The sequence below is a fragment of the Cutibacterium sp. KBN10P07758 genome (genome assembly GCF_050286205.1).
GTDB lineage: Bacteria > Actinomycetota > Actinomycetes > Propionibacteriales > Propionibacteriaceae > Cutibacterium > Cutibacterium acnes.
Genome location: NZ_JBNNQV010000001.1, coordinates 2176459 through 2231591, shown reverse-complemented (window position 1 = coordinate 2231591; position 55133 = coordinate 2176459). Strand labels below are relative to the sequence as shown.

The 55133-nt window shown below is 60.7% G+C and carries 55 protein-coding genes and 1 tRNA gene (2 of these 56 only partly in view); 42 read left to right on the top strand and 14 right to left on the bottom strand.

What is annotated here, in order from left to right:
- Both ACOYO3_RS11045 and ACOYO3_RS11040 read left to right on the top strand, forming a co-directional pair.
- Window positions 1–370, top strand: the 3' portion of a protein-coding gene (locus ACOYO3_RS11045) for an Rv3654c family TadE-like protein (RefSeq protein WP_002517366.1). 38 nt of this gene lie to the left of the window's left edge; only the last 370 of its 408 coding nucleotides appear in the window; its start codon lies off the left edge, out of view; its stop codon occupies window positions 368–370.
- Window positions 371–464: 94 nt separating this feature from the next.
- Complete coding sequence (locus tag ACOYO3_RS11040; protein ID WP_002517135.1) at window positions 465–722, top strand: hypothetical protein; 258 nt, start codon at window positions 465–467, stop codon at window positions 720–722.
- Window positions 723–782: 60 nt separating this feature from the next.
- Here ACOYO3_RS11040 and ACOYO3_RS11035 read toward each other — a convergent pair whose 3' ends face one another.
- Window positions 783–3083 carry a DEAD/DEAH box helicase gene (locus tag ACOYO3_RS11035; protein ID WP_002517486.1) on the bottom strand — a complete coding sequence of 767 codons (2301 nt, stop codon included), beginning with the start codon at window positions 3081–3083 and terminating at the stop codon, window positions 783–785.
- Here ACOYO3_RS11035 and ACOYO3_RS11030 point away from each other — a divergent pair.
- The 5 genes from ACOYO3_RS11030 to tmk all read left to right on the top strand — a co-directional run bounded on the left by ACOYO3_RS11030 (window position 3071) and on the right by tmk (window position 10106).
- On the top strand, window positions 3071–4588 hold the full coding sequence (locus tag ACOYO3_RS11030; protein ID WP_002524666.1) for a DUF7059 domain-containing protein: 1518 nt from the start codon (window positions 3071–3073) through the stop codon (window positions 4586–4588). The genes ACOYO3_RS11035 and ACOYO3_RS11030 overlap by 13 nt on opposite strands.
- Before the next feature lie 92 nt (window positions 4589–4680).
- The gene (locus tag ACOYO3_RS11025; RefSeq protein WP_002512961.1) at window positions 4681–4968 is read left to right on the top strand and encodes a DUF2249 domain-containing protein; all 288 of its coding nucleotides are present in this window, start codon (window positions 4681–4683) and stop codon (window positions 4966–4968) included.
- 222 nt (window positions 4969–5190) lie between these two features.
- The gene (gene topA / locus ACOYO3_RS11020; protein ID WP_002524667.1) at window positions 5191–7980 is read left to right on the top strand and encodes a type I DNA topoisomerase; all 2790 of its coding nucleotides are present in this window, start codon (window positions 5191–5193) and stop codon (window positions 7978–7980) included.
- A gap of 1 nt (window position 7981) precedes the next feature.
- Entirely contained in the window at window positions 7982–9469 is a 1488-nt protein-coding gene (locus tag ACOYO3_RS11015; RefSeq protein WP_002517071.1) for a hypothetical protein, read from the top strand.
- Window positions 9462–10106 (top strand): dTMP kinase, encoded by a 645-nt coding sequence (tmk, locus tag ACOYO3_RS11010; RefSeq protein WP_002517149.1) that lies wholly within the window; start codon window positions 9462–9464, stop codon window positions 10104–10106. The genes ACOYO3_RS11015 and tmk overlap by 8 nt, the downstream gene beginning before the upstream one ends.
- Here the strand turns inward: tmk and ACOYO3_RS11005 are convergent.
- The gene (locus ACOYO3_RS11005) at window positions 10096–10257 is read right to left on the bottom strand and encodes a hypothetical protein (RefSeq protein ID WP_002518690.1); all 162 of its coding nucleotides are present in this window, start codon (window positions 10255–10257) and stop codon (window positions 10096–10098) included. The two genes, tmk and ACOYO3_RS11005, sit on opposite strands and share 11 nt — an antisense overlap.
- On the opposite strand from ACOYO3_RS11005, the gene ACOYO3_RS11000 reads away from it, so the two are divergent.
- The 5 genes from ACOYO3_RS11000 (at window position 10189) to ACOYO3_RS10980 (ending at window position 15156) form a co-directional block, all read left to right on the top strand.
- Window positions 10189–11361 (top strand): DNA polymerase III subunit delta', encoded by a 1173-nt coding sequence (locus ACOYO3_RS11000; protein ID WP_225070348.1) that lies wholly within the window; start codon window positions 10189–10191, stop codon window positions 11359–11361. The two genes, ACOYO3_RS11005 and ACOYO3_RS11000, sit on opposite strands and share 69 nt — an antisense overlap.
- Before the next feature lie 131 nt (window positions 11362–11492).
- Window positions 11493–12299 (top strand): DoxX family protein, encoded by an 807-nt coding sequence (locus ACOYO3_RS10995; protein ID WP_002524305.1) that lies wholly within the window; start codon window positions 11493–11495, stop codon window positions 12297–12299.
- 74 nt (window positions 12300–12373) lie between these two features.
- A complete protein-coding gene (ricT, locus tag ACOYO3_RS10990) occupies window positions 12374–13036 on the top strand; it encodes a regulatory iron-sulfur-containing complex subunit RicT (RefSeq protein WP_002517114.1) in 663 nt (220 codons plus the stop codon).
- A 259-nt stretch (window positions 13037–13295) separates the two neighbouring features.
- Window positions 13296–14735, top strand: coding sequence for an alpha/beta hydrolase (locus tag ACOYO3_RS10985; protein ID WP_002519973.1), 1440 nt, complete (start codon window positions 13296–13298; stop codon window positions 14733–14735).
- A gap of 88 nt (window positions 14736–14823) precedes the next feature.
- On the top strand, window positions 14824–15156 hold the full coding sequence (locus ACOYO3_RS10980; RefSeq protein WP_002524668.1) for a hypothetical protein: 333 nt from the start codon (window positions 14824–14826) through the stop codon (window positions 15154–15156).
- A 33-nt stretch (window positions 15157–15189) separates the two neighbouring features.
- Here ACOYO3_RS10980 and ACOYO3_RS10975 read toward each other — a convergent pair whose 3' ends face one another.
- Window positions 15190–16839, bottom strand: coding sequence for a DUF885 domain-containing protein (locus ACOYO3_RS10975; RefSeq protein ID WP_002524669.1), 1650 nt, complete (start codon window positions 16837–16839; stop codon window positions 15190–15192).
- A gap of 157 nt (window positions 16840–16996) precedes the next feature.
- Between ACOYO3_RS10975 and ACOYO3_RS10970 the strand changes: the two genes are divergently transcribed.
- From ACOYO3_RS10970 to ACOYO3_RS10960, 3 genes are all read left to right on the top strand, one after another.
- Window positions 16997–17072, top strand: a tRNA-Thr gene (locus ACOYO3_RS10970).
- 204 nt (window positions 17073–17276) lie between these two features.
- Entirely contained in the window at window positions 17277–18626 is a 1350-nt protein-coding gene (locus ACOYO3_RS10965) for a flavin monoamine oxidase family protein (RefSeq protein ID WP_002517091.1), read from the top strand.
- Window positions 18627–19020: 394 nt separating this feature from the next.
- The gene (locus ACOYO3_RS10960; RefSeq protein WP_032500000.1) at window positions 19021–19971 is read left to right on the top strand and encodes a hypothetical protein; all 951 of its coding nucleotides are present in this window, start codon (window positions 19021–19023) and stop codon (window positions 19969–19971) included.
- 17 nt (window positions 19972–19988) lie between these two features.
- On the opposite strand, the gene ACOYO3_RS10955 is transcribed toward ACOYO3_RS10960, so the two are convergent.
- Window positions 19989–20474 (bottom strand): SixA phosphatase family protein, encoded by a 486-nt coding sequence (locus tag ACOYO3_RS10955; protein ID WP_002517204.1) that lies wholly within the window; start codon window positions 20472–20474, stop codon window positions 19989–19991.
- A 47-nt stretch (window positions 20475–20521) separates the two neighbouring features.
- Here ACOYO3_RS10955 and ACOYO3_RS10950 point away from each other — a divergent pair, with 47 nt between their 5' ends.
- Window positions 20522–21511, top strand: a complete 990-nt coding sequence (locus tag ACOYO3_RS10950) for an acetylxylan esterase (protein WP_002517235.1) — start codon at window positions 20522–20524, stop codon at window positions 21509–21511.
- Between the two features lie 15 nt (window positions 21512–21526).
- On the opposite strand, the gene ACOYO3_RS10945 is transcribed toward ACOYO3_RS10950, so the two are convergent.
- Together ACOYO3_RS10945 and ACOYO3_RS10940 are read right to left on the bottom strand one after the other, a co-directional pair.
- Window positions 21527–22540, bottom strand: a complete 1014-nt coding sequence (locus ACOYO3_RS10945) for a TRM11 family SAM-dependent methyltransferase (protein WP_427305887.1) — start codon at window positions 22538–22540, stop codon at window positions 21527–21529.
- Between the two features lie 110 nt (window positions 22541–22650).
- The gene (locus ACOYO3_RS10940; protein WP_002512977.1) at window positions 22651–23205 is read right to left on the bottom strand and encodes an inorganic diphosphatase; all 555 of its coding nucleotides are present in this window, start codon (window positions 23203–23205) and stop codon (window positions 22651–22653) included.
- Window positions 23206–23331: 126 nt separating this feature from the next.
- On the opposite strand from ACOYO3_RS10940, the gene dacB reads away from it, so the two are divergent.
- The 17 genes from dacB (at window position 23332) to ACOYO3_RS10855 (ending at window position 37667) form a co-directional block, all read left to right on the top strand.
- Window positions 23332–24705: a D-alanyl-D-alanine carboxypeptidase/D-alanyl-D-alanine endopeptidase gene (gene dacB / locus ACOYO3_RS10935; RefSeq protein WP_002524670.1), complete on the top strand. Its 1374-nt coding sequence runs from the start codon at window positions 23332–23334 to the stop codon at window positions 24703–24705.
- Window positions 24705–25640: a tRNA lysidine(34) synthetase TilS gene (tilS, locus tag ACOYO3_RS10930; protein WP_002518698.1), complete on the top strand. Its 936-nt coding sequence runs from the start codon at window positions 24705–24707 to the stop codon at window positions 25638–25640. The genes dacB and tilS overlap by 1 nt, the downstream gene beginning before the upstream one ends.
- 27 nt (window positions 25641–25667) lie before the next feature.
- Window positions 25668–26222 carry a hypoxanthine phosphoribosyltransferase gene (gene hpt, locus ACOYO3_RS10925; RefSeq protein ID WP_002517062.1) on the top strand — a complete coding sequence of 185 codons (555 nt, stop codon included), beginning with the start codon at window positions 25668–25670 and terminating at the stop codon, window positions 26220–26222.
- 141 nt (window positions 26223–26363) lie between these two features.
- Window positions 26364–28517 (top strand): ATP-dependent zinc metalloprotease FtsH, encoded by a 2154-nt coding sequence (ftsH, locus tag ACOYO3_RS10920; protein WP_002524671.1) that lies wholly within the window; start codon window positions 26364–26366, stop codon window positions 28515–28517.
- A 64-nt stretch (window positions 28518–28581) separates the two neighbouring features.
- Window positions 28582–29157, top strand: a complete 576-nt coding sequence (gene folE, locus ACOYO3_RS10915) for a GTP cyclohydrolase I FolE (RefSeq protein WP_002517093.1) — start codon at window positions 28582–28584, stop codon at window positions 29155–29157.
- Window positions 29158–29220: 63 nt separating this feature from the next.
- Entirely contained in the window at window positions 29221–29523 is a 303-nt protein-coding gene (locus ACOYO3_RS10910; RefSeq protein ID WP_002517194.1) for a hypothetical protein, read from the top strand.
- Window positions 29524–29764: 241 nt separating this feature from the next.
- Window positions 29765–30871 (top strand): OmpA family protein, encoded by a 1107-nt coding sequence (locus ACOYO3_RS10905; protein ID WP_002517089.1) that lies wholly within the window; start codon window positions 29765–29767, stop codon window positions 30869–30871.
- Between the two features lie 161 nt (window positions 30872–31032).
- Window positions 31033–31509 carry a hypothetical protein gene (locus ACOYO3_RS10900; RefSeq protein ID WP_002518700.1) on the top strand — a complete coding sequence of 159 codons (477 nt, stop codon included), beginning with the start codon at window positions 31033–31035 and terminating at the stop codon, window positions 31507–31509.
- Between the two features lie 203 nt (window positions 31510–31712).
- On the top strand, window positions 31713–32237 hold the full coding sequence (locus ACOYO3_RS10895) for a hypothetical protein (RefSeq protein WP_002518701.1): 525 nt from the start codon (window positions 31713–31715) through the stop codon (window positions 32235–32237).
- Between the two features lie 29 nt (window positions 32238–32266).
- Entirely contained in the window at window positions 32267–32719 is a 453-nt protein-coding gene (locus tag ACOYO3_RS10890) for a hypothetical protein (protein ID WP_002522336.1), read from the top strand.
- A gap of 189 nt (window positions 32720–32908) precedes the next feature.
- On the top strand, window positions 32909–33883 hold the full coding sequence (locus ACOYO3_RS10885; protein ID WP_427305886.1) for a hypothetical protein: 975 nt from the start codon (window positions 32909–32911) through the stop codon (window positions 33881–33883).
- 196 nt (window positions 33884–34079) lie between these two features.
- Window positions 34080–34496: a hypothetical protein gene (locus ACOYO3_RS10880; RefSeq protein WP_002517130.1), complete on the top strand. Its 417-nt coding sequence runs from the start codon at window positions 34080–34082 to the stop codon at window positions 34494–34496.
- Between the two features lie 55 nt (window positions 34497–34551).
- Window positions 34552–35397: a dihydropteroate synthase gene (folP, locus tag ACOYO3_RS10875; RefSeq protein WP_002517047.1), complete on the top strand. Its 846-nt coding sequence runs from the start codon at window positions 34552–34554 to the stop codon at window positions 35395–35397.
- Between the two features lie 60 nt (window positions 35398–35457).
- Entirely contained in the window at window positions 35458–35820 is a 363-nt protein-coding gene (folB, locus tag ACOYO3_RS10870) for a dihydroneopterin aldolase (protein WP_002517487.1), read from the top strand.
- On the top strand, window positions 35817–36374 hold the full coding sequence (gene folK / locus ACOYO3_RS10865) for a 2-amino-4-hydroxy-6-hydroxymethyldihydropteridine diphosphokinase (protein ID WP_002517188.1): 558 nt from the start codon (window positions 35817–35819) through the stop codon (window positions 36372–36374). The genes folB and folK overlap by 4 nt, the downstream gene beginning before the upstream one ends.
- Entirely contained in the window at window positions 36371–36907 is a 537-nt protein-coding gene (locus ACOYO3_RS10860) for a DUF3180 domain-containing protein (RefSeq protein WP_002517092.1), read from the top strand. Before folK ends, ACOYO3_RS10860 begins: the two co-directional genes overlap by 4 nt.
- Window positions 36908–36989: 82 nt before the next feature.
- The gene (locus ACOYO3_RS10855; protein ID WP_002519978.1) at window positions 36990–37667 is read left to right on the top strand and encodes a hypothetical protein; all 678 of its coding nucleotides are present in this window, start codon (window positions 36990–36992) and stop codon (window positions 37665–37667) included.
- A 76-nt stretch (window positions 37668–37743) separates the two neighbouring features.
- On the opposite strand, the gene ACOYO3_RS10850 is transcribed toward ACOYO3_RS10855, so the two are convergent.
- The gene (locus ACOYO3_RS10850; protein WP_427305932.1) at window positions 37744–38904 is read right to left on the bottom strand and encodes an NADH-quinone oxidoreductase subunit D; all 1161 of its coding nucleotides are present in this window, start codon (window positions 38902–38904) and stop codon (window positions 37744–37746) included.
- A 168-nt stretch (window positions 38905–39072) separates the two neighbouring features.
- On the opposite strand from ACOYO3_RS10850, the gene ACOYO3_RS10845 reads away from it, so the two are divergent.
- Window positions 39073–39390, top strand: a complete 318-nt coding sequence (locus ACOYO3_RS10845) for a histone-like nucleoid-structuring protein Lsr2 (RefSeq protein WP_002512999.1) — start codon at window positions 39073–39075, stop codon at window positions 39388–39390.
- Between the two features lie 261 nt (window positions 39391–39651).
- Window positions 39652–42186: an ATP-dependent Clp protease ATP-binding subunit gene (locus tag ACOYO3_RS10840; protein WP_002517213.1), complete on the top strand. Its 2535-nt coding sequence runs from the start codon at window positions 39652–39654 to the stop codon at window positions 42184–42186.
- 52 nt (window positions 42187–42238) lie between these two features.
- Here ACOYO3_RS10840 and ACOYO3_RS10835 read toward each other — a convergent pair whose 3' ends face one another.
- From ACOYO3_RS10835 to ACOYO3_RS10825, 3 genes are read right to left on the bottom strand one after another with little or no spacing between them, the layout of a single operon-like run.
- Window positions 42239–43246, bottom strand: coding sequence for a DUF2891 family protein (locus tag ACOYO3_RS10835; RefSeq protein WP_427305885.1), 1008 nt, complete (start codon window positions 43244–43246; stop codon window positions 42239–42241).
- Entirely contained in the window at window positions 43243–44229 is a 987-nt protein-coding gene (locus tag ACOYO3_RS10830; protein WP_002517285.1) for a DUF979 domain-containing protein, read from the bottom strand. Before ACOYO3_RS10830 ends, ACOYO3_RS10835 begins: the two co-directional genes overlap by 4 nt.
- Window positions 44226–44990, bottom strand: coding sequence for a DUF969 domain-containing protein (locus ACOYO3_RS10825; RefSeq protein WP_002524673.1), 765 nt, complete (start codon window positions 44988–44990; stop codon window positions 44226–44228). Before ACOYO3_RS10825 ends, ACOYO3_RS10830 begins: the two co-directional genes overlap by 4 nt.
- A gap of 122 nt (window positions 44991–45112) precedes the next feature.
- Between ACOYO3_RS10825 and ACOYO3_RS10820 the strand changes: the two genes are divergently transcribed.
- The 6 genes from ACOYO3_RS10820 to ACOYO3_RS10795 all read left to right on the top strand — a co-directional run bounded on the left by ACOYO3_RS10820 (window position 45113) and on the right by ACOYO3_RS10795 (window position 50889).
- Entirely contained in the window at window positions 45113–45883 is a 771-nt protein-coding gene (locus tag ACOYO3_RS10820; protein ID WP_002519979.1) for a LamB/YcsF family protein, read from the top strand.
- Window positions 45880–46500, top strand: a complete 621-nt coding sequence (locus ACOYO3_RS10815) for a 5-oxoprolinase subunit B family protein (protein ID WP_002524674.1) — start codon at window positions 45880–45882, stop codon at window positions 46498–46500. The genes ACOYO3_RS10820 and ACOYO3_RS10815 overlap by 4 nt, the downstream gene beginning before the upstream one ends.
- The gene (locus tag ACOYO3_RS10810; RefSeq protein ID WP_002513006.1) at window positions 46497–47366 is read left to right on the top strand and encodes a biotin-dependent carboxyltransferase family protein; all 870 of its coding nucleotides are present in this window, start codon (window positions 46497–46499) and stop codon (window positions 47364–47366) included. Before ACOYO3_RS10815 ends, ACOYO3_RS10810 begins: the two co-directional genes overlap by 4 nt.
- A gap of 163 nt (window positions 47367–47529) precedes the next feature.
- Entirely contained in the window at window positions 47530–49017 is a 1488-nt protein-coding gene (locus tag ACOYO3_RS10805) for a DHA2 family efflux MFS transporter permease subunit (RefSeq protein ID WP_002524675.1), read from the top strand.
- A 67-nt stretch (window positions 49018–49084) separates the two neighbouring features.
- Complete coding sequence (locus ACOYO3_RS10800; RefSeq protein ID WP_002524676.1) at window positions 49085–49984, top strand: TIGR01777 family oxidoreductase; 900 nt, start codon at window positions 49085–49087, stop codon at window positions 49982–49984.
- Window positions 49981–50889 carry a rhomboid family intramembrane serine protease gene (locus tag ACOYO3_RS10795; RefSeq protein ID WP_002550964.1) on the top strand — a complete coding sequence of 303 codons (909 nt, stop codon included), beginning with the start codon at window positions 49981–49983 and terminating at the stop codon, window positions 50887–50889. The genes ACOYO3_RS10800 and ACOYO3_RS10795 overlap by 4 nt, the downstream gene beginning before the upstream one ends.
- A gap of 17 nt (window positions 50890–50906) precedes the next feature.
- Here the strand turns inward: ACOYO3_RS10795 and ACOYO3_RS10790 are convergent, their stop codons facing one another.
- From ACOYO3_RS10790 to ACOYO3_RS10780, 3 genes are all read right to left on the bottom strand, one after another.
- Window positions 50907–51461: a hypothetical protein gene (locus tag ACOYO3_RS10790; protein ID WP_002518705.1), complete on the bottom strand. Its 555-nt coding sequence runs from the start codon at window positions 51459–51461 to the stop codon at window positions 50907–50909.
- A 73-nt stretch (window positions 51462–51534) separates the two neighbouring features.
- A complete protein-coding gene (locus ACOYO3_RS10785) occupies window positions 51535–52191 on the bottom strand; it encodes a response regulator (protein WP_002517106.1) in 657 nt (218 codons plus the stop codon).
- A 79-nt stretch (window positions 52192–52270) separates the two neighbouring features.
- Window positions 52271–53503: a sensor histidine kinase gene (locus tag ACOYO3_RS10780; RefSeq protein WP_427305884.1), complete on the bottom strand. Its 1233-nt coding sequence runs from the start codon at window positions 53501–53503 to the stop codon at window positions 52271–52273.
- A 252-nt stretch (window positions 53504–53755) separates the two neighbouring features.
- On the opposite strand from ACOYO3_RS10780, the gene ACOYO3_RS10775 reads away from it, so the two are divergent.
- Window positions 53756–54250, top strand: a complete 495-nt coding sequence (locus tag ACOYO3_RS10775; protein WP_002519985.1) for an FxLYD domain-containing protein — start codon at window positions 53756–53758, stop codon at window positions 54248–54250.
- Between the two features lie 205 nt (window positions 54251–54455).
- Here the strand turns inward: ACOYO3_RS10775 and ACOYO3_RS10770 are convergent, their stop codons facing one another.
- Window positions 54456–55133: the 3' portion of a PRD domain-containing protein gene (locus ACOYO3_RS10770; RefSeq protein WP_002517240.1), read on the bottom strand. Its footprint extends 234 nt past the window's final position; only the last 678 of its 912 coding nucleotides appear in the window; the start codon falls outside the window, past its right edge; it ends in the stop codon at window positions 54456–54458.

Below are 55133 nucleotides of genomic sequence, written 5' to 3'. Positions count from 1 at the left end.
CACCAAAGCGGGTGGAGAACGAGGCTCGGGAACCCTGTTGTTGGCGGCTGTCGGGGTGGGGTTCATCGCGGCAGTGTGGATGTCACTTTTAATCACGGGATGGTGGTCAGCTACTCATCGTGCGGAAGAGACGTCTGACATGGCCGCATTGGCCGCTGGGGGAGCCCAGGCCATCGGGGAGCCTGGCTGCCCCGTGGCCGAGCGAACCGTCAAAGCCAATGGGGCTGAACTGGTTTCATGCGTTGTGCATAACACGGAGAACGGGTCGTCTGTGACCGTCGAGGTAGGGGTACAGCTTCACCGCGGATGGGAGTTGCCGGGAATGCCTACCAGGGTGGTGAAATCGTCTCGGGCCGGCCCGATGGAGTGAGAATTTCGCCCAGAAATGCCAGGGGAACCATAGGCGGCCCTAGGGGGCGTCGGTGATCCGTCCTAGCGCATGAGTTCCAGGTGTCGCTGCACGGATGCTGTGTCGAGATCTCGATATGGAATTGGGACGGATCACCGTCATTCCTGATGCTCATAGGACCGGGAAATTATACCTCTATCGAGAGTTGCGGATGGTTCCAGGAATGGCACCGAGCGAGGTCATTTCAGCCCAGGCAGCCGAAGACGACCTGGGTCAGTTGTCTGTCACGAGCTTGTCCGTAAACAGATGCGAATCACCAACCTGGGGTGCTGAGCTGCCCAGAGTAGTGCTGGGGATGTTGCAGGGGCGGTAACACAAACATCCGCGAGGAGGGGATACCGAAGCCGCACCATAAACTATGTCGAATGACCGATTAGGCCAGCGGATCCATCGCTGCCGTCAGTGCGGCAGCAGCGGCCTTATCGAGCATTTGGTTGGCATTCCCGCATTTGGGCGAGACGACGCAGGCGGGGCATCCAGACTCACATCCACATTGGGCTAGGCGCATGATGGTGGCATGCCACCATTCCTCGGCCTTCTCGAAACCGGCCTCGGCGAATCCAGCCCCACCGGCCTGACCGTCGTGGACGACGATGGTGCACGCTCCAGTGTCAGGCAACATCACCGTCGACACCCCACCCACATCCCATCGGTCGCACGGTGAGTACATTGGCAGTAGTCCAATCGCGGTGTGCTCAGCGCCATGGGCGGCCCCTGCCAGATGGACGGCATCGAACTTCAGGTCGTCCACAACTTTGTCGGGAATAACCCACCAGCAGGCCTGGGTGATCATGGTGTGGGTGGGCATCTCGAGGGCCACCGAGTCCCACACATCATTGGTGATTTCGTCGCGACGCAGATACCCAACAACTTGCTCTGTCAGTTCCACCTGCCCGCACGCCACATATCCGGGACCACAAGCGCGACGTCTCTCCTCCCGAAGGATTCTCACCGTCGACGCTGACTGCGGTTGAGTCCAATATCCCGGCAGGTCCTGGTGCACCAGGGCGTGGTGCTCGACCGGGTTGTATTCGTCGACCAGCCATTGATCCCCCTGATGCAGGTACACCGCGCCTGGATGCACGGTACGGTCTGCGGCGGCTTCGTCGACTCCCCCGATGACCCTCCCCGTGGACACGTCGATAATGTCAATCCCTTTGCCTGCCGCCGATCGCAGGTCGATGGCGTCGACAGCCCGTTCTGGACGGGTCCAGAACAGCCGATTTCCGCGACGTCGCAGTACGTTCTGGCCTGTCAGCGTTTTGCATATCCCGGCAAAGGCCGACCCGTAAAACTCTTCGTCCGCAGGGGAGAGGTATGCCTCCTGGGCGGCCGCGGCCACGTGCGGGCCGAGCACATACGGGTTATCCGGGTGCAACACAGTCGATTCCACCGAGGACGAGAACAATAATTCGGGGTGCTCAAAGAGGTATTGATCCAGCGGATTTTCCCGGGCCATGAGCACCACCAACGCGTCACGGCCCGACCGTCCGGCTCGACCAGCCTGCTGCCACAAGGCCGACAGTCGTCCCGGATACCCGGCGATAACGACAGCGTCCATCCCCGAAATGTCTACACCCAGCTCCAGGGCATTCGTTGCGACGACCGCTCGCACCGAGCCGTCCTGCAGTCTGGCCTCGATACGTCGTCGGTCCTCGGGAAGGTACCCAGCCCGATACGCGGTAACCCGAGCGCCGCTAGTTACCCGGTCCTGGGCATGGGCAGAAATGACCTCTGCCAGCGAACGCGAGGCGACGAAACAGATCGTCTGTAATCCGGCGTCGGCCAGGTCAGCTACAAGCCCCGTCGCATCGGTTGAGATGGACTCGGCTGGCTGCCACAAGACGACGTCACGGCCCGGGTGTGGGGAGCAATCCTCATCAACGACCTCGACCTTCTCTACCCCGAGCAGGCGGGTCCCGGCTTCGGCTGCGTTCGTCGAGGTCGCGCTAGAAAGCAGGAATACCGGATCTGCGCCATGCATCCGACAAAGCCTGCGCAGCCGGCGAATAACCTGGGCCACGTGTGCCCCGAAGACCCCGCGATATCGGTGGGCTTCATCAATGACGACATATCGCAGGCTTCCGAGCAACCCAGCCCACCGTGCATGAGACGGCAGCACCGTGTGGTGCAACATGTCCGGGTTCGTGAGGACGTATCGGGCCTGCTCCCGGGCGAAACGACGCTCAGCCTCATCGGAATCGCCGTCAAGGGTCGAAACCAGCCAATCCCTCGGCCCAACCTCGCGGCAAACGCGTTCTTGGTCGTGAGCCAGGGCCTTCGTGGGAGCCAGGTACAGGGCACTGTTGCGGTGTAGGGAATCCCGCAAAGATGCCGGCAGGCCAGGAGTTGGCGACTCCGGCACCACCGGGGTGGCCGATGCCGTCGCAGCCATGATCGGCAACAAATAGGCCAAGGTTTTTCCCGACGCCGTTGCGGTACAGATCGCTGCATGACGGCCTGCTCTTGCCAGCTCGGCGAATCGCGCCTGGTGTTGCCATGGCCGATGAATCCCAGCCGCTTCGACGGCTTGACGACAATCCTCGGGGAACCACGAAGGCCACTCGCAGGTGTGTCCTGCTGCGGCCTCGCGATGATCAAGATAGACCACCTGGGGGCTGGTCAACAGCCGCGACACAGCGTCACGGGTTGACGAGACAGATGGAACGATCACGCGCCAAGATTGCCACCATGGGCAGACACCTCACCGTCGACGAGATCGAACAGCTGCGGCACATCTTCACCGATATCGGGTACGTGACTGATCCTGTCATGGCCGCCATCGGCGACTCTGGGCAGCTCGGGTTGACCAGAAATAGCACCACACCAGCTTTGCGGGCGTTAGCAGGGCGCACGGATGCCTTGGCCGGAGCTATTCGTCTATGGCTGTTGCAGCAGCCCGTTCCCGTTGAACAGTTGGCACCGTTGCCGCTGCAAGCCCTCACTGAGGCCGGCATCGTCAGCATTGCGGGATCAACAGCTCGCGCCCTGGTCGATGTGCGTCCCTACGGGTCCCCCGACGACGGCGCTTCGGGGTGGACAGTTTCCGACCTCACCCCGGGCTTGGATAAGACCATCACTAAAATCCGCCCTGACTACGTATTAGGCGTTTCACCAGCATCAGTTTCACTGACCCAGATGGCTGTACCAACTCACGTGGGGAGCGCCCTCGACATGGGGTGCGGGTGCGGCGTCCAGTCCCTGCACTTGTCGCGTCATGCCGATCATGTCGTCGCCACTGACGTCAACCCTAGAGCCCTCGAGATGGCCCAGCTCACTTGCCGTCTTTCTCACGCCGACGTAGACATCCGGGACGGATCCCTCTACGACCCCTGCGGCCACGACACCTTCGACCTCATCGTCACTAATCCGCCCTACGTCATGGCTCCGCCTAGCCGTGATGGCCAACGGCTGATCTACCGGGAGGGAGGGTTCTGTGGGGACGGCTTGGTGGAGGCCGTGGTTCGTGGTGCCCCTGCCCGTCTCAATGACGGCGGGATGCTCCAGGTTCTTGCTAACTGGGCCCACATCGGTGATCAACCGTGGTCCGAAAGGCTCGCCACCTGGGTCGAGGAGACTGGCTGCGATCTGTGGGTGGTCGAGCGCGAGCACCTCGACGTTTGCGAGTACATCGAGACCTGGCTTACCGATGCCGGATTGGACGGGTCTGCCCAGTGGCGGTCTCGCTACGACGAGTGGTTGTCCTACTTCGACAATCTCGACGTCACCGGTGTGTCTCTGGGGTGGATCACTTTGACCAAGGCGGGCCGGGACGATCCCGATCTCTGCTTCGAAGAATGGCCCTGGCAGGTGGCACAACCGATTGGTGGAACGATGGCTCGACGCGCCCAGGCTGTCATCTGGGCGCATCTCAGTGACGAGGACCTGCTTGCTCGACGTTGGCGCATCGCCCCCAACGTTGACAGCGAAACTACCGGACGTCCCGGTGCCACCGACCCTGAGCACGTCGTGTTGCGTCAGCGTCGCGGGCTATGCCGGGCTGTCGAGATGACGACGGCCTCTGGCGGAGTGTTGGGTGCTTGCGACGGCGAACTCACATTGGCTCAGATCACCGATGCCGTCTCTGCGATTCTTGAGGTTGACCATGACGCCTTGCTCATCGAGGTGCTGCCTCTGGTTCGCGAATGCCTGCGCTACGGCATCCTCGAGACTGCATGACCGGGTGCACGCTGAGCGCTGTAACCCGTAATGCCACACTTCGATCCCGGGTGCGCTATTTTTGGCGAAGCAATCATTAAAAAGGAGGACTGATGACTGACCACCAGGAGATCCCGCTTACCGAGACCCATCACTGCAGCTGCGGTGAAAGCGACACCGAGTTGCCTGAGCTCGATGTGCGCACTATTCCGCACGCTATCCGTCATGGTGCCGTCATTGGTGCCTTTGCGCAGCTGCAGCCGGGTGCCTCGATGGTCCTTATTGCCCCGCACAACCCGCTGCCCCTGCTGAGCCAGCTTGAGCAGATCGGCAGTGTTGGCGTCGAGTACCTCGTCGAGGGTCCCGACGAATGGCACCTTAAGCTCACCAAACAGGCCTGATGCTCTGAGGATCCGGATGCGCTCCCGGCCTCCGGTACCTCATGTGTAGCCGGTCCGTCGGGGGCGAAGTGTTTACGTTTCTGGCATACCCGAGGTGCCGGATGCGACGGCTGTTGTTACGGTTGACGCGCGACCACCGGTGACGGTGCCGCTACATTGGGCCGCGGGCCGTCCACTTTGGGCAGCCCAGCAGCTCACATCACGTCAACGGAGAAGGCAGGAATGTCACCGACCAAGAGCCTCGTCATCGTCGAGTCCCCCCATAAGGCCACGATGATCGCCGGGTACCTGGGGCCCAAGTACACCGTGCGAGCCAGTCAGGGTCACGTGCGCGACCTGCCCACCAGCGCATCCGAGGTTCCCGCCAAGTACAAAGGGGAGCCATGGGCGCGTACCGGAGTCAACGTCGATAACGAGTTCACCCCGGTCTACGTCGTTTCCCCAGAAAAGCGGTCGACGATCCGCGAACTCAAGAGCCTGCTCAAGGACTCTGACGAGCTCCTGCTCGCTACCGATGGTGACCGCGAGGGGGAGGCCATCGCCTGGCATTTGCTTGACGAGCTCAAGCCGAAGGTGCCGGTGCGTCGCATGGTGTTCAACGAGATCACCGAGAAGGCCATCAACGAGGCCGTCGCCCATACCCGAAAGCTTGATACAGACCTCGTCGACGCCCAAGAGACCCGACGCATCCTTGACCGTCTCTACGGTTACGAGGTCTCCCCGGTGTTGTGGAAGAAGGTACTGCCGCGGCTGTCGGCAGGTCGCGTGCAGTCAGTAGCTACCCGACTAGTCGTCGACCGTGAGCGCGAGCGGATGGCGTTCACCAGCGCGAACTACTGGGACATGGAAGCCACCTTAACCGCCGACCTGGATGAGTTTCAGGCCCGCTTGGTTTCCCTCGATGACACCAAGATCGCCACCGGCCGCGACTTCGACTCCCACGGCAACCTCATTTCCAGCGTGCGCCGCCTTGACGAAGTTGCCGCGACCGCTATCGCGAAGGCCCTTGAAAAGGCTCCGTTCACCGTCACCAAGGTGGAGTCCAAGCCGTACACCCGCCGCCCTTACGCCCCCTTCCGTACCACGACCTTGCAGCAGGAAGCAGGTCGCAAGCTCGGCTTCACCTCCCAGCGCACCATGTCGGTCGCCCAAAATCTCTACGAAGGCGGCTACATCACCTACATGCGTACCGACTCGGTGGCCCTGTCTCAGGAGGCCATTCACGCGGCTCGCAACCAGGCTGCCGAGCTCTATGGTTCCGACCACATTCCGGACAAGCCGCGCATCTACGCCTCTAAGGTGAAAAACGCTCAGGAAGCTCATGAGGCCATCCGGCCTGCTGGCGAACACTTCCGCACCCCAGCTGAAACTGGCCTGACCGGGGACGAGTTTAGGCTTTACGAGCTGGTCTGGATGCGTACCCTGGCCTCTCAAATGGCCGACGCCAAGGGCGAAACCCTTTCGGTGACTATTGACGCTACCCCGGTCTCGCCGGTAAACCTGCCCGACGGCGATGTCACCACCGCTACCTTCACCGCGTCTGGGCGCACCATCACTTTCCATGGCTTCCTGCGCGCTTACGTCGAGTCCGTCGACGAAGGAGCTTCCGATGACGCGCAGAAACGTCTGCCTCAGTTGTCGAAGGGACAGGATCTAGACCCACGCGAGGTGACCGCTAAGGGGCACGACACCCGCCCGCCGGCCCGCTACACCGAGCCCAGCCTGGTGGCAAAGCTCGAGGAACTAGAGATCGGTCGCCCATCGACGTACGCATCAATCATCCGCACTATCACCAGCCGTGACTACGTTTTCAAGAAGGGCTCGGCCCTGGTGCCGACCTGGCTAGCGTTCGCCGTCACTAGGCTGTTGGAGGAACACTTTTCCAACCTCGTCGATTACCAGTTCACCGCCGACATGGAGGAGACCCTCGACCAGATCGCCCGTGGTAATGCCGATCGGGTGGCGGTGCTCTCAGCCTTCTACTTTGGCCAGACCAAGACTGGCGACGGCGACGTCCCGACGCCCACCGAGGGCCATGAGGGGCTGCATCAGCTTGTCACTGAGCTTGGTGACATCGACGCACGCACGATCTGCACCTTCCCGCTCGACGACTCTGACGTCGTTGTCCGGGTGGGCCGCTACGGCACCTACGTTGAGGATCCGGAGGGCAATCGAGCTAATGTCGACGACGCTCTGCCTCCTGACGAGCTCACCGTCGAGGCCGCCAAGGAGCTGCTGGTAAGCCCGAACGGTCAGGACCGCGAGCTCGGTCTGGATCCGCACAGCCATCGTCCGATTGTGGCCCGCAACGGGCGTTTCGGCCCTTATGTCACCGAGGTCCTTGACGATGACGAGGCCACTGAGATCGTTGAGACGACAACCAAGGATGGCAAGAAGCGTCGCACCAAGCGCAAGGTGAAGCCGCGCACTGCCAGCTTTTTCAGATCGATGAGCCTTGAGACCGTCACCCTTGACGAGGCTCTCAAGCTGCTTTCACTACCCCGAGTGGTCGGAACGGCCGCCGACGGCACCGAGATCACTGCGCAGAACGGGCGCTACGGCCCCTATCTCAAGAAGGGAACGGACTCGCGTTCCTTAGGCAGCGAGGACGAGATCTTCTCCATCACTTTGGAGCAGGCCGAGGCTATTTACGCCCAGCCTAAGCAGCGCGGTCGTGCTGCGGCTAAACCGCCGTTGCGCGAGCTTGGCGAGGATCCGGCCTCGGGACGCCCGATCGTCGTCAAGGATGGCCGTTTCGGCCCTTACGTTACTGACGGCCAGACCAACGCGACCCTCCGCAAGGACGATTCGGTCGAGGACATCACCCCGGAGCGGGCCCAGGAATTGCTGGCCGAGAAGCGGGCTAAAGGGCCAGCCAAGAAGAGCCCAACTAAGAAGAAGACGACCAGGAAGACAACCACTCGCACAACCACCACGAAGAAGACGACCAAGGCCACCTCGAAGTCCGTCAAGGTGACCAAGGCGAACGCGAAAACGTCGTCAGGAAGCTGAGATGACGACGGGTTGTCGTTCGGGCAGCACCGAACCGTTGTACTTCGAGTTGGCATGGACGGCTGCTCGACCGGTTCCAGCCGACCTGCGCACAACCGTCGCCGCCGGCGGGGCCCGTCGGACCATTGAGTGCAAGGTCACCTTGCTGGACTCCCCGGACCACCGGCTGCTGAGGTCGGGGATTGTCGTCGCTCACCGCGTCGTGGATGGACTGGGGGAGTGGTACATGGATGCTCCCGAGTGGTCCCCGTGGTTACCGGTTGCTCGGTCAGTAGCCCTCGATGCCGCCGGTGAACTGCCTCAAGATTTCACTTGTCTGGTCCGTCCCTTCCTGCGCGGGGCGACCCTCTGCCCGGTCGCGGCCCTGTCCTGGGAGCGTAACGAGACGATCCTGGAGGCGCTCGATTGCACCAAACTGGCCCTCATCCGCGACGACCGCATTGCCGTCGTCCAGTCAGGAGTGACGACATCGCGGGTTCGCGAGCTGACGATTACCCCACAACGGGGTCTCGCTGAGGGGCAGCGGGAGTGGCTCACCAACCGCATCCTGGCTCTGGATGGTGTGCCAGTCTCTCGGCACCCTTCAGTTTTGCGACGTCTTGGCCCAGGGGCTGGCGCGCTCACCGACTACCCGCGTCCGCACCTTCATCATGGTGCTGGATTACAGACCTGGGTATCGGCTCAGCTGGCCGGACAGTTGCGGGACGTTATCGAGGCTGATCTGGCGGTTCGTTGCCAGGGGATGGATTTAGGCCCCACCGAGACCACACGGACGGAGCCGCGCGTTCTTCCAGAGTCCCCAGATCGCACTGATCTTGTGGGGATGGGATACGACCCGGTAACGATGTCGACCCCCAGTATCCACGACGGGAACCACGGGTCGATTCGGCCGCTTCAGAAGGCGATTCGGGCGCTGTCGGAGACTCTGGACGCAATGTCGGGTCTGCTCGATCAGGCTTGGGTCGAACGTGCCCAGAACTTGTGTTTGCGGGTGATGGGTCTGGATCCCGGTCACATCAGTATCCATAACCTTTCTCGAGAGTATTACCAGTTGCTCGAGGAGATCACAGCGGCGGCGCGGTCCCCGCGTCTCACTGTTGATCCTGACCAGCCCGCCCGTCCCACCATGAAGCGCGTGCTTCGGAAGTCGGTTGCTGACGCAGTGGCCAAATGCGATGACGTTGAGGATGTGCAGGGGTGGTCAACAGCCGAGGTCGCGGTTCGCCACGCAGCAGCGGTCGCCGGAATTCTCGACACGGGTCGCGCCGGAAAGGTGGCTAAGCGGCTGCGCCCCGTCGTCAAGGAGATAGCGCAGACCAAACGCAGCGTGACCGAGGCTGTTGACGTCTCCAAGATGTCTCCTCAGGAAGCTTTTGAGGCCGGACGCGAGGTAGAGCGGGCGTCGGCATCGTTGTTTGCGGCCCGACAATCGTTTAGGGATGACTGGCAACAGCATCGCCGCAAGATCCTTAAGGCTATCCATGACTGATCAGACGGTGACTGGCCGCGATCTGGGCGGTGTATTCGTTGTCTTCGAGGGTGGGGACGGTGCCGGTAAGACGACCCAGGCCCGACTACTTGACCAGTGGCTGACGACCGAGGGAATCCCTCACCTCATGACTCGCGAGCCCGGGGATTCCTGGCTTGGGCAGCGGATCCGCGAGCTGGTGCTCTCTCCTGGCTCCGGGCCGATCTCCTCGCGCGCTGAGGCTTTGCTGTACAACGCCGACAAGGCTCAACACGTCGACGAGGTTGTCATTCCGGCTTTGCGAGAGGGCAAGGTCGTCGTTTGCGACCGTTACGTTGACTCGACTATCGCCTATCAGGGGGCTGGCAGGGCCCTCGACCCTGGCGAGGTCGGCCAGCTCGCGTGCTGGGCGACGACCGGCCTGGTACCTGATGTGACGGTTCTGCTCGACGTCGATCCCTGCGAAGGGGCCGGTAAGATCGCCGCCAAGGATCGTCTGGAAGCTGCTGGTGACGAGTTCCACCTTCGGGTGCGTCAACATTTTCTTGACCTCGCTGCGGCCCATCCGCAGCGATACCTCGTGCTGAACGCGCGGAAGAGTCGCAAGGAGATCAGTGAGGCCATCCGTCAGCGCGTGACTGGATTGCTCAACCGGTGAGGAATCGAGCGGTTACGATGTCGGGCCGATCTGCAACGATGATCTTGTGAGCGATGTGTTGACCGGCGTGTGGGCCGATCTTGTGGGTCAGGAGAAGGCTGTCGGGGTACTGCGTCGTGCCGCCGAATCGCAGCCGGGGCGCTCGTCCCATGCGATGAGTCACGCATGGCTCATTACGGGTCCGCCTGGATCAGGTCGGTCGAATGCTGCGAAGGCCTTTGCAGCGGCGCTACAGTGCGTCGACCATGGATGCGGGCAGTGCAATGCCTGTCGAACCACCTTGTCAGGCGCCCATCCTGACGTCACCCTAGTGCGTACTGAGGCACTGTCTATCGGCGTTGATGAAGTGCGTGAACTGGTTCGTCGAGCGGCGATGAATCCGGTCCACGGGTGTCACCAAGTTGTCGTCGTCGAAGATGCCGATCGCATCACTGAACGCGGAGCTGACGCCTTGCTTAAAGCTATCGAGGAGCCTGCGCCGAAAACCGTCTGGTTGCTGTGTGCCCCTACTCCAGAGGACGTCATCGTCACAATCAGGTCGAGATGTCGGCGCCTTCACCTAGCTACGCCGCGCGATGAGGCTGTGGCAGATCTGCTCACCCGACGTGACGGCATTGCCCCGGAGGTGGCTGCTGAGGCTGCCCGCGCTGGCCAAGGGCATATCGGGCGGGCGCGGCGTCTGGCCTGGGACGAGGAGGCTCGTGCGCGACGCAACGCCATTGGTGAGCTCCCTACCCGGTTGCGGAGCTTGGGGGACTGTCTGCAAGCAGCCGAGGACCTCGTTAATCAGGCCAGCGAGGAGGCCGCAGCCGCTACCGCAGAGGTTAATGCGGCCGAGCGGGCCGAGCTGAAGAAAGCCCTGGGATTTGGCTCCTCTGGTGCTCGACCGCGCAATGCTCAAGCTGCTTTACGGGACCTTGAAAAGCAGCAATCCGCTCGGTTGAAGCGGTTACAGCGCGACGCCTTGGATCGTGTGTTAACAGAGTTGACTGCTTACCACCGTGATGTATTGGCTATCCAAACTGGCGCTGTGCGTCCTGAGGAGGAGAACGCTTTACGAGGAGCCCGCCTTGTTAATGCTGGCTGGTCGGCCTCCCTTCATCGGATCGCAGATTCGCAGAGTCCTGAGCACACTGTTGCCACGATCGATGCGATCCTTGCGGCGCGCAAGAGCCTGGAACATGGCGTCACCCCCCTGCTTGTGATGGAAACTCTCCTTATCGCCATGACGGGAGTAGACCGCGCCCGCTGGTGAATCCCCCTGTCATGGCATGATGAAGTGAATAACAACGGTGTGTTGCGCCGCTGTGGCAGCGAGTTTCGTGGCACAGTGTGAGTGTGCCGTGCCGTATCCTCGGTGCGGTTCCCAAGTCGTGAGGATTGAGCGTGAGCAAGGCGATCAAGAGGACTGCAGCGGACTCCACCGACGCCGAGACCACCCGGGTCATCCGGACGGGGGCCTCCCGCGTGGATGCCGATGTCAACCCCACTGAGGTGATCAAGCCCAGTGATTCAGCGGATTCGGAGCGCACCAGCGTCATCGACGACAATGTTTTCCGTCCTGCCTCCGAGACGACTCGTGTTGTGGACGATCGCGAGTTCGAGGAGGAGCGTCGCCGTCGCGAATTGGCCGAGCAGCGCGCCCGCGAGCGCGCCGACCGTCAGGCTATCGAGGCCGAGCGTCAGCGTCGTGCCGCCCATGCCGAGCCCGAGCCGGAGCAGGTTGCTGAACCGGCCCCCAAGCGCACCACCGACAAGGTCATGGCATCCCTGGGCCTGTTCTTGTTCCGCCTCATCGTAGGCGGGATTCTTGGGGTTCACGGATTCCAGCACCTCGCCCAGCGAGACCTCACATTGCGCGCGGTACAGGCTCTCCCACTACCCAGCGGATACGCCCAGTCCGGTGTGTGGGTGCTGGGCATCTGCGAGTGCATTGCCGCGGTGTGCATCATCCTTGGCCTGTTTACCCGCGTCGCGGGAGCCGGCATCATTGCGATTATGGTGTTGTCCTTGACTTTCATCTTCTGGGGCAGTTTTGCCATCTTCAAAACGATGGGCTTCAAGGGCGAGCTGGAGCTGCTGCTGGCTGCATGCGGCGTGCTGTTGTTGTTCCTGGGTGCCGGTGGCTGGTCCATTGACGCCGCCTACCGGCGTAGCCGCGCTGCTGCGAAGGCAGAGGAGGTCGGCGACTGAGCCGAATCGTAGCGGTAGCCTTCCGCGAATACGGTCAACTTTTTCACCTCGACGTCGGGACCCTCGACGTCGAGGTGGGTTCGTGGCTGCTATATCCCACCCCAGAAGGGCCACTGGTATGCCGGTGCGTATGGGGTCCTGAAGAGGTCGATCTCGACGGGAAGTTGCCGACGTGCCCTGGTAAGGCCGGCGATGCCGCTGTCGCCGCTGCAGCGCGCGATCGACGCACCCGAGCCGAGATCTTGCAGACCGTTCGGCGCACCATCGAGGATGTGGGAGTCGACATGGAAGTGTTGGCGATCGACCTCGTCGAATCCGGCGATGATCGTGCTATCGCGGTGTATTTCCGCGCCCCACACCGAGTGGAGTTTGCCACCATCGTTGGTCCCCTCGCTCGGCGGCTACGCGCCAGAATCGATTTGCGCCAGCTTCGTGGCCGCGATACCGCTAGGGTCGTTGGTGGTGTCGGGGTGTGCGGTCGTTCGCTGTGCTGTTCGACCTTCCTGCCTGAGCCGTCGTCGGTGCCGAATCGCCTTGTCAGCGAGCAGGGGATGGCCTCTAACCCCTTGGCGGTGACTGGGGCATGCGGCAAACTTATGTGCTGCCTGCGTTACGAGTCACCTTATTACGCTGACTTTGAGGCTGCCCTCGGAGAGGTCAGGGTCCCGGATGCTCCGAGATGTCCGCTAATGTCGACGTGTTCTCGCAGGCGGGACCAGGAGCGCAAGGACGCCTGACTCCAGGAGGGACTCAATGACACCACGCGTTTCGCGACGACGCATGTTTGTCTCGGCTTTGATGGCCAGTTCCCTATTCGCTGTCACCGCATGTACCTCTGCGGGGTCTAGGCCGCCCCAGTCGGCCTCGGTGAGTCGACAGTCTGCGTCGCATAAGCCGAGCGCCTCGCCTTCGGTGACTGCCTCGGTCGTACCAGCTCAGGATAAGGTTGACACCAATCCGCCGGTAGCCTCCTTTGACCCGAAGGCGCACGCTCTCATGGAAGGTCCGCAGAGCCCCGATCGGCAGGCGATGCACCCAGCTAGAGACAACAAACCCTTCAGTAAGGCTCCTGCTGGTAAGGGAACGAATCGGTACCTATCTCGCAAGATTTCGTGGCATGACTGCGGGACGTTCCAGTGTGCGGACATCCCGGTGCCGTTGGATTGGGATAACCCGGACGGTCCAGCAATTACCTTGGCGCTCAAGCGCAAACCGGCTGAGGGTGCCGCCAAGGCGACTCTTTTCATCAATCCCGGCGGTCCAGGTGGTTCCGGCCAGGACATGGTCAGCTCCTTCCAGTCGTCGGCCTTCCCCGACCATGACGTCATTGGGTGGGATCCGCGCGGTACGGGGGCGTCGACTCACGTCAATTGTGGCCCTGCGAAGACGATGGATGGCCTGTTCAGTCTGGACGCCTCCCCTGATGACGAGGCCGAATGGAATGAGCTTATCCGCGGTACCAGGGACTTTGCGCGCAGTTGTCGCGCGTACTCGGGGCAGCTGCTGGACCACGTTTCGACGATAGACACCGCTCGGGACCTCGACTATTTGAGGTATCTGGTGGGAAATAAGAAGCTTGATTATCTCGGTGTTTCATATGGCACTTTCCTCGGTGCCACCTATGCCGAGCTGTACCCAGGCCGCGTCGGACATATGGTGCTGGACTCGACGGTGAACATCACGAACCATGACACCGTCAGTCAGGCTGTTGGATTCGATCGAGCTTTCGGTGATTTCGCACAGTGGTGTGCCAATCGGGGAAACCGCTGCGCTTTGGGAACGAGCGAGGCTGAAGTTCGCAAGGCGACATTGAACTTTTTAGACCGTCTCGATGCTCATCCCATGAAGGTTGCGGGGCGAGAATTGACGCAGAGCCTGGCGGCCACCGGCATCGCCTTGTTCCTGTATTCGGGTAAGCAGGCCTACTCGTATCTGATCGCTGCCCTCGTCGGAGCCATGAAGGATGGCAATGGCGGCTATCTATTGACGGCTTCCGATTACCTCAACGGCCGTGGAAAAGACGGTCAATGGGAGACGATCGCTTCGGCTTTCCCCGCGATCTCGTGTCTCGACCAGGCCGATTTTGGCTTGAAGCACGCGCGTCAAGAGTGGCCTCAAGAGGTCGCCAAGGCCCCAACATTAGGTAAAGCTCTGGGGGTGGCACCGATCTGTGAGGTATGGACGGCTCGCCCGGCTCCCCAGCTGTACCTGACCGCTCGGGGAGCGGCGCCGATCCTCGTGCTGGGTGCCACCGGCGATCCTGCGACCCCTTACGAGCAGGCCACATGGATGGCTGGCCAGCTCAAGTCTGGCGTGCTGCTGACGTGGCGAGGTTCCGGCCACTCCGCGTGGGAATTGGGTAACCAATGCGTCAAGAAGGCTGTCGAGGGATATGTCAATGACGGAAAGATGCCCAAGGACAACACGGTGTGCTAGCCGTTACCTGCTGCGAGGGTAAACGTGCGCGGTTGTCGGGAGGTTTGGGAGACGCCGCTACCCTTGTTTTCGTGAGGAGGGATTGCTCATGACCTTGGGCCAGCGCCATGTCACCGGCATCGTGGTGCGTGCCGTGGGCCTTGCCCTGCTCGCGGGTATTTTGCTTGCGCTGGAGTGGGCATGGCGCACACATGCGTGGAACGATCTCAAGGCCGTGGACGGACGGTGTGTCCTCGTGGGTGCGAGAGTTGACGACGGGCGTGTCCCGACGGTGGGGTGCCATGAGAATGGCGCCCGGTACGTCAAAGATGTTGTTAAGCCTTCATCACAGTGTCCCGAGGGACTGACCCGGGTGTCGGTACGCCACGAGTTGAGCCACGACGCCGGGTATGTCGGGGCCTTGTGCGTGCGTAATCCTTGATCACACACGCCCCCGCAAAACTCAGGAGCCCAGCTAGGACAGCATCGCTCGACGCAGCACATCCAGTGGCAGAGCTCCCATCCGCAGCGCTGTGGTGTGAAACTCCTTAAGGTCGAAGTTCGGATCCTTGGCCTTCGCAGCCTCCCTCAGCTCCAGCCAGGTGCGCTCGCCGAGCTTGTAGGAGGGGGCTTGTCCGGGCCACCCGAAGTAGCGGTTGACCTCATAGCGGGCCGAGCCCTCGTCCATCGAGACGTGGTTGTTGAAGAAGGCCCAGGCTTTGTCCCAATTCCATTCGCCGCCGCCCATTTCCTCGGGGGCCTCGAACTGGCAGTGCAGGCCGATGTCGAGTACGACGCGGGCGGCGCGCATGGACTGCCCGTCGAGCAAGCCCATGAAGTGGCCGGGATCGTCCATGTACCCCAAATCGGCCATCAGCCACTCGGCATAGAGGGCCCAGCCTTCCCCATAACCCGACGTCCAGTAGTTGCGGCGCCAGGAATTGAGTTCCTCGCGGGCCGCGATGGCCGACGAAGTCTGCAGGTGATGGCCGGGAGCGCCTTCGTGGTAGACGGTGGTGAGTTCTCGCCACGTGGTGAAGGTGTTGACGCCGTCGGGCACCGACCACCACATGCGGCCGGGACGGGAGGAGTCATCGGATGGAGGGGTGTAGTAGACGCCGCCGTCGTGGGTGGAAGCGATCATGCCCTCGATGTGCCTAGCCTGCTCGGGTACCTCGAAGTGAGTGCCGTCCAGGGAGGAGATCGCCTCGTCGGCGCGCTCCTGTATCCAGACTTTGAGGGCCGCAGTGCCGGTGATCTGGTAGGCGGGGTCGGCGTCGAGGACGGCCATGGCCTCCTTGATGCTCGCTCCCGGGCGGATGCGCTCAGCTGTCTCGCGCTGCATCTGTTCGATGCGGGCGAGCTCCTGCTTTCCCCATTCGTAAGTTTCAGTGAGGTCGACGGTGGTGCCGACGAATTGGCGGGAGGCCAGTCGATAGCGGTCGATGCCGACGGCGTCGGTTTCGGTGGCCAGTGGGGCAATCTCGGACGAGAGGGCCTCGGCGGTGCGACGGAAATTCCTCTTGGCCGCGTCGATACCTTCGGCGAGTGCCGTTGTCACAGCGTCGGGTAGGTCACGGGAGGCGGTTCGCTTGAGGTAGTCGTCGAAGAACCCGCCGTCGGAGGTCCATGCGGTGATCTGTTCGACGAGGAGGCTGACTTGGCGAATGGCCGGCGGGATTCCGGCGTCGATCGAGGCGCGTTGGGTTGCCAGCCAGCCGTCCAGGGCAGGGCCGGTGGCATGAAGACGACGCGCGACCGTCGACACCTGGTCGGGGGTCTCGGTGGGCATGGCGTCGTAGACTTCGCGGATCTCGTGGACTCCCGACGCGATGCCATTGAGAGAAAGGAGGTCGTACCCCCTGTCGTGACTTTCCGCCTCTAAACCCAGGCTGGAACGCATCGCGGCGGCCGTGATCCGGTCGGTATCGTCGGCGGGCATAGCCTGATCGAGCCGGTCGAGGGTGTCCATGGCGAGGCGGTATTGGGCGTCCAGGCCGGCGGGGGACAGGTCGTCGTATTCGTCCTGGTTAAGATCCAAACCGAGCGCCGTGGCGAGCGTAGGGCTGGACTGGACGAGGGCAGCCCAATAGTGGTCGGCAACCTCGTCGACCTCTGATCCCATCTGGTGGGTGGTGTGTGCATTGTCCGTGGTCACAGCGATGACGCTATACCGAGCCGCCGACGGGCGCGTGGCATGCGGTGTTCCAGCAAAAAGCGTGTTGGTTTCGTGAAGAGGTCATCGTGCCGGTATAGTTTTCGAGGCCTGCCGCAGCAGGCGTGCCAACTTAGCTCAGTCGGTAGAGCGACGCTCTCGTAAAGCGTAGGTCACGGGTTCGATTCCCGTAGTTGGCTCCACGTTCCCAGAGCATTGCTGACAAGGTACCGCAGTGGTCCGCTCAATCCCGATTTGCGACCGCTCGTCCCACGAGGTCAAACTTCGGATCGAACAGGGGCGACGCTCAGCTCGTCAGAGGCGCCAGGTACGATCAACTCACCACGATTCATCGATCACGGTCCGGCCATGAGTTCGGTCCGTCCAGCGGAATTGCAAGGGGACGCATGTACGACAGCATCATCATTGGCGCGGGTCTAGCCGGACTCACGGCTGCTGAAGAGCTCGCCTCCGCAGGACACTCGGTGGTGGTCCTGGAGGCCCGAGCCCGGGTAGGCGGCCGCTTAGAAAACGCTGAGTTATCCAACGGACAGGTCGTTGAACTGGGTGGCCAGTGGGTGGGAGAAGGGCATGAGGAACTTCGCTCCCTCCTCTCCTCACAAGGGTTAGAACTGGTTGATTCGACCGACGGCGACGTCGTTGTCAAGGCCAGGGGCAGGGTCTCTCACGTCACAAGTTTGTCCGAGCCGTCCGCTCATTCCCTCAGCCCCTTCGAATTGGCTGACCTCGGCCAGGGCCTGCTGAGGTTCCGTCGTCTGGCCGATCGTGTTGCTAATAACAAGGGCTGGGCGGCGGCTAATGCCACCTGGTTGAACCAGTCGTTGAGCCAATGGACAGCCTCGAATGTTCGTACCGAGGCCGGTCGTGGCTACATCACGAACCTCTTCCGTCAAGCCTTCGGTGTGTCTGCCAATGACACTCCTCTCTTCAACGGTCTGGCTAAGGCCAACGCCGGTGTGGACTTGGAATCCCTCGTCGCCGTCAACGGTGGCCTTAAGCAGCAGCGCGTTAAGGGCGGGGTTGCTCAGGTTACCCGCAACCTCGCTGAGCCTCTCGGTGACGATCTTAAACTCTCCAGCCCGGTCCGATCCGTTCATAGTGACGACGACGGCGTTACCGTCACCACTACTGATGGCACGCAGTATCAGGGACGTAGCGTCATCGTCACCGTGCCGCCGCGGCTACTTAAGGACATGACATTCGAGCCAGCGCTGCCTGCTGAGCGTCTCGAGATGGCCGACAAGGTGCCAGCTGGCAATGTCATCAAGGCCTACCTCGTTTACGACAGCCCATGGTGGCGCACCTCTGGTGCTTCCGGCCAGATGGGTGCTGACGAGGGCGCTGTCCGCGTCATTTTTGATACCTCTGACGACGAGACCGGCAAGGGAATCCTCATGGGCTTCTTCGAGGGCGCCGAGGCTTCCGGCTACGGGAAACTTTCGATCGGTCTGCGTCAACGTGCCTTTGAAGAGGTCGTCGAGTCGGCCTTCGGCAAGGCCCCCAGCTCGCCGATCGAGTACCTTGATCGCGACTGGCTCGCTGAGCCTTACACCGGCGGATGCCACGGAGCCCACTTCGCTCCCAGTTTGTGGACGACTACGGGGCCGATCCTTGCCGAGCCGCTGGGCCGGGTGCTCTTCGCGGGGGCTGAGTACGCCTCTTCTTTCAACGGTTATATGGAGGGCGCACTGCGCGCTGCTGCTCGCGCTGCTCAGGAGGTCCTCGACCTGCTCTGAGCCAAGACGATCAGCCACTGACTTCTGCGGCGAACCGTGCCACGAGGCCAGCGTCAGAGGGTTGTCATCGCGGCGACTCCCATCGCTGACTTCAGTCTGGGGGCGACGTCACCGGGAGGAGCCACAGAGATGCCTGAAGGTCGCGCCGAGGGGCTGTTGCGGAAGCGCTTGGTCGACGTTACTGATATGTGAAAAAGCAGGCCGCGGAGTGACGGTGGCGTTACGTCGATAGCGCCAAAGTGACGGGAGCTAGTGAGAGGATGCCATATTCTTGAGCAGCCACTCGTGGATGGAGATGAGAATGTTTTGTGCGCGATGCGGCACCCAGGTGGGTGCACACGATGCAGTCTGCCCACAATGCGGGCTGAATTTGCGTTTGCCTGGTGCCGTGCGCATGACTGACCCGGGTTCCTGTGACGAGACGCGGGTCCAGAGCCCGGTGAGTGAAGGGGCGACACCGACGCGGGAGATCCCACGGGTGCAAACGCCGTCGGAGCCAGTGGAGTGGCAGGATTCCATGCCGACCCAGCAGTGGCAGGTCCAGGACTCGACGCCAACTCAGCAGTGGACCACCAATAGTCAGTCGGGGCCGCAGCAACCTTCTCAAGGGCAATACCGAGATCTTGGGGCTTCCCAGATGCCCGACGATTGGTTCCGTGACCCGGAGGCTGAGCGCACCCGGGTGATGGCCGCGGTTCCTGAGAATCCCGTGTTCACCCCTCCGCCTCCGCCGTCGACGCCAGCTATGGCATATCCGCCGCCACCTTCGGGTGACTCTTCACGTCATCGCAAAGTATTGATTGGCTTAGTGGTGGGTTTGTTGGTGCTGGTTGTCCTGGGAGCTGTGCTGCTTTTTGCCGGCGGTCTCAAAGGGCGTTCGGGTAGTGAGCCTGCTGTGGTCGCGACCCCGTCGGCCAGCTCACAGCCCAAGCAGTCAGCCTCGGAGGATCCGCAGGCTACATCGATTGACACCACCCCGAGCTTCCTAATGTCCTCGCCTGCCTCGCCGAGTCCCGTTCCGTCGAGTCCAGCCTCGTCGAGTCCAGCCTTGTCAACCCCAACTCCGTTGAGCCCGCAGTCTCCTACATTGAGCGCTCGTCAGGTGGCTGACAAACTGCCCGATGGAGACACCCTTTGTTCCTCGTCGGTTGGTGCCGTCGGTACGACATCGTGCCCATTCGCTCTTGAGGTGGCTAATGCCATACCGGCGGGTGCCCAGGGCGACTATGAGGTGCAGGCGTATAGCCCGGTGACGGGTAAGACATACACCATGAAGTGCGAGACGCAGGAGAGCTACACCACCTGTACGGGTGGCATCGCCGCGAAAGTTCATATTCTGCGCTGAGGGCTCGGACCCTGAAATCACATCGGTCGCTGAACCCCGACGAGCCTCACCTTGTCGAAATATTCATCCTTGAGATCAGCCCACGTGCCGTCGACCTCTACCTCGGTGAGGGTCGCGGGCGGGTACCAACAGCCGACCTCGTTCTCGGCTCCACTCATGGCGGCAAGTTGCGCTGCCAGTCCGGGGATTGTCGGGGCATGGGCGATGATGAGCAGGTTATCTACATCGTCGTCGATTTCTCCGATGCGCTGACGCACGGTATCAGTGCCGCAGTAATAGAGGGCTCGCATGAATTCGACCGGACAATCCAGTTGGAGGCAGTCCCAGGTCTGGCGGGTGCGTAGGGCATCGGAGACCAGAGCATGTCCAACATTGCGCAGTCCTAAACGCGTGCCGACCTCACGGGCCTGACGGCGCCCCACGTCGGTGAGCGGACGCTCCCGATCCCCGCCCGGAGCATGGGATGCGGGCTGTGCATGTCTCATGAGGAACAGAGTGTGCATGGATCCATCGTTGCACTTCGCGGTCGCCGCGGTTCTACGATGTTGGCATGCCGTTGACGGATTTGGGCATTGATGAGGCGCGTACCTACCGCCCGAACGTCCCTGAACCCGATGGTTTCGACTCTTTTTGGGCCGAGACCCTCGATGAGTATTCCGGCGTTCCCCAAGATCTGACGGCGGTGCCTTTCGATAACCGTCAGGCTCTGATAGATACCTGGGATTTGTCGTGGGCGGGGTATCACAACTCTCGGGTGAGCGGGTGGTTACATGCCCCAGCCGCTGTGAACGGTCCATTACCCCTTGTCATCGAGTATCTCGGGTACTCGAGTTCGCGTGGTGTGCCGATTGGATCAGTCTTCGCTGCTGCTGGCTATGCACATATCGTCGTCGATCCACGTGGTCAGGGGTGGGGCCACCCAACCTTGACGGAAAACTGTCCGGATGTCCACGACGGGTCAGGCGCCCCCGGGTTTATGACCCAGTCTCTTTCCGACCCCCACGGTCACTATTACCGTCGGCTCTTCACTGACGCTTTCCGTTGCCTCCAGGCTGCCCGAGAGATGGAGCTGGTCGATCCCACCAGAATCGCCGTTCTCGGTCATTCCCAGGGTGGTGGTCAGGCCATTGCGGTGTGCGCGCTGGCGGCGATGCGCGGTATCAAGCTGGCTGGGGCCTTCGTCGACGTGCCGTTCCTGTGCCATATCAGGCGCAGTTGCGATATTGCCACGGATGGTCCATACCTGGAAGTCGTTCGTTACCTGGCTGCCCACCCGTCACTGTGCGGCCGTGCTTTCCAGACTCTCGGGTATTTCGACGGCCTGCATTTCGCCCGTCGGGCCCGAACTTCTACCTGGTTTTCAGTCGCGATGATGGACCAAGCGGTACCACCGTCGTCAGTGTGGGCGGCATACAACGCTTGGGGCGACGGCATGGTTGCTGATAAGCACATTGCCGTCTACCCCTTTGCCGGTCACGCGGCTGGGGAGGACGTCCAGCGCTGGAATCAGCTCGGAGTGCTGGCCCAGCTGTTTTCGTGACGAGCCAAGGTCAGTTCACGGTTTGACGGCGACGATGAGGTCGCGGTGTATCGAGGAATCGACGCGGTGGCTGAACTGATGCCACAGGTCGTCGTCAAGGGGCGTGAGACCAGCGGCAGACAGAATCGTCACGAGGTGTTCTCGAGACAAACCCAGGGTGTTCCACGACATACCTAGCGCGCCGCCGTGACGCAGCTGACCGGCCCATACCGGGATGGCCTCGCGCAACAGGTCAGTAGGGGAACGACGTCGAGATGCTCCGCTGTGGGAGCCATGCACTACACCGTAGGGGGCGTCGGTGACGACAGCATCGAAGGTCTTGCGTCCCCACAGCACTGCCGAATCAGCGGCGTCACCAGTGAAAACGCCCATGGCCAAAGGTTCGGTTTTTGGCAGGCGTACCTCAGCGTCAAACCGCTTGCCAAGCGAGCGGCCGTCACGTCGCACTGGATGGGTGCCGCAGCTGTGCTTGAGGTGTTTGCGACGCAGCCATGTCGTGACGTGAGCAGCGAGCGCCTCGACGGCCTTGGCATCCTGCTCGACACCGAAGCCGTTATGCCCGGCCCTCCAGGCGCATTCCAGAGTGGTGCCGCGCCCGGCCAGCGGGTCGAGGATAGCTAGCCGCTGGCCCTCATCACGACAGGTTGCGCAGCGGCCCTCCAGACTGGCGAGAGTGAGGTTGAGCAGTAGACGGGTGAACTGTTCGTTGGTCTTGCCTCGGTACTTCGGGATGGTGACAAGGTCCTCGTCTACGACGTCAACTTGCGGCAACTCGAGGGGAGCCAGCAGATCGCCACGGTATTCGAAACAGGCCAGAGCCGCCGAGGATCGCGCCACCGCCGCCAGATCTGCTGGCGGGAGGGGATCCTCGCTGTGAATCGACAGGTACTCGACCCCGGCCACGGTCACCGGGGCAACTGACGTGGCGTTGGGACAGGTGAGAGACAACTCGGCGGCGCACAGTCGTCCCGCCTGCCCGGCGTAGACGTGGTTTGCTGCAGGGGCGAGCAGAACGAGGGATTCGGACATGGGTGACATTGTGTCATGAACAGCATTCGGCATCCGCGGTGATGCGGGTGTCGAATGCTGACGTCATGACTCGCGGCCTGGAATTGGGGCGGTGCCGGGGTGCGAGTGGATCAGGCGGTGTGCAGGTTCTCGTAGGAGGTGCCCTTGGCGCGCTCGAAGGAAGCCTTGATCTCGGCCTCAGCCTCGTCGCGATCGGTCCAAGTGGCTCCTTCGACCGACTTTCCGGGCTCCAGGTCTTTGTAGACAGTAAAGAAGTGCTCGATTTCCATGAGGGTCATGCTGCCGACATCGTCAAGGTCGATGAGGCCGGCGCGGCGGGGGTCATCGGCAGGCACGCACAGCACCTTGTCGTCGCCACCCATCTCGTCTTGCATCTGGAACATAGCCAGTGCGCGGCACTCGATGAGGCAGCCGGGGAATGTGGGCTCAGTCAGCAGGACAAGGGCGTCAAGCGGGTCGCCGTCCTCGCCGAGGGTGCCCTCGATGTATCCGTAGTCATACGGGTACTGCGTAGAGGTGAACAAGGTGCGGTCGAGACGGATGCGACCGGTCTCATGGTCCATCTCGTACTTATTCTTGTTGCCACGTGGAATCTCGATCGTCACATCGAAGTGCAAGCTCTCAGGCTGTTCTCCCTGGAATGGATTGGTGAAATCGTCGGTCACGAGGGGCCCCTCTTCTTGTATTGGACACGGTGATGATCGACACTGTATCCGTTTGCAGGAGGGATTTTCGTGCCACACTCAGATCAACCTACGTCGAAGCGAGTTATGTCGGCGCCACGACGGCGCATGCCGGGATGGGTACCCGTTACTGTCGGCATCGCAGTGGTCGTCATTGTTGTTGTTGCGGTTATCGTCAGTTCGCTGCGGAGCGGGTCACCTGCGCGCTGGACCGGAGGAGGAATCCTTCCTCATCGCCACGACAACACCGCCCAAGCGGTGCAGCCGGGACGAGGGGTTGTCGCGGCAGTGGCACCGACGACGCCGTCGGCCAAGCCAGTCGCTGCCACGATCGCCAATCGCGTCAAGTCTGCAGGCGCAGCCCCTGGCGTACTGGGCGCTGACATTATGGATGCAGCGATCGGCGAGACCCTCTACCAGTCGGGTCAGAATTCCCTCCTGACTCCAGCTTCCAATCTCAAAGTGCTTACTGCGATTGCGCTGTTGGATTGCACCGACGCCGGGCATCGTTACACGACGAAGGTTGTCGCCAATGGGTCCGCACTGACTTTGGTCGGTGGTGGAGACCCCTACCTGCGTTCGAAGTCTTCGGCCCAGCACCCCGAGTATCCGTCGATGGAAGAACTTGCCAAGCGTACGGCGGCGGCTCTCAAGAAGGCGGGGACGACGAAGGTCACCGTCAACTTCGACGACACCCTGTTTACTGGACCGGATTGGAACGGGGCCTGGCCGGTCGACAACTACTCCGACGAGGTCACTCCAATTACGTCATTGTGGGTCGACGAGGGAATGATCAACAACAGCCCATGGAATCGCAGTAAGACGCCAGCCGTACTTGCTACCAACGCTTTCATCGGCTCGCTTCGTAGCGCCGGGATAACGGTAAATGGTTCGGTTTCTCGTCACAAGGCTGACAGGTCTGCCAGGGAGATTGCGGCGGTGCAGTCGGTCCCGGTGGAGGACCTTGTTACCCGCACCCTGGACGAGTCAGACAACTCTGCCGCTGAGGTCTTGAGCCGGCAGATGGCTCTTGCTAGTGGCAAGCCGGGATCCTTTGCTGGTGGTACCCAAGCCCTCGAGGAGCACCTCAAGAACATAGGTGCCTGGCAGGACGGTGCGGTGATCCAGGACGGATCGGGATTGTCCCAGGGCAATCGGATCACCGCGTCGATGCTTTCGCGTGCCTGGCGCAAAGTATTGACGACCCCGAAGCTGCAGCCGGTGGCGAATGCGGTACCAGTGGGTCGGGTCTCTGGGACCCTTCATAAACGATTTTCCGATCCGAGCACGGCAGCCGGACGCGGTGTCGTTCACGCCAAAACGGGCAGTCTGCAAGGAGTCATCTCAATGTCGGGGTGGCTGCGTGACGCTGACGGGCGAATTTTGGTGGCTTCCTTCATCATCAATCAGACTGACGGCAGTGCCCGGTCGTGGCTCGACGTCGTTTACGGCAACCTGGCCGGGTGCGGCTGCACCCGCTGATGGCACGACGGGAATTAGGGCCAGCGGCCCTGGCAGTCGCCCAGGCCGTCGAGCGGATGGTGCGAGGGGTTGATCGGTTCGTCGTCGGGTGCTCGGGCGGTCCGGACTCGCTGGCCTTGGCTTTGGCCTCAAAGTGGGCCTCGCGGCGGTGCGAATCTGGCGTGAGGGTCGTCATTGTCGACCATCAATTGCAGCAGGGGTCCGACGAAGTGGCCGAGCGGACCCGGGACTTGCTGGTGCGACGCGGCATGGATGCATGTGTGCGTCGCGTCGACGTTGACGCTGATGACCCCGATGGCCCCGAGGCGGCGGCGCGGACTGCTCGTCGGGCAGCACTGCTCGACGTCGCTGGGGATGAGCCGGTGTTGCTCGGGCACACCCGGGACGATCAGGCCGAGCAGGTGTTGCTTTCTCTGGCCAGGGGCTCCGGGGCGACGTCGCTGGCAGGTATTCGGCCGCGTTCCGGTCAGTTTTGGCATCCGCTGCTAGAGGTGCGACGGGCTCAGACGGTGCAGGCGTGCCGGGAGTGGGAGGTTGAGCCGTGGCAGGACCCTCACAATGGTGATCCACGGTTCCTGCGCTCTCGGGTGCGCACTGAGCTCATGCCGGTTATGGAGGAGGTGCTGGGCCCAGAGGTGGCGGCATCCCTGGCTCGCAGCGCGACCTTGCTGGCAGGGGAAGATGAGGTCGTCGCCCGGGTTGCGCGGATGTGGGCGGATGAGCACGGGGTGAAGGCCAATGAATTGCCCGGTTTGCGTGGGGTTGAGGTCGGCCTGGCGCGCCGCGTCGTCAAGGAGTGGCTGCCGCAGGCGAGGATGGTGCACGTCGATGCCGTTTTGGGCTTGCTCGACGGGCCTGGTGGTGCAGGGGTGGACGTCCCGGGCGGACGCGTCGAGATGAGACAGGGGACTCTGTATCTAGCCCGGCGCCTGTGATGGGACATAAGTCGGTAGGCTGATGGTGTGCGAGCTTCTGACATTCCTGGAGATTTCGACCACGTTCTGTACACCGAGGAGCAGGTGGCCTCCCGTATTCGCGAGGTTGCTGCCCAAATTGACGCTGACTACGCCGGGCGAGAGATCCTTATGGTTGGCGTGCTCAATGGGGCCGTGATGACGATGGCGGATCTATGTCGCGCGATGACCTCCCATATGTCCATGGACTGGATGGCTGTGTCGTCCTATGGGGCTGGGACAAAGTCCAGCGGCGTGGTGCGCATCCTCAAGGACCTCACCAAGGACATCGATGGTCGTGACATTCTCATTGTTGAGGACATCATTGACACCGGGTTGACGCTGAGCTATTTGGTGCAGAACTTGCGTAGCCGCAACCCAAACTCGATTGAGATCATGGCGATGTTCCGCAAGCCCGAGGTTGTTACCTGCCCGCTGGATGTCAAATATGTCGGTTTCGACATCCCAAACGAGTTTGTCGTCGGATATGGCCTTGACTACGCCGATAAGTACCGCAACCTCACGGATGTGGCGACGCTGGCACCGCACGTCTACAAATCCTGAGGATGCGATCCCAAGTCGTGACGCCGTGCCAGTGAACTATTTCTGTTCTGAGCTGTCCGCGGAACGTAGCAAGGGCCGGTTGTTGTCATGCGCTGGTATCGTGACGCTCTGAGTTCCACCCATCATGCCTCTAGGTAGTCTATGAAAAACGCGTCCCGCATCTTCAAAGGTCCTCTGATCTGGATCCTGTTGTGCATCGGCTTGATCATTGTGTTCTTACAGTTCGCCGGATCGGGGAACGGGTATAAGGACATCCCGACTTCTGAGGCTGTCAGCATCATCAACAGCTCCAAGAAGCTGGATAGCGTCACGCTGACTGACGGCGACCAGGTCATCAAGATCACTGAGAACGAGAACAAGAAGTATCGCTCGTACTGGGTTGGCAACCAGTCCGATCAGCTCGTTGACAGGCTCAACGACCGAGTTAAAGCGAAGACGCTGAAGTCGTGGCAGGGTGAGAACCCCGGGCAGAGCATCTGGAAGGCTCTGCTCATCAACTTCTTGCCCTTTGTCATCATCCTGCTGTTTTTCTTGTGGGCCATGAACGCGGCACAGGGCATGGGTGGCCGCGGTGGCGTCATGGGATTTGGTAAGTCCAAGGCCAAGGTGGGTAGCAAAGACACCCCCAAATCGACCTTTGCCGACGTCGCTGGCTGCCAGGAGGCGATCGACGAGCTGCAGGAGATCCGCGAATTCCTCGCCGAGCCGGCGAAGTTCCAGCGGGTGGGTGCGAAGATTCCTAAGGGCGTGCTGCTGTATGGCCCGCCTGGTACTGGTAAAACCCTCCTGGCTCGTGCGGTAGCCGGTGAGGCTGGGGTGCCGTTCTTCTCTATCTCAGGTTCGGATTTCGTCGAGATGTTCGTCGGCGTCGGTGCCTCCCGAGTGCGCGACCTCTTTGAGCAGGCCAAGGAGGCCGCCCCGGCCATCATCTTCATTGATGAGATTGACGCTGTTGGTCGTCATCGTGGTGCCGGTATGGGCGGTGGCCACGACGAGCGTGAGCAGACCTTGAACCAGTTGCTCGTTGAGATGGACGGCTTCGACGTCCATGGCGGCGTCATTCTGATCGCGGCGACGAACCGCCCCGACGTTCTTGACCCGGCTCTGCTACGTCCTGGGCGTTTCGACCGTCAGATCGCAGTGGAGGCTCCGGATCTCGATGGCCGTCTCAAGATTCTCAAGGTTCACGCTCACGGTAAGCCCATGGCCGACGATGTCGACTTGGCGTCGATTGCCCGTCGTACCCCTGGCATGACGGGTGCTGACCTGGCTAACGTCCTCAACGAGGCCGCTTTGCTGACGGCTCGTGCCAACCTGCCGGTGATTGGTAACTCTGAGCTGGACGAAGCTATCGATCGCGTTATTGCTGGACCGCAGAAGAAGACTCGGCTCATGAACGAGCATGAGCGTTTGGTGACCGCTTACCATGAAGGTGGTCACGCTCTGGTGGCCGCGGCCATGCCGGGTACTGACCCGGTGCAGAAGATCACGATCTTGCCGCGTGGTCGGGCGCTGGGCTACACGATGGTCATGCCTGACTCCGACAAGTACTCCCAGACGCGCAGTGAGCTGCTGGACTCGATGGCGTACATGATGGGTGGTCGTGCGGCCGAGGAACTCATCTTTCACGATCCGTCGACGGGTGCCTCCAATGACATTGAGAAGGCCACCAAGGTGGCTCGCGCTCTTGTTACCCAGTATGGCCTGTCGGCTCGCGTCGGCACCGTTCAGCTGGGGTCCGGGGACACTGAGCCTTTCCTCGGCATGACTGCCGGACAGCAGCGTGACTACTCTGACGAGACTGCCAAGATTATTGACGACGAGGTGCGGGAACTTCTCGAGAATGCCCACCAGGAAGCCTTCGATTGCTTGGACGCTAACCGCGAGGTGCTTGACGAGTTGGTGCGTCAGCTTTTCGCACGGGAGACGCTGAGCAAGGCTGAGGTAGCCGATATTTTCAAGCCGCTCAAGCGTTGGCCTGAGCGCGGTGCCTTCACTGGTTCGGACAAGCGTGTCCCCTCGTCTATCCCGCCGGTCAAACCGCCGCAGATCGCTGGCGTGGACGAGAATGCTCCGGAGGTTGGTGCTCCTCGTCGTGGCGTCATCGCCCCGCCGACTCCTGAACCGGGTGGGGATCTACCGGGCGATAATCCTGGTGAGTGGGAACCCCCCTCCGATTGGCAGCCGCCAAGTGTTGGGGGAGGTAAGTCACCCGAGCCGCCAAGCCCGACGCATCCGGGGGAGGGCCCGCAACCTCCGTCAAACGGTAACCCTTGGGGTCCGCCAAGGTCCTGATTATCAACGGCCTGCCGCACATATCGCGGCAGGCCGTCGTTCTAGGCTGTCCGCTGTGAGTTCCATGAAATTGTCCGTTGATCGCGAGCGAGCCGCGGCAGCTATCCGCGAGTTTCTTCTGGCGGTCGGCGAGGATCCCGATCGGGAAGGCCTGCGCGATACTCCAATGCGAGTGGCCCAGGCGGCCGAGGAGCTATTTGGCGGATTGAGCCAAGATCCGGGGGAGTTGCTGGCAACGACCTTCGACATCTCCCACGACGAGATGGTGTTGGTGCGTGATATTGAGTTGCAGTCGATGTGTGAGCACCATCTGCTGCCCTTCATCGGGGTAGCGCACGTCGGTTATATTCCGGCTAGGGACGGCCGGGTGACGGGGTTGAGTAAGATCGCGAGGTTGGTGGAGGTCTATGCGCGTCGACCCCAGGTACAGGAGAGGTTGACGACCCAGGTGGCCGACGCCTTGGTAGAACATTTGGACGCTCGTGGCGTGATCGTGGTTGTTGAGGCCGAGCACATGTGCATGACGACGAGGGGGGTCCGCAAGCCGGGGGCCCGGACGGTGACCTCCGCGGTGCGCGGGATTCTGCGCAACCCAGCGACGCGGGCCGAGGCGATGGGGCTGATCACGGCTGGACGTTGACCATTTCAATGGGCCCTTACCTGGGCCCTGGGGCCTAACGTTTGAAGCTTTGACTTCCCTAGCATGGTAACAGTGTTCAGTGCTGTGGGCGGACCGGCTGCCGCGACGGTGGGTGTGATGACCGGGTTGGCTGAAGGGACACTTATCCTGGCTTTCGTCACACCGAGGCGTTATCGGCGCGGCGACGAGGCCGACCTTCCGGTGCGCAGCCGGTGGTGGGTACCCGTCTGGACGGTTTTCGGACGTTCGCCGGGTGCGGGCTTTCTCGTCTTCGTTGTGTTTTTCGCGCTGGCCCTCATCAGTGGAGGCGGCGGCATCGGCATGGGCGATGTCAAGCGGGCGGTGTTTATCGGCCTCATGGGCTGACGCCGACGCCGTTGTCGGGTCCGGTTGTGAGTACTACGTCGACTCCTGGTGATGCCGGTGATCCGGCTCCTGTGCCCATCGAGCCGACTTCTGGTCACATGCGGTGCGGTGATGTATTCGTGTTCCGTTAGGGTTTTGGCTGCAGCTTTGCGCTTAGTTATTAGTGTTCTCTAGTCAGGTGAGCCCTGGTTGTGGCTCGTGGGGCTTTGTTTGTGTGTGGGATTGGGTAGGTGTTGTGGGAATGTGGAATTGGAAGATGAGGGCGGCAGGTTTTATTGGTGGGCTTGCTGTGGTGTTTGGTTTTGTGGCGTTACCGGCGCACTCTGATGAGAGTGTCACTGTGCCGGTGCCTCTGGTTGATGCGGTGGCGGTGAGCCATTATGAGTCGGCCAAGCGGCAGAAGGAGAAGCCGGGGTCGGTGATTTTAGCGCTGCACGCCGTGCGGCGTCTTCCGTATGCCACGGTGGTGTACTACTCGGTGTCGGTGGACGCTTCGGTGTCTGGCCCGCTTGAGGACTACGGGTACCTCGTCGGACGTGGCGGTGCTCAGGCACACTACAGCGGAACCCTCAGTGCCGATGGTGCCGTTATCGATGTGGGGAATCATAAGCTGTATCGCACGATTGGTGACTTCCAGGGTTGCAAGATGTGCGCTAGCGAGTGGTGGAATGGTGCACCGATATGGGAAATGGCTCCTGGGCATTCCCGGCTTGGTTGGTTTAGTACTCCGCCGTTGCCTGCTGATGTGTCGCGGGTTGATGTCACGGTTGCTAATCGTATTTTTCATGATGTGCCGGTGGGTGATGGGTTGTTGGGTCCCACTATTGATAAAGAGGCGGCGACGGGTCGCTGGAATAAGGGTATGCCGTTGGGTGTGGCTTGGCCGGCACTGGATCCGAAGGATCTGGCTGGTGTCGATGTGTCGAAGTTCGTGAATGCGTTGGTGACTACGACTGGTGATGCTTCCGATGCTAGTCGTGAGCGGGTGACTAAGGAATCCATGAAGATTGATTTGGATGCCAGTGTGCTTTTTGATCTGGACTCTGATGTGGTTAAGCCGGCTGGTCGTCAGATCATTGACCGGACCGCTAAGCAACTTGTTGCTCGCAAGGTGTCGGGGAAGATTGAGGTGACTGGCTATACCGATAGTAGCGGTTCTGCTTCTCATAATCTGGATCTTTCGCGTCGGCGGGCTGCGTCGGTGGCCAAGGTCCTCGGATCGCAGCTATCCAAAGGGATCACCTTGGTTACAGCGGGTAAGGGGGAGGCTGATCCAGTGACCAGTAATGATTCGGAGGCTGGGCGCCGTTTGAACCGTCGGGTCACGATTACTGTCAAGGAGGGATGATGAAGGGTCGTCCGGTTTTCGTTGGCTGTGTGGCTGTGTTGGTTTTGACGGCTTGTGGTGGTGCTGGTGTGTCTGCTGGGTCGCATCCTCATACTGCTGTTGCTTCTTCAAGTGTGTCTGTGGTGGGCATGTCGGCGCCGCCGAGTGCGTCGGTGAGTGTGATGGGTTCGGAGCAGGCTGCGGCTGTGGAGTCGGCGGCGGGTAAGGCGATTCGGGATAAGGTGAAAGAGGATGGTGGCCCAATTCCCAAAGAGGTGGCTAACGTCTCTTTCCATCCGAACCTCGACGATAATGTCGACGTCACAGCGCATGTCGTCTCGATTAAGGCGGGCCCTACGGGCACTGTCCTGACTTTCTGGCTTACCTCGAACACAATTGATCATGCCATGGGTCCGGTCTTTCCCGAGGATTTCCCATCTCTCGTTGACACTGTTGGCGGTGTCAAATACGGGGTGAATTACTTTTCCAAGGCCGGTGATACGTCAAAGTTCGTGGTTGGTAGCGAGGAACCGGAGATTGATGCCAAGAGCGTCTATGTTATGCAGGCGTCGTATCCGCCTTTGCCGAAGTCGGTGACGAAGGTGAAGATCGCGATCGGGTCGGCCAAAACGTCGCCTGATATCCCGGTGACTCGTTGAGGGGACGATGTTGAGGCCTGGGCCCAAGCTAGGCCCAGACTTAGAGCCACGGGCTCAGGTGCGCTTGACAGCTTCGTCGCTATGATCAGCGCGGCATTGTGGAGACTATCGGGATGAGGCCCATGTTGGCCAAGTATTTCGAGAGCACCAGAACGCACCGCGTTTCGTTGAAGCGGTGGCTTCGGGCTGTAAGTGAGTGAGGGATGATGGCCAACAACTATGGCGTGTCGCGTAGGACGTTGCTCGGTGTGGGCGGGTTGATGCTTGGCGTTGGGCTGGTGGGTTGCTCTGATTCGGAGGAGGGTTGGGAATCAGTAACCGTTGATCGCATCACGGTGAGCCATCCCACGGAGTGGGTGGAGAAGCCACCGGAGAATGAAAATTTCACCAAGAATTTCACTGACGGCCCCCATGGCATGCAGATTGCGGGTCATTACAGTGACGACACCGAACCTACGTTGGCATGGTCCGTGCTTGAATTCATGATCCGCGGGACGTTCCAGGGCTACGACCCCAAGGGGTACCAGGAGATCACCGTCAAGGGCGCTGCCAGGGCGATCAAGTGCCCGTTTGACTTCACTTATAAGGGGAAATCTGCGCGAGGGTATTGGCTTGTTGCTTCGGGTGTGTTGCCCACAGAGGGTTCCGCGATCGTGCTTCTCCGTCTTCCCCGCGATGACACGAATCTGGTTGACAAAATTATTGCGTCGATGTCGTTCAAGGCGTGATCTTGCGCCCTGCTTGAGGTGGTAGAGATATGAGGCAAGATACTCGGTCGGCATGGGCGGACCCTACTTTGACGTCGCCGGCACCGAAGCGACGGTCTCGGACGTTTAACGTTGTTTTGGGGGTGTTGCTCACCATCGTTGCAGCAGGCATTGCCGATGTTGTCGTCGTGTGGTCGTGTGCTCTCGTCTATGACACGCGGCTAGGGGCAGCGCTTCTGGGGTGCCTGGGTGCGTTGGTGCTTTCGCATGTATGGGCATCGCGCCGGGCGTTGGCGACGGTGTGGTGGTCATGCGGATTGGTCCTGCTGTGTGTGGTGGGGATGGCCGTGTACGCGTGGGTGCGTGCGGGTCTGAGCCCGGTGGATCCCGTGGTTGTAGAAACGCTTGCTCCGATTCTTCCGGTGGCGGCTTGTACCGCGGTCGGTACGGGGTATGTGTGGCGGTTGTGCGCGCGACTCGTGGCAGACCATCGCAGCTTGTGAACCGGGACTAGGCAGCTGTCTAGCGCGGTGGAGGAGCGGTTCGGTTCCGACGCGTGATGTACGGACATCCGGTTGATCCCATGGTTTGGGCCCGGCTTGGGCCCCGGTTTGGGGCCATGGGCTCAGGTGCGGCTATGGGTTTCTTTTTATGCTCTCCCCTGTATTGGGTAGGTAGTGGAGGGGAGACCCATGCGGACAAGGGACGATCGGGGTGCCGCCGCGCCGGAATACATCGCAATTCTCCTTATTGCGGCTATGTTCACCAGTGCGGTGGCGGTCGGCGTCAAGCCGGAATGGGTGCAGCAGAAGGTGTGCCAGGCCTTGGCGGTTATCTTCGGGAAGGGTTCGTGTGCTCCGGCGAGCCAGCCGAAGCCGCCGGCCCAGCAGCTGCCTAAGCGCTGCTTGATTCACTCCGACGAGAATGCCACGTCAATCTATGCCGAGGGAAAGATCACCTGGGTCACGATCGGTGGGGAAGGTGGATACGGCTACCATTTGGTTGAGTACAGCGATGGTAAAGCTGACGTTGAATTGTTCTATAACGTCGGGGCAAGTGCCGGCGCCGCAGCGCCTGGCTGGAGTAAAGGCCCCGCCAGCCTCGACGCGTCCATCACCGGGTCGGCAAAGTACACGAAGGGTGAGACTGTCCATTACGACAGCGTCGCCGCTGCTCGCGCAGATCGGGACAGCTTGAACAAGTACGCTCGAGAACGTGCGCTGGCGGTCATGCATCTTGGCAGTGCCCCCGATGTCCCCAACTCCCGGCTTTCTTCGACTTCGAGGACAGTAGAAGTCGATGTCAAAGGTAAGGCGACTCTCAAGGTTAAGGCTAAAGTCGGTGGTCACGGTTCAGCCGATGCTGGTGCCAGCGGCAGTGTTAACGGCATTGTTCAGTACATAACTAAGCGTGATTCGAAGACCGGTGCGGTAACGCACACGGTTGAAGCTTTGGGATCGGCTAATGGTGATGCCCATGCGAACGCGGGCGCGACGATGGGTAACCACGGCGTCAAAACACCAACTGTCGGCGGTCATGCCGGGCTTGATGACGATACCTCGGTGTCGGTAACCAAAGACAATTCTGGGAAGATTACAGAGCTTGTCATCACCAAGAGCGGTGCCGAAGGCGCCGATTTCGGCGTGGATGGTGACTTCAAAATTTGAGCTGGGTAAGCCGAGGCTTGTTCCTGGTCCGGGTAAGCCGAGGCTTGTTTCTGGTCCGGGTAAGCCGAGGCTTGTTTCTGGTCCGGGTAAGCCGAGGCCTGTTCCTGGTCCAGTTAGGTGGAAGCCTGAGCCCAATAAGACTCGCGATGCCGGTAACAACGAGGGCCGCCACGGCAAGCAGGGCAAGGGGAGTACTTTGTCTAAGAAGCCGGGTCGCGAGGAGGAGTCCGACGGTGACCACAAGAGTCGTGAGACGACCACCATCCGGGTAGCCGTCAACGACCAGAACCGGAGTCAGGTCGAAAAGTGGCTCGGGGATAACGATGTCGGCCCCTCCAACGCAGTGCCACTGCTGGTCAAGGCGCGGTTTATGAACCCGCTGGACGCTGACGCCACTAACGACTTCGCTAAGTTTCTTTACCAGTCTGAGGACACCCAGATCGACACGCAGACGAGCAGTGAGACTTCCGATTTGAAGGACGATTCATATGACATTTTGGTCGCGAAGGTCGGAGAAAAAGATGCTAGGGAATCCAGCTCGTCCACCGGTCAGATGGGTTATCTCTTGGAGAACGGCAAACGTGTCCCCAAGATTAGTGAGGGGTGCAAGTAAGTGACTCCCCGCAGACCTCGATGAGTGCCTGCGAGGCAGTCCTAGACTCCACTGCATGATCAATGTCGGCTCGGCTACCAACTCGCATCCCGCCCGCACCCTCGTCATGGGGGTCGTCAACGTCACTCCTAACTCGTTCTCTGACGGAGGCATGTGGGCCGATCCTGAGGTGGCCATCCGCCACGCTCGCGACCTCGTTGTCGAAGGAGCTGACATCATCGACGTCGGTGGTGAATCGACCCGTCCGGGCACCGAACGCACCCCCGAGCACGAAGAATTGCGCCGCGTCCTGCCCGTCGTCAAAGCTTTGGTGGCCGACGGGGTAGCCGTCTCCGTCGACACTATGCGCGCCTCAGTGGCCAAGGCTGTTGTCGAGGCAGGAGCCACCATCGTCAACGACGTCTCTGGGGGCAAGGCTGAACCGGAAATCCTTGATGTCGTTGCCGACGCTGGCGTCGATTACGTTCTCATGCACTGGCGCGGTCAATCCGCCACTATGCAGAACCTTGTCGACTATGACGACGTGGTAGCCGACGTCATTTCTGAGACCTCCCAGCAGGTCGACGCAGCTATTGCCGCTGGAATCGACCGTAGGCGCATCATCGTCGACCCGGGCATTGGTTTCTCCAAGACTTCCGAGCACAACTGGCAGCTCATGAACGCCGTTGACGCCTTCCAAGAAGGATTTGCCGACCTTCGTGTCCTGTGGGGAGTTAGTCGCAAGCGCTTCCTTGGTGAACTTCTCGCCCAGAACGGGGAGGACCGTCCGGCCCTCGAACGCGATGCGAGCACCATGGCCCTGTCGACTTATTTCGCCCTTCATCACGCCTGGTGTGTGCGCACCCACGAAGTTCGGGCCAACCGCGACGCCGTGGAGACCGTTGCCCGCCTTCTCGCCTGACGCGGTAATCTGCGCACTTGTCGGTAAAGTCCGATTGTGGCGAACAGGTAACCTTCCGCCATGACCTACGGACAGATCACCCTGACGGGCATCCGTGCCCACGCGAACCACGGCGTGCTTGCCAGCGAGCGTGAACTCGGTCAGCCTTTCAGCGTCGACGTGAGCCTTGACGTCGACATGGATACCGTCTCTGACGACCTCACCCAGGCCGTCAACTATGCGACGGTCGCACAGCGGGTGCTCAACATTCTCACCAGAGAGCCGGTGAGTCTCATCGAAACCCTGGCTGGCAAGATTGCTGACACCGTTCTTGCGATCAGTCCGCGTGTCCATTCTGTCCAGGTAACCGTTCACAAGCCACATGCCCCCGTAGGGGTTGCCCTCGACGACGTAGCCGTCACGTACCGAAAGGATGCCGAGTGAAAACCGTATTCAGCCTGGGTTCCAATATGGGAGACCCTTTTGCCCATCTGCGAGACGCCGTCCGCCTGATCGCCGAAACTCCCGGTATTCACGACGTCGTCGTTTCGCCCGTCTATGTCACCGCTCCGATCGGGGGAGTGGAGCAGGATGACTTCCTCAACCTCATCGTCGTTGCGACTAGCGACCTTCCTCCGTCAGTCCTGTTGGAGCGCGCCCATGTCATCGAGGCAGCCCACGGGCGCGATCACACCATCCCGAATGGTCCTCGCACCCTCGACGTTGATCTCATTCGCGTTGGCGACGAGACCGTCACCACCGACGAGTTGACCCTTCCACACCCCCGTGCACATAAGCGCGCCTTCGTTCTGGTGCCGTGGCGCGACGCCGACCCTGAGGCTGAATTGCCCGGGTACGGTCGGATCGCCGATCTGGTCGCCTCCTTCGATGCTGACGAGCTGGCTGACGCCGTTAAGCCTTATTCGCGTCAGATTGACGTAGCTGGGGTCACCGTTGCAGGAGAATGGGACGAGAGGCACGACGAGGAGGATGTATGACACGGAGCTTGCCACCCGAGTGGGATGACGACCGGCGACCTGGCGGCGGTAACCCTCAAGGCAACATCGCTCCGACCGATTGGAAGGTCATCATCGTGGCGGCCCTGTGCGGGGCCGCCCTGGGATGGTTTGCGCTGAGTATTTATAAGATCAATGACGTTACCGTGCCGATCTTGCCGTGGTCTTTGCCGGTGGTCATCCTTGTTGCCGCCATCGCAACCTGGGGGTACGCGCGGGCTTTCCGTACCAAGGTTGTTGATCCACAACGTGAGGTCGAGGCGAACCAAGGGCTCGTCTCGCTGGCATTGGGTAAAGCGATCGCCCTATCTGGCGCTGCGCTTGTCGGCGCTTGTATCGTGTACGTGCTGACCTTCGTGTGGCATCTCAACATTCCCTATCCGCGCCAGCGCGCCATCGTCGGAGGAGTGACGGCCATCACCTGCGCCGCCATGGCTTGGGCTGGATGGTTCCTGGAAAACGCCTGTAAGGTTCCTAAAGGGCCTGATGATTCTGAAAAGCATCCCAAGGGGTGACGGCGGACAAGATCACGACTCGCCGGGATCCAGTGCTTGACCAGAGGCTAAACGGGCTGTACTTGTGGCCTCCTCGCACGATATGATGATGCCCGTGAGCGGTGAGCATGATCCCAAACGGGTTGAAAAGGACACTGGCGAGCGCAGAGGTGTGCTCGCCCTTCTCATTGTGGCAACGATTGTTGCCGCTGTGTGTGGGGTAGTTCCCTCTATTTGGGCGGTCCGGGCTGGTGTGCTCGTTGCCCTCGTGGGGGCTTGGATTTCTGTCTTTATGGCGTGGCGCCAAGTTGATGCCATTCGCCGGATGCATTTCGACACCCTCAAGGAGCTTCGTCACGCCGCCTCGGAGCAGGAGAAGCGTCATCATGCCGAGTCCATGGAGATGATTGACACCTTCTCGCGTCGGGTTGGCTCTATCTCGAAAACCCTTGCTGATACCCGTGCCAAGCTCGATCGTGCAGAGAGCGAGCTGTCGACCCTACGCGGCGACAAGGCGGCTCTGCAGTACAAGGTCACCGCTGGCAACAAGAAGGTTGCTTCCCTTGAGATGCGTATTACCGAGCTGGAGACAGAGCTTGATGCTCTGCTGGCTGACGGTCGGTCCGGGCGCCTGACCACCCTGCGTACCGTCACTGATGCAGGTGTCCCCACCGCCGAGGAGATCTGGGAGCGCGGTAACGACGCGACTATCGCTGATCTGTCCCGAGTCGCTTTCCCGCGCTTATCTGAGGGGACTCGCGAGACTCGTCGCCAGGCCTGACGCTTAGCTTGCCAAATGTGACGCGGGGTCTAGCTTCCGGCTGGGCCCCGCGTTGTTGCGTCACCCCGATACCAGCTCACTTATCGAGGTCTCCTAGCGTCCATCCCAAGGAGGCAATGGTGGCCTCAACGTCGTCAACTCGAGTGCCGGGAAGCACCGCCTCCAAGACTTGAACGTTGGCGAAGGTCGGGGTGCGCAAGGCCATCCGCCACGGTGTCGTGCTGCCGCGGGACTCTAGCAGGTATCCGGCACGTCCCCAGGGGGCCTCTATAGTCGTCCAGGTGCGTCCCCGAGGGGCCTTGATGGCGGTTGGTAGACGAGTCTCCAGAGGCCCGTCCAAGCTCGGCAGCCGGTCGAGGATCTGACGGCATAGGCTCGACGACACCGCCGCATCGTTACATAACGTTGCCAGTCGTGAGTAGGCGTCACCACGGGGCTCTATGACGACCTCAGGCCACTTCAGCTCGTCGTATACCGCGGTGCGCCGTCGAGTATCTAGGTCGACCCCGCTAGCCCGGGAGACGGGCCCTGATAAACCATAGCGATCGATCATATTCGTGGGTATGACGGCCACGCCGCGCACGCCGACGGTGGCGTCGAGAGCGGTACGCAGTTGCGTCACAAGCGCATTAGCGTCGTCAAGCCACTCACCCAATGCGGGCTGCCATTCACTCTCTGGATGGATCCGAAGTCCCCCGATACGGGTGATCATAGGATGGATTCGATTTCCAGAGCACCTCTGCCAGATCCTTCGGGCGTTTTCAATTGCTGTAGCGATCGCATTTTCAAGGCCAGCATCATCACAGTGATGGCCTACCCATGACAAAAATGTGAAGTGTGAGGTGATTCTGCTGAACTCAGCGAGCAGGGTTCGTATCCATGCTACGCGAGTTGGGATGGTGATGCCCATCGCGTCCTCGATAGCATGGGCTGCGCCGGTCTCACCGATGAATGGAGCTGTCCAGTCATGACGTGATGCAAGCATCGGAATCTGGCGGTAATCGCGAACTTCGAAAAGTTTTTCATCACCGCGGTGAAGGGTGCCGACATTTACCTGGGAAGAGATGATGACGTCGTCATCGACAGTTGTGGCGATAGTGACGAGTCCCGACCGAGTGGGGTGAAGGTGCCCGAGATCTAGCCGAGTCACCTCGTATTTTTTGCCGGGGTTACCATCGGCGGATTGACTAGGATGCGTTAACGGCATCGATCCGATGACGAACATGATCTTTCGCATGGAACTGAACACACGTTGAGGATGCCGCATTGCACGCCTAGATGCATCTTCACGACAACGATTCGTCAACAAAAAACTGGATCCGCCTTGTGATTTTCGTGGTCATGAATATAAGCTGTAGTGTAAAGGTCGAAGTTGTATCTACGGCGCAAGTCTGAAAGGAATGCCATGGCACAGCGTGTGCGTGTTGATCTTGTCGATGATGTGGACGGAAGCCCAGCTGAGGAATCCGTCAATTTCGCTCTTGATGGTGTCAACTATGTGATTGACCTGTCCGCCGAGAACGCCTCCAAACTGCGCGATGCTCTGTCCTTGTGGGTTGATCATGCTCGTCGCACTGGTGGCCGCCGTACTCGTGGTCGTCGCCCAACCGGGGGCCCGACCGCTAACGAGGTTCGTCAGTGGGCCAAGAGCCAAGGCTACGAGGTCTCGGAGCGTGGCCGCGTCTCTAACGAGATCCGTGAGGCCTACCAGCGCACTCACTGATTCCAGTTTATGTGACCGTCTGACAAGGCGAGTCGGTTGCGACGCCGGAGCGGGATAGCTCCGGCGTCGCGCTGTTCTACTTGGGTTGTGCCAGCGGCGTAAACAGGTTTCGCAGATCTGTCGGCAGCGGTTATTAGACTGAGCACACAGGCTGACGGTCCAGTGCCGTCGGTTGGTTGCATGAAAGTTTCACGCGACCGCGGGTAGATCGGTCATCCGGTATTTCCGGGGATTGGTCTGCCCCACATACAAGGAGAGTTCATGTTCGAACGGTTCACCGATCGGGCCCGCCGGGTCGTCGTCCTGGCCCAGGATGAGGCCAAGGCCCTGAACCACAATTACATTGGCACTGAGCACCTGCTGCTCGGGCTCATTAGCGAGGGCGAGGGAGTCGCTGCCAAGGCTCTCGAGTCCCTTGACATTTCACTGGAGGCTGTTCGCGCCCAGGTGGAGGAGATTATTGGTCACGGCACTTCGACGCCGACGGGCCATATTCCCTTTACCCCGCGTGCCAAGAAGGTTCTTGAGCTGAGCCTGCGCGAAGCCCTCCAGATGAATCATTCGTACATTGGCACCGAGCACATTCTGCTTGGCCTTATCCGGGAGGGAGAAGGCGTCGCTGCTCAGGTACTGATCCGGCTGGGTGCTGACCTCAACACGGTGCGCAATAGCGTCTTGCAACTGTTGCAGGGATATCAGGGCGACGAGCGTCAGGCCGCCACTTCCGGTGCCCCCGAGGCCGGACCGCAGCAGTCCTCGGCGACGATTCTTGACCAATTCGGTCGCAACCTTACCGAGGCCGCCCGCGACGGCGAGCTCGACCCGGTTATCGGGCGTGAGAGGGAAATCGAACGAGTCATGGTGGTGCTGAGCCGGCGCACCAAGAATAACCCGGTTCTTATTGGTGAGCCTGGCGTCGGTAAGTCTGCTTGTGTCGAGGGCCTGGCTCAGGCCATCGTGCGTGGAGACGTTCCCGAGACTCTGCGTGACAAGAAGATTTACTCCCTGGACCTTGGCTCCATGGTTGCGGGATCGCGTTACCGCGGTGATTTCGAGGAGAGGATGAAGAAGGTCCTCAAGGAGATAAAAAATCGCGGGGACATCATCCTGTTCATCGACGAGATCCACACCCTTGTCGGCGCCGGTGCCGCTGAAGGGGCAATCGACGCTGCCAGCATGCTCAAGCCGATGCTGGCTCGCGGCGAGCTGCAGACTATCGGTGCGACGACCCTTGATGAGTACCGTAAGTACATCGAGAAGGACGCCGCCCTGGAGCGTCGCTTCCAGCCGATCCAGGTAGACGAGCCCTCGATCCCCCTGGCCATCGAGATCCTTAAGGGTCTGCGCGACCGGTACGAGGCCCACCACAAGATCACCATCACCGACGAGGCAATCACCTCCGCAGCGAATCTTGCGTCCCGTTACATCCAAGACCGCTTCCTGCCAGACAAGGCCATCGATCTCATTGACGAGGCCGGTGCCCGGATGAACATCCGCCGCATGACGGCCCCGCCGGATCTGCGCGAGTTCGACGAGCGGATTGCTCGTGTGCGAGTGGAGAAAGAGGCCGCCATCGACGCCCAGGATTTCGAGCGTGCTGCTGGGCTGCGCGACGACGAAAAGAAACTTCTCGCCGAGCGTGAGGCCAAGGAGGAGGAGTGGAAGCAGGGTGACGAGTCGGTGCCAGCCGTGGTCGGCCCTGATGAGATCGCCGAGGTGCTCTCTGGAGCTACCGGAATTCCGGTCTTCAAGCTCACGGAGGAGGAATCCCAGCGTCTGCTCCACATGGAGGACGAGATCGGCAAGCGTTACGTCGGCCAGGAGGACGCCGTTAAGGCCCTGTGCCGCTCTATCCGACGTACCCGTGCCGGCCTCAAGGACCCGAAGCGTCCGGCAGGTTCGTTCATTTTTGCTGGCCCGTCGGGTGTTGGTAAGACCGAGCTCACCAAGGCGCTCACCGAGTTCCTCTTTGGCGACGAGGACGCCCTCATCACCCTCGACATGAGCGAGTACTCCGAGAAACACACCGCTTCGCGGATGTTTGGGTCCCCGCCTGGATTCGTCGGGTACGAGGAGGGCGGCCAGCTCACCGAGAAGGTGCGCCGCAAGCCGTTCAGCGTCATTCTCTTTGACGAGATTGAAAAGGCCCACCCCGATATCTTCAACTCTCTGTTGCAGATTCTTGACGAGGGACGTCTTACTGACGCCCAGGGCCGTGTAGTGGACTTTAAGAACACCGTCATTGTGCTGACGACCAACCTTGGCACCCGCGACATTTCCAAATCAGTCAATCTCGGCTTTTCCAAGGCCGACGACGTCGAGTCTAGCTACGAGAAGATGAAGGCCAAGGTTACCGAGGAGCTCAAGGGACACTTCCGTCCCGAGTTCCTCAACCGCCTTGACGAGATCATCGTCTTCCATCAGCTCACCCAGCCCGACATCCTACGGATTGTCGACCTCATGGTGGGGCAACTGGAGGATCGTCTGGCCGACAAGGACATGGGTATCGAGGTCACTCCGGCTGCCAAGGAACTGCTGTCCACGCGTGGTTTCGACCCGCTGCTCGGTGCTCGTCCGCTGCGCCGGACGATCCAGCGCGACATCGAGGACGTCCTAGCCGAGAAGATCCTCTTCGGGGAGGTCAAACCTGGTCAGATCGTGGTGGTCGATGCTGCCCCGGAGGGTTCCGAGGAGCCGTTCGTCTTCACCGGCACGGAGCGCTCAGAGCTGCCTGACGAGGTTCCTCCTGAGCTCACCTCTTCGGCAGGGGAAAATAACAGGGGGCAGCAGGGCTGATTCCCTGATAACGATGGCCGTGGCCCGGTGCATTATGCGCCGGGCCCGTTCCTCACACCAGCACCGCCTGCAGGGCGAAGGACACCAACCAGTGAGTAGCCATGAAATCGCCATGGGTGATTTGGTGGGAGACTTCGTTGATCTGGCGGGCAGTGGCTTTCTCGATACGATGGCGGGAGCCTTCGGCAAGCCACGTGGCCAGTGCGCGCAGCTGCCAGGCTCGTGACAAGCTCAGCCCATATAGGTGAGCAAGCTTGCCGTCCGTGCCGTCTGTCACCCTGGGCACGTTCAGGAGATTATCGTCAGACTGTCCCAGACGCGGCAGGAATGTGTGTAGCCACGTCCCGAACTCATTGGTTCGACCCTCGACGTCATACACCCGAGCCATGAGGTGGGCCTCGCTCAACGCCGCCGACAAAAAGTCATTGCCACTCGGCTCCCACGAAGACGGGTAGTCAACGTCGGCGTCGAACAAGCGATGAGAGTGTTCCACAATGGCTTCGATGACCTCAGGGCGTTGCAGCGACCGGGCAGCGTCCAGACACAGACCGATGCCGAAGGCGGTGTTGTCGTGGGTGCCAGTGCGTACCGGGAAGGTGAGGGTCGGCAGCCACGCGAGCAGATTCTCGAAAACTTGAAGGCTGATAATGCGGGTGGCCGACGCCCACGTCGTGCCCGTGAGGGGAGCACACTGGGCAGCGAGCAGGGTTGCCCATCCCCAGCCGTAGGGACGCTCGTACCCGCGATGAATACGCAGATACTCGGCCTCCACGCGAGCGTTCTCGTCGGTCAGACGGTCATTGAGAACGCCGTTCAAGGCGTCGATTGTTGTGTGGTCGATCACCTGATTCGCGCAACGGAGCAGGGTGACCGCCGACCACTGCATGTGGACCGACGAGTGCCAGTCCAAGCAACCGTGGAAGGCCGGGTGGAGGCGCCATGGAGTGACGTCGACATCGTCTGGTCCCGAGGATTGGTGGGCTGACCCCCACGGGAAGGGACGATTGAGTCCGCCAATGATGGTTTTCGCCCAGATTGGGGCGTCATCGTCGAGAGTCATAGCAAACCTCCTGGGAAGCAGCACAGGTACATAATGAGGATGGTGCAGACCAGTAGCGGAACTGCAGTGGGTATCTGCGCCTTAATCGGACCATAGCTATCGTCGAGCTCAAGTAGAGCGGCCGGAACAAGATTGAAGTTCGCAGCCATCGGCGTGCACAGGGTGCCGCAGAACCCCGCCAGCATACCCATGGCGAAGACGGCGGCCATATTGCCGTGGAAGTGTTGGATGAGCAGCGGCCAACCGACGGCAGCAGTCATCACTGGGAAAGCCGCGAAAGCGTTACCCATAATGAGGGTGAACAAGGCCATCCCAAGGCAGTAGACGCACACCGCTGCGAAGAGACTTTCTGAAGGAAGGATCCACGAGGTGATACGCCCCACCGCATCGCCGACACCGGCGTTGTTGAATAAGGTGCCAAGGGTCGCCAGGAACTGCGGCAAGATAGCTGCCCATCCGATATGACCGAGCAGTCGGTCTCCCTCTTTGAAAGCCACCACTGGTGAACGCACCTTGAACATAATCATGGCTGTGACAAGGGCAATAACGGACGCCGCTCCTAGACCAATGATCGTTGCCATGCCGGTTTCTAGTAGCGGCGACCCGTCAAACGACACGTTGCGCATCCCAGCCACTGCGAAAATGGCAGCCACGAACGGGATGATGAGGGCAAGCATAAAGAGCTTGTTGCCGAATTTCTTTGCTGACTTTTCTCGCTCGGCCTCGGTGGTCGTCTCGGTAGAGCCGCGACCCGGAAAGCGACAAGCGGCCAGCACAACCAGGAGGAGCACCGCGATACCCTCGACGAGAGTAGGTGCAGTCTTGTTGATGACAAAGCTGCCGTAGCCAAATGAGAAGGCCAGGATTGCCCAAAAAGCGGCCGACCCGAAGCGCTTGTTGTCCTCGCGGTCCCGCAGCCGGACGACCGCGGTGACGAGGAAAAGGAATCCACACAACCAGTAGAACCATTCCACCTTAATCATTCGTGGACCCCCTGCTCCGGGTTGCCTCCGGAGGGCAGGCTGACGGTGTGGCCAGGCTCAGGGACCTCATCGGTGTCGACGTTGTCGCCTCCCTCGGCAGCCATCTTGGCGAGTTTGCGGTCCAACAACCACAGTCGGGGTGCATGGATGAGGAAGGCACAAATGGCCGTCGGAATGGCCCACAAAGCGATTTGGAGAGCTTCGAGTTTGAGGTTGTAGGTGGCATCAACGAATCCAGTGATGAGCAGAATCGACCCGATGGCAATGAACACGTCCTCGCCGAAGAACAGTCCGATGGTGTCTGCTGAGGACGCGTAGGAGCGCAGTTTCTCGCGCATCTTGCGGGTGTATCGCGGGTGGGTGCGTCGAGCCGCAGCCTCAGCCATCGGTACGACGAGGGGACGCACCGCCTGGGCTGGCCCACCAATGGACGACAGCCCTACAGCTGCGGTGATCTGACGCACAGCAAGGTAGACGGCAAGGAGCTTTCCGGCCGTCATGGACTTCATCTTCGACATCAAGCGGCCGGCCTGCTGCATGAGACCGTGGCGTTCGAGCAACCCGATAACGGGTAACACGACGATGAAGACCGTCACGGAACGCGAACTGGCGAATCCAGTTCCGAAGGTCTCGATGAGCTTGACCGGTGACATTCCGGCGATGAGGCCGGCAGCGATTCCTGCGACGGCTACCACGAGCATGGCATTGAGCCGCAAGGCAAAGCCGATGACGACGATCGCCACGGCGAGTAAAACCCACATGGTGCGCTCCTCTCGTGTTCTGGGGTGTTGTGGCGTCACTTTAGAAGCGATCGGACCGCCTGAAGGTGTCTCTACCCAGAAAACGTGTTGACCGGGAGGGATCTCGGCGCCACCCTTATGTCATGGCAACTGTTGATCTCAACGCGGACATGGGGGAATCTTTCGGATCGTGGAAGACAGGTGACGATGAGTCCCTGCTGGGAATTGTCACCTCCGCAAATGTGGCCTGCGGATTCCATGCTGGTGACGCCGTCGTCATGGGCCAGACTTGTAAGGCTGCTGCGGAACACGGGGTGTGCATCGGCGCCCACGTGTCTTACCGGGACCTCGCCGGGTTTGGTCGCAACTTCATCGACGTTGACCCTGGACGGTTGCGCGATGAGGTCATTTACCAGTTGTCGGCACTGCGTGGAATTGCTGCAGTCCATGGCGCCTCGGTGCGCTACGTCAAGCCTCACGGCGCCCTGTACAACACGATCGTTCACCACCAGGCTCAGGCCAAGGCAGTCGTCGAGGCGATTGACGCTGTCAACTCCGCCACGGGTGCCGATATGGCCATTTTAGGCTTGCCGGGAGCTCTTGTCCTTGACCTCGCTGAGCAGCAGGGCGTCCGTACTCTGAGTGAGGCGTTCGCCGATCGGGCTTACAACCCCGATGGCACCTTGGTATCACGTCGCCAGGAGGGGTCAGTGTTGCATGATCCGGGCGAGGTCGCTGAGCGCGTTGTGACGCTGGTGACTCAGGGATCGGTAACGGCTATCGACGGCACCAAGGTACCGATTAAGGTAGATTCGGTGTGTGTTCATGGTGACACCCCGGGAGCTGTTGCGATGGCTACGGCAGTGCGTGATCGCCTTGCCTCCACCGGGATCGAACTGCGGGCTGCCGCATGAGGTTGTTGCCGGCTGGACGGACGGCAGTGCTCGTCGAATTGGATGATGCCGGTCAGCGTCGTCGCCTGCATCGGACTTTGAGTGAGCATCCGGCGGTGGGAACGGTCGATCTCGTCCCGGCCCAGACGACGGTGCTCATCGACGTCGAGTCGCCCGATCAGTTACCGGCAGCTGTCGCTCACGTCCAGGAGTTTATCGCCGCAGGATTGGACTGCGTTGAACAAGGAGCGCGGGAAATCGTCGAGGTGCCAGTTCGCTATGACGGGCTGGACCTATCTGACGTGGCGGAATTGCTCAGTATGACCACGGACGAGTTGGTGAAGCGCCACAGCGATCAGCAATGGACGGTGGAATTTGCCGGGTTCATGCCTGGATTTGGGTATATGTCCGGAGCTGATTGGCCGTACCGGATCCCGCGTCGGGATAGCCCTCGAACCAGGATTCCGCCGGGCAGTATCGCCTTGGCTGATGGATTCACCGGCGTCTACCCGCAAGCCTCCCCGGGCGGCTGGCAGATTATTGGCACGACTGACGCAATCTTGTGGGATGAGACGGCTGACCCGCCAGCTCTACTACTCCCGGGAGCCGTCATCAGATTCGAGGTGGTGGACTCATGACCCACTTCGTAGTGGAGACAGCCGGGCCGAGAACCCTCATTGAGGACGCTGGCCGTCGAGGCTGGGCGGATCTAGGAATCAGTGGCTGCGGAGCATGGGATCGCCGGGCCTATCTGGACGGTGCTCGGCTCGTCGGTAATGGTGCTGGATTGGGGTGTCTGGAGATTCTGCTCGGACCGGTGCGGCTGAGATGTGTCGGGGGTCCTGTCCTCGTTGCGGTGACAGGGGCGGATGCCCAGATCGATTTGGATGGAGCGCCGCGCCCTAGCGGCTGGGGATTTCTCGTTACAGATGGTCAGACGGTGAGCATCGCCATGCCAGCAACCGGTTTGCGGAGCTACTTTTCTGTGACCGGAGGAATTAACGCGTCGCCCACCTTTGCCAGCGTCTCGGCTGATCCGACCCGTGGGATGGGCCCGGCCCCGCTGAAGGCAGGCGACCGTGTGAGCGTCGGTGATGGCCCAGCTGGTCTCATCTCGACGACTCCTGTCGACATTCAGCAGGCACCAACGGAACTCGTCCTTCATGGGGTATGGGGACCTCGCGACGATTGGTTTACCGATGCTGGGCGGCGTTCCCTCGAGCAGACACCGTGGCGAGTCGCACAGGCGAGCGACCGAGTGGGCACGCGGTTGGAAGGACCTTCGCTGGAAAGAGCGGTGACCGGGGAGTTAACGAGTGAGCCGGTGATGCGAGGCGCGATCCAGGTACCTACCTCGGGAGTGCCTCTGGTCTTTGGGCCGGACCATCCGACGACTGGAGGTTATCCAGTTATTGGGGTTGTCGATCCAGAGGATGCTGACCGTCTTGCTCAGGCTCGGGCAGGGGTCGTCGTGAGGTTCGCGATGACCGCTCATGACTGGTGACGAGCATGACGTTGAAGTGTTAGCTATAAGCATAATGCCTAGTCCAAGGCTTGTTTATGACGTAATCGTGCAGGTTTCAGTGACGATGCGGTACGTGTCCCCGTCGACCTGCGGGAGGTACGATCGTCTCTTGGCCTAACTTCTTCTTTCTCTAGGAGACCCCTTGTCGCCTGAGCAGTCGTCCGTTGCCCATGTCGAACACCTTGCCCGGGACAGAGACGGGCACGTCGTCACTGAGGAGCAGGCCTGGAGCGCCCTGTGGGCCCTTCTTATCGGCTTCTTTATGATCCTCGTAGATACGTCGATCGTCACGACCGCTCTGCCGGCGACCATCCGCGCGCTCAACGCCAACCTCAACCAAGGCGTGTGGATCACGAGTGCATACCTACTCACTTATGCCGTCCCGCTGCTGATTACCGGACGTATGGGTGATCGCTGGGGACCGCATCGTATGTACATCATCGGCATGCTCGTCTTCGGAGTTTCTTCACTGGCATGTGGTCTGTCCCCGACGATTGGCGTCCTTATCGCTGCTCGGGCGGTTCAGGGCATCGGAGCTGCCCTTATGACCCCACAGTCTCTGTCGATGATTACCCGACTTTTCCCACCGGAGAAGCGCGGTGCTGCCATGGGCCTGTGGGGAGCCACTGCCGGTGTCGCGAGTTTCGTCGGTCCTGTGCTCGGCGGCATCCTTGTTGACACCCTGGGCTGGGAGTGGATCTTCTTCGTCAACGTCCCGGTTACCGTCATCGGGTTGTGGCTGGCTATCCGTAATGTGCCTGCTCTCGAAACCCACGGCCATGCCTTCGATTGGTGTGGCGTCGTCTTGTCGGGTATCGGCATGACCCTGCTGGTTTTCGGTATTCAGGAGGGAGAACAGTACAACTGGGGGACGATCACCGACATCATTTCCGTGCCGCTGCTCATCGTCCTCGGTGTGGTCTTTATGGTGCTCTTCGTCGTCTCACAGACGCAGTGGGCGCAATCCCGCTTGCATGCTCGTTCGACCAACTTTGAACCACTGGTTCCGCTGCGACTGTTTACCAAGCGCAATTTTACTCTCGCCAATATCGCGATTTTCCTCGTCGGCATGCTTGTAACTTCCTATTTTCTGCCGACGGCCATCTATCTGCAGAACGTGCGTGGCAAGTCCCCGACGGTGGCCGCCCTGTTGTTGATTCCAACCGCTGTCGTCTCCGGCGTGCTGTCTCCGGTTGTTGGACGGGTCCTCCAGCACCGTCGGTCTGGCCGGATGGCTGCGATTGGCGTCTCGCTATATGTGATTTCCTCCATCGGATGGTGGCTGTTCACAGTGCCGTCCACCGGTCTGTGGGTGTTCCCGCTGCTATCTGTCATCACCGGCGTTGGTGCGGCTCTTACCTGGAGTCCGATTTCCCTGGTTGGTACCGATGACCTCGGTCAGGCCGACGCTGGAGCCGGTTCAGGTGTTTATAACGCCACCCGTCAGGTCGGGTCAGCGCTGGGGTCGGCTTTTATCGCGATGATGATGGATGCCCGAATCATGGCTCGTCACGATCTGGGGCGAGGTCTCGGTGAGTCGATGTTTATCACGATTACTGCTGGAACGATCTGCGTAATCGTCTGTGCATTCTTTGCGAACTTTCAGCGTTCGCGCCAGCGCAATTCTTGAGTGTACTCATCTGTGAGGCCGGTGGACCGCGCAGAGACGCCCTTCGCTGGACCCGTAGGATGATCATATGAGGATTGCCATCGGAGGGTTCGCCGGTCTTATCGGCACAGCGCTGGTGCAACGTCTGCGCAAAGAAGGCCATGACGTCGTCACGTTGACTCGTCATAAACCCATCCAGCCCTCTGATCGACGCTGGGATCTTGACACTCTCTCCATCGCGCCGCCTTTCCTCGACGACGTTGACGCTGTGGTCAACTTGGCTGGAGCACCGATCGCTGATGGACGCTGGACTGATGAACGCAAGACTCGCATCCTCGCCTCCCGCATCGACTCGACACGCGTTGTCGTCCGCGCCTTAGCATCCTCGCCGCGCTGCCGGATCTTCCTCAATGGTTCAGCGGTCGGCTACTACGGTCCGCACGGCGATGAATGGCTTGACGAGAACGATCCCGCCGGTGCGGGATTCCTGGCCGAGGTGTGCCAACGCTGGGAGACAGCCGCAAACTCTGCCCCTGACGGGGTGCGGGTAGCGACCCTGCGAACCGGTCATGTCGTGAGTTCCTTTGGCGGCATGTTGGGCAAGGAGCGACCGTTCTTCCAATTCGGCCTGGGCGGCAAGATCCGCGACGGAAGTCAATACATGTCGTGGATTAGCCTGCACGATCACGTATCAGCAATGATGAAAGTTCTGACTGACGACGCTATGAGCGGGCCGGTGAACCTCGTGAGTCCGAACCCGTGCACCAATGCCGAGTTCACCACGGCGTTGGCTCAGGCGATGCACCGTCCGTCTGTAATCCCATTCCCGGTTCCGGCAGCAAAGATGATCTTCGGGTCTCAACTCGTCGACGAAGCGCTGTGTTCGGGGCAGCGGGTTAAGCCAGCCAAACTCCTTGAGCACGAATTCGAGTTTCGTGACACCTCCATTACCGAGTCAATAACTTCAGCACTTGCAGGACGCCGATGAGTCAGAATAACCAACGTCCCGACGGTTTCTCTCGCCCCGATGAGTGGGGATCGTGGCAGGACGAACCACAGCAGAACCACGGCGATGCGTCAGGGGCGGCTTCACACGCTAGACCGGCGCAACGAGACGAGTCGACGGCATCTCAGCCTGAGCCTTACCGCTCGGTTGACGTAGACCCCTCATGGGCGCCTCCCTCGGCGTCGTACCAGCAGGCGACTCCCCGACCGGTTGCCCGAGTGAAGCGTCACAGTGATGTTCCGGTCGTCACGTGGACCCTCATTGGTATCTGTTTCCTGGTGTGGGTGGGGGAGTGGTTAAGCCCTCAGGTGGGTGAGGCCGTTGTGTTGGCCCCACGAGTCGGATTCACCGAGCCGTGGCGATTCGTCACTTCGATGTTCGGGCACGCGCTGAGTATCTTCCATATTGGCTTCAATATGTACGCGTTGTGGGCCCTTGGCCGATCTCTAGAGCCCTTCCTCGGACGCGCCAGGTTCCTCGCTGCTTACCTCATGTCTGGCCTGGGTGGTGGGGCGCTGTTCTGCCTGATGGCCACTGCGGATGGGGGCAGGGCGATCTTGCCGAACGTTGATGACGGTGTCGTCGGGGCCTCGGGTGCGATTTTTGGTCTCTTCGGTGTGCTGCTCATCGTGCAGCGACGCCTCGGGGCCTCGACGCGGGAATTATGGGTCGTATTGGCTATTAACGCCGCCCTGTTGCTTTTCATCTCTGGGATCGCATGGCAGGCCCACCTTGGGGGTTTTCTCGTCGGAATGATGTGCGGGGTTATTTTCTTCGAGGACCCCAAACGTATTCAGGCAGGCAAGTCCGCGCAGACATGGCCTCGAATGGCTTTGTTACTGTTTGCCATGGTGGCCGCGCTGGTGGTCAAATACCTGGTGATCTGATATGCGTTTGGTGGCGGTCAGGAAATGGTGAGATCGGCGAGATCAGCTGGTCGGTGACGTGCGATGTGTAGCCCCTCCTGAACGGCCCACATGGCCCACTGGTCGCGAAATTCTGGGTCCCGGGCTAGGGCCCGGTGGCGCCTGAGCGGTGCGGAGACTTCGCACCACACTCGCAAGGATGCCAAAGGTGCATTCGTCGGCGTCAGTACCCCGCAGCCCTCGATAACGAGGGGACGATTCGCATTCAGGATGACTTCGTCGTCGAAGCGGTTTTGATACCAGTCCCATCGCCGGTACCGGCGTCTAGCGACGAGATCACGCAGATCCCACACTGCTGACAATCCGGACCAGCCGGGGTACAGGTCGTCAGCGTGGACGAGCTGCCAGTCGGCATGGTGACAGATGAGGGTATTGGCTAAGGTAGTTTTGCCTGCTCCAGAGCGCCCATCGATGAGGACAACCGGCTGCCCGTGTCGTAAAGGTTCGGCAAGGATGAGTTCTTCCAGAAGGTCAAAGCGGTTGGCGTCAATGAGCACCTCACCAGTCTCGTCGCCTTGGGCCAGGGAAAGCAACGATGGAGGCGGTCAGCCCGTCATCAGGTAAGTAGTTCCACGCAGTAGCCCCAAGCTATCAGCGCCGTTGCGCTTATGCAGCAAGATACCCAGCCCGCTCAACGAGTACCGCGATGCGGACTCGACTGTCGACGTCGAGCTTGGTCTGAATCGTCGACAGATGCGCCTTGACGGTGCTTGCCGAAACGTTTAACCGCGCGGCGATGGCGTCATTGGTTAGTCCCTCGGCCACCGCTATTGCAACCTCTCGCTCCCGGTCAGTGAGGGCGGAAAGGGTCTTGCGGGCAGCCCCGCGGACCCGTCTACCAGCGTCGCCCCGCAACTGTTCCAGAAGTTGGCGGGTCGACGTCGGGGACATGAAGGCATCCCCAGCGTGGACCGCACGCACGGCATTGACGATGTCATCAGGTGAGGAGGCTTTCAGTAGGAACCCCGATGCCCCGGCGTGAACCGCGTCGGTGATGGCCGCGTCGGCGGTGACGGTAGTGAGGACGACGACCTTGGGTGAACTCGGGGAATGGGTGATTCGCGATGTTGCTTCCACACCACTCATTCCGGGCATTCGCAGGTCCATGAGGACCACATCGGCCTGGGGAGCCTGCCTCACGGCTCCGTCGCCGTCACTGGCCTCACCGACCACCTCAAGGTCATCAGCGGCCTCAAGGATCTGGCGCACAGCCCTGCGTACGAGCGTGTCGTCGTCGACGAGTAAGACGCGAACGGGCAGCATGGCCACATCCTATGATGTCTATCGTTTGCGATCCGTCGCGGCACCACTGTGGTCTATTGGAAACGGGCGGGGATGATTATCACTGCCACGGGATGTCCACATGGACGTGGAACAGATTGTCATCAAGACCGTAGTGAAGGCTGCCCCCAAGTAGCTCGACACGCTCGGTGATCCCCTTAAGCCCGCGGGAATGGGCACTCGGCCCACCAGCCCATCCACCGATGTAGCCGTTCGTCGCGTCGATGCTGATTCCGTCTCGGGGATTTCCGCGTGTGCGCAGGGTCGTCGTCTGCCCGGGTGCGTGCTTGGCCGCGTTAGTGAGCAGCTCCTGAACGATGCGGTAGACGGCCCTCGACACAGCGGGATCGACGCGATCGGCGTCCTCAATGAAGACGCTCGAATTGAGAGGCTGACCGGCGCCGAAGGACTCGTCAATGACCTCGGCCAGTTTCGACAGGGGCAAGTCCGGTGTCACGCGGGACTCGGTAAGCACCGACAGCAGGGAATGCAGGTCATTGACGGCTGCAGCTGCCCCAGCCTGTACCTCGTGGGCGGCCTTGACGACGTCCGGATTGTCCCGAAGTTGAGTCTCTAGCGCCCCGGACTGCAGGCTGAGAAGGGACAATCTATGGCCGAGTTGATCGTGGATTTCCTGAGCGATGCGCTCGCGTTCTTCACGGCGTGACAGTTCGTCGCCGAGTTTGGCGTTGGTGGCCTGCGCGACGTCGCGCTCCCGGGTAAGTGAGGTCGTCGCGCGTTGGGTGCGGCGCCACAGCCCCGAACCAATGGAGATGATGAGCCCGGCGGCGATGAAGGCCGCAACGGTGAACCAAGAGACTGTCAGGTCAGCAGCGTCAGGGGTGTTTGCTGGGGACAAGAGAGTTTTGATCGTCGACGCGGCTTTCGGAGACCTGGCGGCGTCCACAATTCCCACGATGGTGGTCGTGATCGTCACGGCTGCGGTGGCCCACCATGATGCCGCGCCACGTCGTCGTCCCAGCAAACATGCCAGGGCGATGAGAGGAACAGTGTTACCGATCGGTAGGACCAGGCTGATTGCCGCTGTGACGAGGGTGATTGTGAATGGTTGACGATGTCGCCATAGCAGCCCGACCGGCAAAACCATATCTGCGACGAGGGCGGCGACTCCGTGCAGCACGGTGAGACCGGAGGGATTCTGCGCCGTCATGCGGAGGGCCAGTGGACAGAACGCGGTCGAGGTGAAGCATCCGAGTATTCCGATGGCGATGAGGACGATGGACAGCCAAACAGCGGGCCTGCGATCGTCGCCCACGACTTCGTACTCGATCATGCCCTCATCCTAAGGGCGGTTTCGGTAGGGCTGCCTCGACCGGATGGGCGAAAACACCTGCCCAATCGGCCACCTGCGGTCTGTCCGTTCGGCCGATGCGGGAGGGCCCGATCCCGGGATGCACTGGTGTGGAGCCGAAAGGAGACACCAATGTCCAATGACCAGCAACCACCCCACTACCCACAACCGCAATACCCGGGAGAAGGTCCGCAAAGTCAGTCCAACCCCCAATATGCCCTGAACTCAGGCGGAATGCCGCCGTCGAAGCCAAAAAAGCCGATCTACAAGCGGGTGTGGTTCTGGATTGTTATCGCCGTCGTCATTCTGGGGATTTTCGCAGCTCTGGGAGGAGGGTCGAAAGGAGGTGACGAGCAGAAATCCGGTAGCGACAAGGCCGCGTCGGCCCCAGCTACGAGCCAGGCCAAGGAGGCTGACAAGTCTGCGGGAAAGCCCGCTGAGAAGCCTGCCGCGAAGACCACCGACGAGGATCAAGTCAAAGGTGATCTTGCCCTGCTCAAGGGTTGGAAGTTGAAAAAGGACGAGTTCTCTGCCCATGTGACGGGGTACGTGCGCAACAACTCTGACGAGTCGATCAACAACTACATCCAGATCGAATTCAACGCCTATGACGCGTCCGGCAGCAACACGGACACCTGTCTGGCCAACACCAACACCATCGATGCCCACGGCAAGTGGAAGTTCGATGCGATTTGTTCCCAAAACCCTAGTGAGATCAAGACCGTGTAATTGAAGGACCTCACCGGAGCCTGATCAGCCCGAGGTTCAGCCACTGTCATGGATCACAGTGGCTGAACCTCGTTATGTCGGGGTGGGAGTTAGGCACGCATCTGGATTTTGATCTGGGTGACTTTGGTGCTGGCTTTCCGGCAAGAAGGTCATCGCAATTTTGTGTATTGACCGCTAGCGATGAGCCTTAACAGGTGCGCGATCGTCAGCCATCCATCCCCATCACCTCGTTGTAGAGCCGGGTGGTGTGTAAGGCGATGTAGTTGATTTCGGCTTTCGTCAGGTCGTTGCCGATCACTTTCGACATGTGCTCGGCCACTTGGCTAGCTGCCAATGTGGCTTCTGCGTAGCGATCTGACATGAGCCCCACAATGTCCAGGTCAACGTGAGAGAGCTGCTTGTTGTCCGAGGCCCGAGCGAACAGATAGCGAAGGTGGGTGACGAAGCGGGATGCGCTCATGGACGAACGGTCGATCTCAACGTGCCACAGGTCCTCCAGCTCGGTGAAAACGTCGCAGATCGTCTGGGTCATCGACATGGTCCGCGAAACGTCTTTACTGTCCCACCGCTGATTGATGAAGTGCAGGGAGAATGCCACCCATTCCTCGGGTTGCAGATGGATTCCGAGAGCACCGTCGACGATTTCGACAGCGCGTCGGCCCAGTTCCGCCTCATCGGGATAGAGCTGACGGACTTCCCATTCCAAGGGAAAGTCGATGACGGCCCCCTGCTTAGCTCGGTGCACAGCTGCGACGAGGTGATCGAGGATGGGCAGCATCATCCGTCGGGCATGGGGAGTGCCCAGCTCTTCGCGCGCCAATTCGACGATTGCCTGTGCCACTCGCACCTCGGTGTGAGTGGCGTTCGTTAGCAGTGATGCGAT

Bases quoted from the DNA above. Each gene is read 5' to 3' on its own strand.
- ACOYO3_RS10840 (WP_002517213.1), top strand. From the start codon at position 39,652: ATGTTCGAACGGTTCACCGATCGGGCCCGCCGGGTCGTCGTCCTGGCC.
- ACOYO3_RS10835 (WP_427305885.1), bottom strand. From the start codon at position 43,246: ATGACTCTCGACGATGACGCCCCAATCTGGGCGAAAACCATCATTGGC.
- ACOYO3_RS10910 (WP_002517194.1), top strand. From the start codon at position 29,221: ATGGTAACAGTGTTCAGTGCTGTGGGCGGACCGGCTGCCGCGACGGTG.
- ACOYO3_RS10950 (WP_002517235.1), top strand. From the start codon at position 20,522: ATGCCGTTGACGGATTTGGGCATTGATGAGGCGCGTACCTACCGCCCG.
- ACOYO3_RS10800 (WP_002524676.1), top strand. From the start codon at position 49,085: ATGAGGATTGCCATCGGAGGGTTCGCCGGTCTTATCGGCACAGCGCTG.
- ACOYO3_RS11040 (WP_002517135.1), top strand. From the start codon at position 465: ATGCTGTGTCGAGATCTCGATATGGAATTGGGACGGATCACCGTCATT.
- ACOYO3_RS10795 (WP_002550964.1), top strand. From the start codon at position 49,981: ATGAGTCAGAATAACCAACGTCCCGACGGTTTCTCTCGCCCCGATGAG.
- dacB (WP_002524670.1), top strand. From the start codon at position 23,332: ATGCCGGGATGGGTACCCGTTACTGTCGGCATCGCAGTGGTCGTCATT.
- tilS (WP_002518698.1), top strand. From the start codon at position 24,705: ATGGCACGACGGGAATTAGGGCCAGCGGCCCTGGCAGTCGCCCAGGCC.
- folB (WP_002517487.1), top strand. From the start codon at position 35,458: ATGACCTACGGACAGATCACCCTGACGGGCATCCGTGCCCACGCGAAC.
- ACOYO3_RS10980 (WP_002524668.1), top strand. From the start codon at position 14,824: ATGACCTTGGGCCAGCGCCATGTCACCGGCATCGTGGTGCGTGCCGTG.
- ACOYO3_RS10785 (WP_002517106.1), bottom strand. From the start codon at position 52,191: ATGCTGCCCGTTCGCGTCTTACTCGTCGACGACGACACGCTCGTACGC.
- ACOYO3_RS10830 (WP_002517285.1), bottom strand. From the start codon at position 44,229: ATGATTAAGGTGGAATGGTTCTACTGGTTGTGTGGATTCCTTTTCCTC.
- ACOYO3_RS10900 (WP_002518700.1), top strand. From the start codon at position 31,033: ATGGGTTCGGAGCAGGCTGCGGCTGTGGAGTCGGCGGCGGGTAAGGCG.
- ACOYO3_RS10985 (WP_002519973.1), top strand. From the start codon at position 13,296: ATGGAAGGTCCGCAGAGCCCCGATCGGCAGGCGATGCACCCAGCTAGA.
- ACOYO3_RS10845 (WP_002512999.1), top strand. From the start codon at position 39,073: ATGGCACAGCGTGTGCGTGTTGATCTTGTCGATGATGTGGACGGAAGC.
- tmk (WP_002517149.1), top strand. From the start codon at position 9,462: ATGACTGATCAGACGGTGACTGGCCGCGATCTGGGCGGTGTATTCGTT.
- ACOYO3_RS10825 (WP_002524673.1), bottom strand. From the start codon at position 44,990: ATGTGGGTTTTACTCGCCGTGGCGATCGTCGTCATCGGCTTTGCCTTG.
- ACOYO3_RS11025 (WP_002512961.1), top strand. From the start codon at position 4,681: ATGACTGACCACCAGGAGATCCCGCTTACCGAGACCCATCACTGCAGC.
- ACOYO3_RS10945 (WP_427305887.1), bottom strand. From the start codon at position 22,540: ATGTCCGAATCCCTCGTTCTGCTCGCCCCTGCAGCAAACCACGTCTAC.
- ACOYO3_RS10855 (WP_002519978.1), top strand. From the start codon at position 36,990: ATGATGATGCCCGTGAGCGGTGAGCATGATCCCAAACGGGTTGAAAAG.
- ACOYO3_RS10885 (WP_427305886.1), top strand. From the start codon at position 32,909: ATGCGGACAAGGGACGATCGGGGTGCCGCCGCGCCGGAATACATCGCA.
- ACOYO3_RS10890 (WP_002522336.1), top strand. From the start codon at position 32,267: ATGAGGCAAGATACTCGGTCGGCATGGGCGGACCCTACTTTGACGTCG.
- ACOYO3_RS10780 (WP_427305884.1), bottom strand. From the start codon at position 53,503: ATGATCGAGTACGAAGTCGTGGGCGACGATCGCAGGCCCGCTGTTTGG.
- ACOYO3_RS10895 (WP_002518701.1), top strand. From the start codon at position 31,713: ATGATGGCCAACAACTATGGCGTGTCGCGTAGGACGTTGCTCGGTGTG.
- ACOYO3_RS10810 (WP_002513006.1), top strand. From the start codon at position 46,497: ATGACCCACTTCGTAGTGGAGACAGCCGGGCCGAGAACCCTCATTGAG.
- ACOYO3_RS10820 (WP_002519979.1), top strand. From the start codon at position 45,113: ATGGCAACTGTTGATCTCAACGCGGACATGGGGGAATCTTTCGGATCG.
- topA (WP_002524667.1), top strand. From the start codon at position 5,191: ATGTCACCGACCAAGAGCCTCGTCATCGTCGAGTCCCCCCATAAGGCC.
- ACOYO3_RS11005 (WP_002518690.1), bottom strand. From the start codon at position 10,257: ATGGGACGAGCGCCCCGGCTGCGATTCGGCGGCACGACGCAGTACCCC.
- ACOYO3_RS10905 (WP_002517089.1), top strand. From the start codon at position 29,765: ATGTGGAATTGGAAGATGAGGGCGGCAGGTTTTATTGGTGGGCTTGCT.
- ACOYO3_RS10975 (WP_002524669.1), bottom strand. From the start codon at position 16,839: ATGGGATCAGAGGTCGACGAGGTTGCCGACCACTATTGGGCTGCCCTC.
- ACOYO3_RS10815 (WP_002524674.1), top strand. From the start codon at position 45,880: ATGAGGTTGTTGCCGGCTGGACGGACGGCAGTGCTCGTCGAATTGGAT.
- ACOYO3_RS10850 (WP_427305932.1), bottom strand. From the start codon at position 38,904: ATGCGAAAGATCATGTTCGTCATCGGATCGATGCCGTTAACGCATCCT.
- ACOYO3_RS10775 (WP_002519985.1), top strand. From the start codon at position 53,756: ATGCCGCCGTCGAAGCCAAAAAAGCCGATCTACAAGCGGGTGTGGTTC.
- ftsH (WP_002524671.1), top strand. From the start codon at position 26,364: ATGAAAAACGCGTCCCGCATCTTCAAAGGTCCTCTGATCTGGATCCTG.
- ACOYO3_RS11030 (WP_002524666.1), top strand. From the start codon at position 3,071: ATGGAACGATCACGCGCCAAGATTGCCACCATGGGCAGACACCTCACC.
- folP (WP_002517047.1), top strand. From the start codon at position 34,552: ATGATCAATGTCGGCTCGGCTACCAACTCGCATCCCGCCCGCACCCTC.
- folE (WP_002517093.1), top strand. From the start codon at position 28,582: ATGAAATTGTCCGTTGATCGCGAGCGAGCCGCGGCAGCTATCCGCGAG.
- ACOYO3_RS10860 (WP_002517092.1), top strand. From the start codon at position 36,371: ATGACACGGAGCTTGCCACCCGAGTGGGATGACGACCGGCGACCTGGC.
- ACOYO3_RS10955 (WP_002517204.1), bottom strand. From the start codon at position 20,474: ATGCACACTCTGTTCCTCATGAGACATGCACAGCCCGCATCCCATGCT.
- ACOYO3_RS11015 (WP_002517071.1), top strand. From the start codon at position 7,982: ATGACGACGGGTTGTCGTTCGGGCAGCACCGAACCGTTGTACTTCGAG.
- ACOYO3_RS10965 (WP_002517091.1), top strand. From the start codon at position 17,277: ATGTACGACAGCATCATCATTGGCGCGGGTCTAGCCGGACTCACGGCT.
- ACOYO3_RS10960 (WP_032500000.1), top strand. From the start codon at position 19,021: ATGACTGACCCGGGTTCCTGTGACGAGACGCGGGTCCAGAGCCCGGTG.